Here is a 57671-nt window from a genome sequence, read left to right as displayed (position 1 = left end):
TTACTGAAGAGGCCATGCTCCGCTCTCACGATGGCATTGATCATCCTGATTTGCGGAGAACCCTAGCCGGAGGTGTTCGTGCAGTCGATGAGCGATTCCCGAATGCGCTGAAACTGCTGGAAGGCTCATAAGGCAACATTGCAAGGAACAAGCCGGCAAAAGAGTCGCCTTGCAAGATTCGTCTTCTTGGGTTTTCGAAATGGACGACGAATTGGATATTGACGATTCAGACGAACCTAAGTGCAATGGCATGTATCGCTGGATACGAGAAATGGTGGATGGTGGATAAGTCCCTATTGGCAGCAGCACTTGATTACTTGAAGTATGATAGTTGTATGGCACAGATGAAACACCCTGATCAGATTGCTGCTGTTGAAGAGAAAATTATAGAAACCCATAAAAGCGGTAACATAGACGACCCCACATACTCAAGCATGAGGTCTCACGTAACTCAAATTGCCGATGATCTAGCTGCTAATGATTATTTCTCTAGTTTAGATGGAGAAGAGCCCTTTACTATACTTTCTGATAGCAGTTGGGACGTTTGGCTGATTGAAAACGAAGCAAAGTACTCTAAGAACCAAGCAAAGCATCCTAACAACCAAGCATCTTTTTTTGCGCGCTTCATCAATTGCGTTAGACAGATTTGGGCTCGTTTGGTTGGTTGAGAAGTACAACGACTTGCTCCCGTTTTGTTGAACAGCTGCCCAAGACTGTCGTTCTACAAGCAATAGAGAAGCATTCTCTACAAGAAGCTAAGTGATTCAATGGCTGTTTTCTGACTGGTCACGTACGTTAAGCTGCACGCTCTGTAGAAAGTTCACCGGATTGGGCATACTTAACATTTCAAGGGCCTCAGCAAGAATTCTCGAACGTCTGAGCTTCGTTGCAACTAGTTTCGAACCGCTATCGTTAAATAAAGAGCTAAACTTGCTTTATCCATTAACCGCTCTTCTAGGTTATGAAACTTGAATCCAATTAACAGCGTCTTGGACCCTCCTCTACCTGCCTAAGGAGAACTGATGAAGAAGACAAAGGCTTATGAGCAGACGGACTTTAATTCGACAGTGGCACATCAGCGGGATTCCCAAGAACTCTTGAGGCGACTCACGGCATCGCCAGACCGGTTCCATAGCGAAGCAAGGACGGCTGGCGCCATCTGGAAAAAACAAATAATCACCTTGGTAGCAGTTTTGATGAGTGCGGCCCTATTCTCGGGCTGCCAGCGATCGAATCGTTCAGAGCCGTCCGTGGAGCAGATCTCCAATTACCTTTCATCTTTGACAAAGTACGACGTTTCTGGTGACGGCAACGTCACAACCATCTCCGCGAACAAGTCGGGAACCCTGTATGTACTCGCACAGCGGGCCGATCTTAAGCAGACAGAAGCCGGGCAATGCAAGTTGAACGGACAAGCCATGCAGCGTTCTTCTTCAAACTTAAATTATCCAGCAGGCGACGGGCAGAATTTCTTCCCCTTCACAAAGATCAACATTAAACAGGGCGATCCGCACAAACTCTCATGCGACCAGCCAAATGGTGTCAAATTGATTGCATTGCTCGATCCACATGTTCGGAGTTTGCCGAAGCGGGCCGCATAATTCCGGGTACAGCCTCCTGCACTAATCCGGCACATCGCCATATAAATGCAATGAAGAAAGTGCGACGCAAAGCTCTACGGGTATTCATCACATCCGCAACGGCCGTATCAGCACTCGCTCCAGCAGTTGCGGCCCGCATTCACTGCTGATCATCCCCGATTACAAGCTACTACCTCAACCCTATAAGGAAAGCGGTGTAGCTCTAAAGCGATGCATATAGTTTAAGAATACGTTCTCACGTTTGTGTGTGGTTTAAGGGCGTAATCAAAATGCCATTGATATCCTTATCCACACCTACAACATTCAGACCCAAGTCGGACCATATCACATTCTTCAGCGGGTTCAGCAGAATGCTGTAAAAGAGACAGCTTATTAGTCTGCCAAGAGAAATGCCAACAGAACAAACACTCTCGGGACAATAAGAACCTATGGCAAGTGCTTAATCCCCAATCAATCAGCCAATGCCACAGGAGCCATCCGGATTACAACCATTACAACCTGTAGTATTTCCTCTCGACCATCCCTGAAACGCTTGCTCCGACTAATTGTCCTGCTCTGATGCCGGTGCGGATTCGCCTTCGCCCCCGCGGTTGCCGGATGGCCGGTAGAAAGGTCGGCGTGAATGCGTACAACCACCGGTCAACACGGCGGCGGAGGAGGCGGATCCGCCCCATCTACTCAACACAGCGGTGGATTCAATCTTCAGGATTACCCCAATCTGTGGAACCAATTGCAGCAAGGCCATGAAGGGCCGGCCATCGACAACCAGGGGAACTGTATCGCCGATTGTTATGGATGGACAGGTTCTAATTAGGCTTTACGGAGCCAGGTGGCTTGCTGGAGTGGCTAATGCTAAAGACCACCTTCCCGCTCGACCTGCGCTGCAAAACCATCCCATCCATCTGTTGGTGCTCCATCTCGTTGGCGCCCAACGCCAGCTTCGCCCTTTTGCTTGCATCTGGCCGAATGTCAACGACCGCGCGCGACAACTATGGGAATAGAAGGCAAGGGAGCCGCTGTATTCAATGCCATCTCGCTGCCCCTCTGCTTGTTTCTCTGACATCTTGCCGCAGACCTTCAGGCTTGAGACGAACTATCGCCGTTGGAGTCTCGTCTCAAGAAGATCTCGGTGCAGTCCTATCTGGACGTATAAAGATAGCGGAAACCGAAAGTCTGCTCTTGGGGTCTCACACCCAAATCAGCACCCTGAGCGTTGCTCGTGCGCTGCTGCATACAGTTTGGCTGCCTGGCGTATAACGGCAGAAAGAGTCGGCATTTGACCAACAAGCTTTGGAACGGAAGCATACCGAGTCGCTGCACTTTGTATCGGTATTTGCCAATACCTCGATAAATTGCCGACGCGGAAACCAGGTTTGATCAAGTAATCAACTATGACCATCTAGCGTAAGATCAACTGCAATCAGAACGTGTGTACTAGCACACAAATAGAAAACCTGGGTGATACATCAACCATGTCCTGTATCACTGCCAACACCGCATACTTAACACATCGACGAACCCATATCATCTCCGCCACGAATCTCTCGGTGGCCATCCTAAATAGTGCTACAAGGTTCCATGGCTATCGGTTTTCCCTACTGAACTCTTGGCATGCATAACACCGTTTTGTGTTTGCTCTCTTCGTCGTTGCATTGATAACCATATCTATTCCCCTGGTATTCCTTCTGTTCCGCTTACCAGATCGGTAATGGACCCCTAGGGAGCGAAAGGTCGGCCACAAATGAAAAGCCGACGAGCGCCATTAAATCGTCAGAAAGTAAACAGAAATTTCTCAATTTTATTTGTTCTAGACCATCAGCGCTTATGCTACTGTGTCATTAGCGGCCAAAGTTGTCTTCGGCACGTGATTCGCCGGATGTTGGGGATTCTTGACAATATGGTTGCGATTCCTGGGGAAGGGGATCATACTATGCCTCGTCAGCACTCTAATATAACTGTATCCGCTCGACCGGCCTTGTTGATCAGCCTCCTGCTGGCCATTATTCTGCCCACAAGTCTCCTGATCTGCACCTATGCCACGGCAGACAGCGCCACAACCCAATCTAGTGCGGCCCGCGCAGTAGCGCCGACCCCATATGGGAATAGCGGGGAGGAGGGGGATCGTGAAGCTAAGCAACAGTCCAGCAATGCTCCCGACATCACCACCCAGCCAACAGAAACAGCAACAACTCCTACATCTCCATCTCCTCTGGCTACATCCTCCCCTCTGAATCCCACACAACCGACCCCCTCCATCTCCCCCACGCCGGACAAGACCGGGACTCCCGACGACAAAGACAACGCTGGACTGCAATCACGCGCCTCCACATCGCACACCGTCACCTTCAGCAACCCCCAAGGCACCGACACGACGCAAACCATAGCTGACGGCGAGCGCGCGAAACGTCCAGCGAATCCGACCAAAGATGGCTACCTGTTCGACGGCTGGTTCATCGGTTCAACACCCGTCGCCTGCGATTTCAACCAGCCCATCACCAACGATCTGAAGCTCACCGCTCATTGGACCAAGGCGGATCCCTGGAGCATGAGCCCCGTGCAGGGACCGGTCGCCGGCGGCACGAAAGTCACCCTGACCCCGCCCGGACCCCGAGGAATACGCTTCAGCCAGGTCAGCGCTGGAAGGGGGCACATTCTTGCAGTCGCCTCGGACGGCAACCTTTACTCTTGGGGAAGCAACGATCATGGCCAACTCGGCGACGGGACCACCACTGAACGTCATGAGCCGGTCCCGGTGAAGAAACCCCAGGGCGTATCCCAGGATTTCACCTGGGTCCAGGCCTCAGCCGGATACTTGTTCTCCATGGCTCTGGGATCAGACGGCAAGCTCTACAGCTGGGGCGACAACACCTATGGTCAGTTGGGGAACAATACTACAACCGCACATTACACTCCCGAACCTGTTAACTTGCCACAAAATGCCCCATCCGGGTTCACATGGAAGCAGGAAGCGGTAGGTAGCCTGCATGCTCTTGGCCTAGGATCCGACGGCAAGCTCTACAGCTGGGGCGACAACGATCATAACCAACTGGGGGACGGCACTACCACTGAACGGCATGCCCCCATCCAGGTGAAGATGCCAAACGGAGTATCCTCCGGATTCGCATGGAAGCAGATGAGCGGATGGGGATGGCATTCTCTGGCCTTGGGATCGGATAACTGGATCTACGGCTGGGGCGCAAATACCCGTGGTGAAGTCGGTACAGGATCAATCACCGATAATAAAATCACGCCCGTACGAATCGCCTGGCCACAAGGGGCCCCCTCCGGATTGACCTGGGGACAATTCCAAATGGGGGACTACTACTCGCAAGCCATCGGATCCGACGGCAACGTATATACATGGGGTTACGGCGGAAGAGGCAACGTTGGCGATGGGCACACCGTTGACGTGTACGGGCCAACTAAAGCGCAGAAACCCAATGGAGTGCTACCTAATTTTTCTTGGAAACAGGTAAGCCTCCTATCTGTTGCGTCACTCGCCATTGGCTCAGACGGGAACCTCTACTCCTGGGGTGCTAACGACAATGGCCAGCTGGGCGACAACACCACCAATGATCGGCATATCCCCGGCCGGGTTGCTGCGCCGCAGAACGCGCCAACCGGACTGACCTGGGCTCAGGCAAGCGCCGGTTGGGACAACAACTCCTTCGGCTTGGCCTCAGACGGAAACCTGTACTCCTGGGGCAAAAACGCCAACGGCCAGCTGGGCGACAACACCACCAACGATCGGCATATCCCCGGCCGGGTGAACCTGCCCGGTACCACCACAGTCACTGCGGTCAGCTTCGGCGGGACGGCAGGTACGAACATAACCAAGAACGCGAATGGTACATGGAGCGTCACCACACCCGCGCATGTGCGGGGAAAAGTGGACACAACCGTCTCATGGACTCTCAACGGCCAGCAGCCGGACGCCCACCTGGCCTATAGATACCTGGACTCCTACACCGTCACCTTCACCAGCACGGACAGCTCCTACCCGACACCCTCCGGCATGCCCCAAAACCAGACCGTCACCGAAGGCAAACAGGCCAAACGCCCCTTCCCCAATCCGAAAGCGGACGGCTGCCTGTTCGACGGCTGGTTCATCAAGGACGCCAGCAACGACTCCAAGATCGCCTACGACTTCAGCCAGCCCGTCACCGGCAACACCACCCTGGCCGCCCACTGGACCAGAATGGACACCCACTGGGCCCTGAACCCCAACAAGGGCAACGTGCTCGGCGGCCAGCATGTGACCATCACCCCGCCCACCATCAACCGGGGCATCCGCTTCAACCAGGCCAGCGCCGGAGGCTCCTTCTCCATAGGCGTCGCCAGCGACGGAAACGCCTACGCATGGGGCAACAACAAGTACGGGCAGCTTGCTCAGAAACCGGCTGATGCCGCCACGCAGAAAACTCCCGTCAGAATCCCCATGCCCGACGGCGCGGATTCCAGCTTTACCTACACCCAGGTTGCAGCCGGCGACTCGCACGTCCTGGCCATCGGATCCAACGGCATCCTCTACAGCTGGGGACGCAACGATCACGGGCAATTGGGCGACGGCACCACCACAGACCGGTACAAGCCCCAGCCCGTCAAGGACACCAGCGGCCAGCCATTCAAAGCCGTACAGGTCAGCGCCGGCGTCGCCGACTCAGCCGCCATCGACTCCGAAAGCCGCGTCTACACCTGGGGCAGCGAGAGCACCGGCAAGGGACAGAGGCCCGCATACAGCGCAGCCAGGAAGAACCCGACTCCAGCCGCCGACCCGGGCAATCCTGAACAGACCTTGCATGCGGTCCAGGTCAGCCTCAACTGGAGCTTCGTCATGGCCCTGGACGCCGATGGCAACGTGTACACCTGGGGATACAACACGAACGGCCAGCTCGGCAACGGCACCAGCGACAGCACCAATTACTCATCCAATCCGGCCCGACTGCCCAATCAGTCCTTCCAAGCCACCCAAATCAGCGCAGGGAGTTGGAACGCCCTGGCCATCGATGCGGACGGAAACACCTGGACCTGGGGATACAACGGATACGGCCAGCTGGGCGACGGCAGCACCAGCGACAAATACAAGCCACAAACCGTGCAGAACCCTGCTAATCCTAGCCAAAGCCTCAAAGCCAACCAGATCAGCGCGGGCGTGAACCACTCCCTTGCCGTCGGCCGGGACGGCAGCCTCTGGGCATGGGGATGGAACAGCAACGGCCAGCTGGGCATCGGCAACACCGTCAATCAAACCAAGCCTGCGACCATCAAGGACCCCGCGAACAAGGCCCAAACCTTCAAAGCCGTTCGAAGCAGCGCCGGACAGCTCCATTCACTGGCCATCAGGCAGGACGGCAACCTCTGGGCCTGGGGAGACAACCAATACGGGCAGTTGGGAAATAATCAAACGGCAACCAGGAGCACGACCCCCATGCCGGTTGCATTCGATCCGACGCCTTTGGTGCTCACTGGCGTCAGGTTCGGCGGCATCGCCGGGACCAGCCTGTACCGGAACACGGACGGCACCTGGAGCATCACCAACCCGCCCCACGACGCAGGACCCGTCAACGTGGCCGTCGACTGGACCATAGACAACGCCGCACAGACGACCGCCCATCTGGGCTACACCTACGAGGGCATCCTGCCCAGGGCCGGCAGCACCGGACTCCTGGTCCTGCTCGCCGCAGGACTGCTCGCCGCCGCAGGCGCCACGGCAGCAGCCTCCCATCAGCGAGAAACCAGCAGACGGCGCCACTGAGCTCTTTGCCCGAGTAAGCGGGGTGGGCCCCGCAAACCCCAAGATTGCGGGGCCACCCCATTTCCTTAATCTGCTGCTTTGATCTCAAGCTGGAGCTTCCTCGCAAGCAGGGCCATCATTCTTCTGTCATAGACCAGCTACTGTATACGCCAGCTATTGTCATCGCCTGCCAGGTCCCTGAAGGTTGGCGCCTACGAAATCGCTAAGCCAGGGTAACGGCCAACCGGAGGCACAGCGGCATGGACAGGATCGTGTCCCGCTCACGCTTGAAATCCCCCGAGTCTTCTTCATTGAAGAGCAATTATCGGATTCCCAACACTGCTAAGGAAAAGCATAGTTCTTCCAGGCGGTCCGAGGCGTATATCCCGCCTCGCCACGCCAGAATCCCGCTGCCTTCGAAAAGCATGATGAAACTTGGTTGTTAACGATGTTATTATAGTTAACGTTGTTAAACAACAATAGTCAGGAGGTATATCTTGCAACCCGCAAAAAACGATTCTGGGGAATACGCCCTGTCCTGTTGCCAGGTGCGTAAATCATTCGGGAGCAGGCAGGTGCTCAAGGGTGTGGATCTTCAGGTCAGGCGCGGCAGCATCTTGGGTCTGCTGGGTAGGAACGGGGCAGGCAAGTCAACCCTGATCTCGGCATTGACCGGGCTGGGCGAGCCGGACTCAGGCCACATCACTGTCGAGGGGCACAACCCCTATCGAACCCCCTCACGCATCTTCGGCCGGATCATCGGACTTGCGCCACAGGACCTGGGGATCTATCCCCACCTCAGCGTCCGGGACAACCTACGTGGCATGGCCGGCCTGCAAGGGCTGAATACCAAGCAGAGCAGCAGAAGGGCCGACGAGCTGATAGAGCTCATGGGGCTGGGTTCCCAGTCAGGAACAGCGGCCGAGAATCTATCGGGAGGGCAGAAACGACGCCTTCACACCGCCATGGCCATGATCCACAATCCCCCGTTGCTCTTCCTGGACGAGCCGACAGTCGGAGCGGACGTGGAGGCGCGCGCCAGAATACTGGACATGGTCAAGGCCATGAGCCGACAGGGCACTACCATCATCTACACCACCCACTACCTCAAAGAATTGGAAGAGATGGGCGCGGACCTGGCCTTCCTGATCGACGGGCGGATCCAGGTCCGGGGCTCCCTGCAGGAGGTACTCCATAAATATGCCCGGGCATCCCTGCGTATCTCATTCGTCGGCCCTGCCCCAGGCCAGGTCCCGGGATGGCGGACGGCAGACGGCTTCCTGGAGCCCGATCACCCGGTGTCCAGTCCAGAGCAGGAGTTGGCCCGCCTCTTGCAGGAGCCGGTCATGAAAAGTGCCCGTCTGGCATCGATCACCATCGTCCAGCCTGACATCGAGTCGGCCTACATGACCGTCATGGGCACATCCTCAAGCGACCCTGCCGGGTCACGAGCATGGGAAGACAGGTGAACGCCGTGCATTTCAACGGATATTTAGCGACATTCCGCCTCAATTTCAAAATCGAGCTGCGAAGCATCTGGCTGCAGGCGGTCATCGTGGCCATTCCACTGATCATCGTCCCCTTCATGCTGCCCTCCTACCGGGACTCGCTGAGAGCCCAGGGGCATCTGGGCGCCAACGGATCCGAGCAGGCGCTTCCTGGGTTCGCCATTCTTTTCGCCATGTTTTCCCTGCAGCTGGTCCTCCAACTCTTCTTCCAGGAGCACGAATGGCATACCTGGGACAGAATGCGGGTGTCGGCAGTATCCCTCTTCGACCTGGTCATGGCCAAACTGAGCGTGTCCTTCATGGTGCAGGTGGTCCAGGTCTCTCTAGTCATGCTGATCGGGACGGCGCTCTACCACTATCGGCCCAATGGATCAGTCCTGGCCCTGGCCGCGGTCTGCCTGGTCATTTCGATTGTACTGACCCTCTTCGGCCTGCTCCTCTACATCTTCTCGTCCTCCCAGAACATGGCCATGTCCTTCAACAACATTCTTGGCATGCTCCTGGCTGGCATGGGCGGAGCCCTCAGCCCTGTCTCCGGATTCCCGGACTGGGCACAGAAGCTGGCCAAGGGCAGTCCCGTCTACTGGGCCATGGATGCCGTAGGAAAAATCAATTTCGACCGTGCCGGAATGGCGGATGTATGGCCTGACCTGCGTATCCTGCTGGCCTTCCTGCTCGCCCTGGCTCTCCTGGCAACGGTACTATTCAAGAGAGGAGTACAGCGGAAGGAGTGAGGAAGCATGGCTGACCCACCCAAGGCACCCGTCAAGACGACGCTCAACCGAGACTACATTCTGCGCTCTGCCCTATATTTCGTCGACGAGCACGGACTGGAGGCCCTGAACATCCGCGCCTTGGGCAAGCAAATGGGGGTGTCAGGACCAGCCATCTACCGCCATGTACCCAGCAAGGCCGCCCTGCTTGATGGGATCGTCGAGCTCATCTGGCAGTCAGCCACCGACCTGAACTCCATACCCCAGGACATGGGATGGCGGCAAGCGCTTGAAGATGTCATGCTTCAGGTTCACCGGACGCTGCTTTCGCATCCCCGGGCGCTCCCGCTCATGGCCACGCATCCCATCAACACCGACCAGTCCTTCCACATGGTCAGCACCTGGTTGAACCAGCTGACCGCCCATGGGCTCAAGGTCGATTCCGACACCATCCACCTGCTCAACAGCCTGGCCGGACTGACCCTGGGCAGTGCCATAGCCCAGGCCTCTCCCCCGGTCGGCGGTGCGGGCGGCCAGACCAATACGGATCTGGCCAAAAGACTGGCCGAGGATACCCAAGGATTCGATGACCTGAAAACACTCTTCGCCTCTAAGGACAATGGAATCAGTGCCCTTATGGAGACCAGCTACCGCAAGGGCCTGCACGCCCTCATCGCCGGATGGCCCACCTGATTAGTGACCAATGGATCGTTCCCAGCCACGTACCCATAACACGCACTCATAAACTTCATGTTCTACTCAGAATTACTTCCCCGACATTCCACCTGAGAGAACCTTATCGGCACGTAGTATAGTTGAAAGACGCAAGGCTTCCTGCTTGTGCCCTCGCACAGAGGGATGGGGATATACGCTACGTCATGGAAGCCTCCAAGGGTATTTCAACCGGTAGGGGCCGGTGGGTCAGCCTTTGGGGAAGGGGATCATGCTTAATAGGTGTCAGCATCAGCACATGTCGATCAGACCGGCCGCGGCCGTCAGTCTTCTGCTATCTTTCGTCCTGCCTCTAGGCCTCCTCGCCGGCACCAGCGCCGATGCCAGCACCACCGCCAGCGAGCCTGCTGTGGCCGGCGCGAGCACGCCAGCCATAGCAGGAGGCACCGGGGGGGGGGGGTCGTCAGACCCCTCGCGTAGCTAAGCAAAATTCCGGCATTTCCCCCAGCAAGGCAACACCTTCAACCACACCCCTCTCTACGCCATCACCCCTATCTACAACCTCCCCGCTAAATACAGCGCAGCTGCCGTCACCCACCATCCCAGCACCTAATAAAAGAATCGCGACCGACGAAGATTTAAACGGCCGATCACAGCCACGCTCATCCGCTCAATATACCGTCACCTTCAACGACCCTGAGCAGCAAACCAGCACAGAACAAAAAATCACGGACGGAAACCGTGTAAGCCGACCCGTCAATCCATCAAGAATCGGCTATATATTCGACGGATGGCTCATAGGAGACACACCCGTCGCCTATGACTTCAGCCAGCCGGTCACCGGCGATATCACCCTGACAGCCCACTGGATACAAGGCTCCAACACGTGGAGCCTCAATCCCGTCCACGGACCAGCGAGCGGCAACACCAAGGTCACTCTTACCCCGCCCGTCATACCAAATATTCGGTTCAGTCAAATCAGCGCGGGAAATAACTTTGCTGTGGCATTGGGATCAGACGGCAACATCTACAGCTGGGGCTCCAACCAGAAAGGCCAGCTTGGTCGAACAGCCAGCAGCAGCCTATACGATCCCAATCCCACACCCGGTAAGGTCGACAGACCCGCAAACGTACCATCCGACTTCACCTGGGTTCAGGTCAGCGCAGGAAACACTTTTGCCCTGGCTCTCGGTTCTGACGGCATTCTCTATAGTTGGGGAGACAACGACTTTTATGAGCTTGGACGCGATGGTATTTACAATCTCTTCGGCGGTGACCAGACACCAAGGCCTGTAGACAAGCAGGACACCATCAAATTCACCCGCATCAAGGCAGCGGCAAACCACGCCATGGCTTTTGATTCCCTTGGAAATCTCTACAGCTGGGGATGGAACGAGTATGGACAACTGGGTCATGATGGTGGAACTCAGCAAGTCAAAGAACCGGCTAAGGTCGACAAACCCGCGAATGCATCATCCAACTTCTCCTGGGTTCAGGCAAACGGAGGGTTCTACGATACGATTGCGATCGGTTCAGACGGCAACCTCTACAGTTGGGGGAACAACGACTTTGACCAACTAGGCCGCGACACCACTGATACAAGGAAGAATCCCATCCCCGGCAAGATTGACAAGCCTGCAGGTGTTCCCAGCGACTTCACATGGCTCCAGACGGGTTCAGCCCATTACAATTCCATGGCTTTGGGCTCGGATGGAAATATCTATACCTGGGGTTCGGATCTTCAAGAAGTCATGCTGGGACGCGACCTGAGCCTCAATGCAGCCAATCGTCCGGCAGCTGTCTATAAACCGGCAAACGTCAATTACATTGACTGCATGACGACTGACTACCACTCCATGGGGCTCGGCTCAGACGGCAACCTTTACAGCTGGGGAACGGGAGGCGACGGCGAGCTCGGGCACGCCACCCCGGTAAGCGGCCCGGGAATTGTGACCAAGCCAGACAGTGGCAAGGATGACTTCACCTGGAAGCAGGCCAGCATAAACAACGGCTATACCATGGGACTGGGCTCAGACGGCTACCTGTATACCTGGGGCTTCAACTATTACGGCGAGCTAGGGCACGGCGCCGCCGGCGATAAAGAACGCGGAGTGGTGTCGACGCTCGGCACACCCGACCTCACTGGCACTAAGTTCGACGGAACCACTATTAAAGACCTGTCAAAGAACACGAATGGCAACACCTGGAGCGCCACTGCCCCGCCACATGCAAAGGGCAAGGCGGATGTGACCGTCCAATGGACCATAAATGGGGCGTCGCAGCCGGATGTGCATTTGACCTATCGATATGATGGACCAAAATACACCGTCTCCTTCAGCAACAAAGACAAGTCCTGTCCGGCCTCTTCCGACATGCCCCAAAACCAGTCCGTCACTGAGGGCGGGCAGGCCGTGCGCCCATACCCCGATCCGAAGGCGGACGGCTGTCTGTTTGATGGCTGGTTCATCAAGGATGCCAATGGTGATTCCAAGGTCGCCTATGACTTCAGCCAGCCTGTCACCGGAGATGTCGCACTAATCGCGCATTGGAGTCAAACCAATAGCGGCGGATGGTCGATCAACCCGATCAAGGGCAGCTCGATGGGCGGCCAGCAGGTAACCATCACGCCGCCCAAAACCAGCCGGGGCATCCGCTTCAACCAAGTCAGTGCAGGTGGCTACCAGATGAGTGATGCCATGGGCTTCTCCGTAGGAGTGGCCAGCGATGGGAACGCCTATGCCTGGGGCAGCAACCAGCATGGTCAACTCGGCATCGGCAACACAGCCAAGCAGAACAAGCCGGTCAAGATCCCCCTGCCGGACGGCGTGGACTCCACCTTCACCTACACACAGGTCGCAGCAGGCGGCTTCCACGTGCTTGCCATAGGCTCCGACCAAATCGTCTACAGCTGGGGCGCCAACGACCACGGCCAACTGGGCGACAACACAACCGTAGACCATTCCACGCCACATTCCGTGCCGGACCCGTCCGACACAAGCCGGCCTTTCAAGGCCGTCCAAGTGAGCGCCGGTGCCTATGACTCGGCCGCCATCGACCTAAATGGGAACGTCTACACCTGGGGCAGCGAAGGCAACAGCCGCGACGGTGACTTCAATCCCAGCTTCACCCAGCCACAGAAGACACCTGCCCCAGCAGCCGCCCCTGACGGCTCCGGCCAAGGACTGCAGGCGGTGCAGGTCAGCCTCGGATGGAGCTTCATCTTGGCTCTGGACGCGGACGGCAACGCATACGCTTGGGGATACAACAACTACGGTCAGCTCGGCAACAACAGCACCAGCAGCACATACACAGCCACACCAGCCAAGGTGCGCGACCCGAACAGCCCCGAGGACCCTAATAAAGGACTGCAAGCCACTCAAATCAGTGCAGGCACGGACCACGGCCTCGCCATCGACAAGAATGGGGCCGTCCTGAGCTGGGGGCACAACAATTCCGGCCAATTAGGGAACAGTTCCACCTACGACCAGCCCGTCCCCAAACCGGTGAAGAATTCCGGCAAGACAGGCAACTTCACCGCGGTAAGCATCAGCGCAGGAGTCATATACTCTCTGGCCGTCGACAGCGCAGGCAACACCTGGGGATGGGGATACAACGCCTATGGGCAAGTGGGCAACGGCGACGTCTATCCACTGCAAACGCCTACAAAAGTGCTGAGCACCGACTCTTCCGCCAACACCGGCGAATCCCTGCAGGCCACGCAAATCAGCGCAGCCCAATATCATTCCCTGGCCATCGGCCGGGATGGCAACGCTTACGCCTGGGGCGACAACACATACGGCCAACTCGGCAACGGAAGCCTGCAGCAGAGCCGTAAGCCGACCTCAGTGGCCTTCAATCAGGCACTGCTGATCACCAGTGTCAGATTCGACAAGACGGTGGTCAACTCCCTGTTGCAGAACCCTGATCAGTCCGTCTCCCTGACCACCCCTGCCCACAATCCGGGACAGGCCGATGTGATCGTGGACTGGACCCTGGGAGGGATCATGCAGCCTCAAGCGCACCTGGCCTACACCTACGAAGGCATGTTGCCGCACGCAGGCAGCAGCGGGACCTTGATCTTGCTGGCGGCTGGAATGCTCGCCGCTGCTGGCGCTGCAGCAGCGGGACGCAACCGGCGCGAATCCCGCAACCTGCGAAGCTAGAGACTTCACACGAGTAAGCAGCCGGACCATACCCCAAGATGGCCCGACCACACAGGGTGGCCCCGCAGTCCCCAACACAGCGGAGCCACCCACCCTCCCCCTTCAACACCAGCGCCAAAAGGAGAACCAGGCAATTTAGACACCCAGAAGGGAACAACTGGTCGCCTGCACTTCCGCCGAATTCCAGTCCCGCAGTCAATGTGTGTAGAGCGTGGTAGCATGATGAGATAGAAGCCGGGACCGTTCCCGGCGTGCAGCTCGTTTTCTTGGGATTTTTATTAACGGGCCGTTGATTTTGAGGAAGGGGATCGCACCCATCATGCGTCATCGTCGGAAAAAGCAGATTCGGTTATCCACTGTTGCTGGCCTTCTGCTCGCGATTATCCTGCCTACCAGCCTTCTGACTGGCCTCGCTGCCACTGCCGAGCCGGTCACGAACGATTCCAGTGCAGCTAGCGCGAGCGCGCAGACTGCTCTAAAAGGCACCGGGGGGGGGGGGTCGACCGACCGCTCAAGTAGATAAACAAAACCCCGGCACTTCCTCCAACACCGCAAACTCGCAGAGCCCGTCAACAAAACCAGCGACACCGTCTTCACCTACAGCAACCCCGAACACCTCAACAACACCATCAGCGCCCTCAGCGCCTCCCACTGCTCCGGGCACTTCAAATTCCCAGTCAGGTACTACCGAACCCCAGAATCCCACCAAGCCGACTCCCTCTTCCAACTCCTCTCCTGCTCCTACGGCCACCCCATCTGACAGTGATTCCAATAATGCTGACAAGGCAGACGAAAGCAACGGAAACTCGGTCCAGCCACGCTTGGCCACAACATACACAGTAACTTTTGACAGCACAATAGGTTCGTCAACACAAAAGTCAACGCTCAGCCGTGGAAGCAGGGTGGTACGTCCCCCAGACCCCTACTGCAAAGGCTATTCCTTTGTTGGCTGGTTCATTGGGGATGTCGCCTATGACTTTACCCAGCCCGTCACCGAAAACCTCACGCTGACAGCCCGCTGGGTCAAGGGTCTCAATTCCTGGAGTCTCAGCCCCAACCATGGTCCTGCCACCGGCAACACGACAGCAACCCTGACCCCGCCGGCCATAGGAGATATTCGCTTCAGCCAGTTCAGCGCAGGAAAAGACTTTTCACTAGCCCTTGACTCGCTCGGAGTGCTATACAGCTGGGGCAACAACAGCGAGGGGCAGTTGGGACGCACACCCACCGCCAGCGAACCTGCCGATCGGCCTGGACGAGTAGACGTTCCAGGTGGCACTCGCTTCATCCAGGTCAGCGCAGGAGACGAATTTGTTGTGGCCATCGATATCAGTAACCATCTATACAGCTGGGGAAGCAATGAAAAAGGCCAGTCAGGACTAGGTCTCGTCCACTCATCAAGTCCCGTGCCAAATCAGGTGGTCCCATCTACAAATTCCTCCAAAAGCTTTGTTCAGGTCAGTGCAGGATCAAACTATGCGCTGGCCACATGCTCGGACGGAACTGTGTACAGCTGGGGAGACAACAGCAACGGCCAGTTGGGACGCGAAACCGACGAACTCCATGGTGACTCGTCGGTTTATGGGCACGCGTATCCGAACCCAATACCGCTTCCAAAAGGCGTAAAGTTCACCCAGGTGACCGCAGGCGGCAATGCCTCCCTTGCACTCGCCTCTGACGGCAGCGTGTACAGCTGGGGAGACAACAGCTACGGCCAGCTGGGACGCACACCCACCGCCAGCGAACCGGCCAATCAGCCATACAAGATGAATACTGCGGACGGTTTGAGCTTCACCCAGGTCAGCGCAGGATACCGCCACACACTGGCTGTTGATTCAGATGGCAATGCATACAACTGGGGGTATGGCAGCACCAGCCAGCCCAGCAAGGTAGCCCTGCCTGACGGCATCAGAACAAGGCAGGTCGGCGCGGGATACGACTACTCTCTGGCGACTGGTTCCGACGGCAACATCTATAGCTGGGGAGACAACAGCAGCGGCCAGCTGGGACGAGATACGGGTGGTGAAACCACAAACCAGCCGGACAAAGCGAACATGCCCGACGGCATCACCTATACTCAATTCAGTGCGGGTTACAGGCACATCCTGGCTATGTGCTCGGACGGCTACCTCTACGACTGGGGAGACGACAGCAGCGGCCAGCTGGGTGCCGGGAACACCAGCAGTGTGCCAGTTACCACACCAAACAAGGCCGACTTCCCACAAGCATTCAAATTCATCAGCGCCAAGCTGGATGGAACTCCGATTACCGACTTGACCAAGAACCAGAACGGCACCTTGAGTTTCCGCACCCCAGCGCACGAAAAGGGCCGGGTAGACTTAACAGTCGCATGGATCAGGAACGGCCATCAGCCCGATGCACACCTGCCCTACAAGTATGATGGTTCCACGTACACAGTCACTTTCGACAGCGCAGGCGGTACACCAACATCAGATGCCCAGCGGGTCATGGATGACGATCAGGCCTTCCGCCCCGACAAGGATCCGGCCAAGGACGGCTATCTGTTCGACGGCTGGTTCCTCAAAGACTCCAAGGGCGACTCCAATATAGCCTACGACTTCAATCAGCCCGTCACCGGCGACATCACCTTGGTCGCCCACTTCAGTCCCGTCTCGCACTGGAACATCGACAAGAAGGAAGGACCGCAAACCGGCGGCCAGAGCGTCAAACTCACCCCGCCGCAAGGCCCACGTGGAATCCGCTTCTCTTGGATCCAAGCGGGACAGGATTTTTCCCTGGCTCTCGGTTCAGACGGCAACCTTTATAGTTGGGGAACAAATTATAATTACCAACTTGGACACACCCCCTCAGATAAGCCTGTCGTGGTGGAAACTCCCGCCGGAGTCCGCTATACCCAGGCCGCTGCAGGACAAAAGTTCGCCTTGGCCCTTGGCTCAGACGGCTATGTATATACCTGGGGAAGCAACGATTGTGAACAGCTGGGACGCAACACCTTCACCAACAATCGCAATCCCCCAGACAAAGTGGCACCGCCTGCGGGAATCCACTACACTCGAGTCTACGCGGGCGATAGCTTCGCCTTGGCATTAGGCTCCGATGGCAACCTCTACGCCTGGGGAGACGATAGGGAAGGCGCACTAGGGCAAGGCAGGTCAGAATTAAAGAGCAGAGACCCTCTTAGAGTCGCTGCACCCGAAGGCATCACATTCACCCAGGTTTTCACAGGTCCATTCAGCAAGCATGTCCTCGCCCTGGGCTCGGACGGCAACCTCTACAGCTGGGGATACAACAATTCGTTCCAACTGGGCCGCCAACGTAGTACGACAACTGACCTATATGACCCTCTGCCCTACAAAGTAAAGGCCCCAACCGGCGTCACATTTACACACGCCAGCACGGGCCTGAACTTCTCGCTGGCTCTCGGCTCCGACAATAATCTCTACAGTTGGGGAGGCAACAACAAAGATCAGTTGGGAAACACGGCACTGATTTCTGCGACCCCTTCCAGGGTCGTCATGCCGTCAGATGTTCATTTCACCCGGTTTGTGGCGGGAAGTTACTTTGCCCTCGCCACAGGATCTGACGGCAACCTCTACAGTTGGGGATACAACGATTGCGGACAACTCGGACGCACCACCAGCGGCAAATCCGACTATCTGCCCACCAAAGTGGACACTCCAGCCGGCATCACCCTCATCCAGCCTCAGGCAGGAGGCAATCACTCTTCAGCCATAGGATCGGACGGCAACACCTACAGCTGGGGAAAGAACGACCAAGGTATGCTGGGACGCGACATCAGCGGTGACCATGATCCGCATCCAGGCAAGATCATTTTCCCTGGAGTCGGCATTCCCAAACTCGTTCAGTTCGGCGATACGAGCGGAATTTATCCGACAGCCAACAATGACGGCACTTGGAATGTGACTACGCCGCCTTACACACCAGGGCCGGTTACGGTAACCATCAACTGGACGCTGAACGGGGTTACGCAACTCCCCGACACCAGCAACACCTACCTGTACACCTCCATCAGCGTCCTGCCTCGGGCCGGCGGCACCGGCATATTCCTGCCCCTCGCCGTTGGTCTGCTCATCATCACGGCAACCATGGCAGCGCGACGCCTGAGAAAGGCCGAAAGCCTGAATCAGTAGACTTCGCACGAGTAAGCAGGCCCGGATTACGTCTATCCCCAAATTATGACGATCCTGGCCCTACAGGGTGGCCCCGCAATCCCCCAACACAGCGGAGCCACCCTTCTTTATTCAACCGGGTGTTGCATTCACCCGGGTGTTGCTTTCACTCTTGCCCGTCCGCGCGTGATAGACTGCGATACAGCTGTCGGGATGGTCCCCGGCACACGTCTCGTGAAGCGACTTGGGGATTTTCATCATCGAGCCACCTGTTTGGGGAAAGGGGTTCGCAGCCATCATGCACCATAGGGATGCTTCTGCCCGGCCATGCATTGCCGCGAGCCTTCTGCTTGCCATCATCCTGCCCGCATGTCTGATCATGGGCAGCCTCGCCACAGCCGACACTGACACCAACACCAACACCGACACAAGCCAGCCAATGCTGCAGGCCATGCCGACGACACCCCGGTCCCCATTGACACCAACACCCTCGCCACTGAACACCACACCCGAACACGATCAAACACCTGACAGCCGCCCCCAGGCACGCTCAACAAGGCACACCGTCACCTTCGACAGCGCCGACGGCAGCAGCATCGACCCTCAAAACGTCGATGACGACGCACTGGCCAGCCGGCCCGCCAAGGACCCGACCCGGGACGGCTACCTGTTCGACGGCTGGTTCACCGGCAATCTTGCCTACGACTTCACCCAACCCGTCACTGCAGACCTCACCCTGACCGCCCACTGGACCAAGGGAACCAGTGCCTGGAGCCTCTCCCCCACCTCCGGGTCAGCCGCCGGAGGCGACAAAATCACCTTGGTCCCACCCGCCAAACCCGGCGTACGATTCAGCCACATCAGCTCGGGTCTATGGCATACCTTGGCGATAGGCTCGGACGGCAACCTCTACAGCTGGGGACAAAACAAAGCAAGTCTGGGACGCGACACCAATAAGATACCAGCCACCGCACCGAGCAAGGCGCCAGAAGGCACCCCAGGCCTGGTCACCCCGCCGACCGGCGTCCACTTCACCCAGACCAGCGCAGGAATGAGCCTTTCCCTGGCCATGGGCTCGGACGGCAACCTCTACAGCTGGGGACTAAACGACAACGGGCAGCTGGGACGCAGCACCACCATCACGCCAGCTGACAGACCGGGCCTGGTCACCCCGCCGACCGGCGTCCACTTCACCCAGTTCACCGCCGGATACTCGCAATCCCTGGCCATCGGCTCGGACGGCAACCTCTACAGCTGGGGAGACAACAGCCGAGGCCAGTTGGGACGCGACACGGGATCAGCGACCTACGACGCCACGCCAGGCAGAGTGTCAATGCCGACAGGCATCACCTGCACCCAGATCAGCGGGGGAACCTTCTATTCCCTGGCCCTGGGCTCGGACGGCAACATTTACAGCTGGGGAGACAACACTCAGGGCGAACTCGGACGCAACACCAACAGCGAACAGCCAGGAACCCTGCCGAACAAAGTGATCCTGCCGGAAGGCGTTACGAAATACACCGCGATTGCCGCACAGGGATGGTGTTCTCTGGCCATGGGCTCAGACGGCAACCTCTACAGCTGGGGTTACAACAGCTACGGCCAGATGGGACGAGATACCGACACACCCACACAAAACATCGATCCAGGCAAAGTGACGCTGCCCACAGGCGTCACGAGATTCACCCAGTTCGGCGCAGGAAACCAACACACACTGGCCGTAGGCTCGGACGGCAACCTCTACAGCTGGGGGAGCAACAAATTCGGCCAGCTGGGACGTGATGCCAACAGCTTGAGAAATGTCGTACCGGGCAAAGTATCCCTGCCGGCAGGCATCAGCTGCATCCAGATCAACGCAGAAAATACCTCCTCCCTGATCCTAGGCTCGGACGGCAACCTCTACAGCTGGGGAGACAACAGCCGAAGCCAGTTGGGACGCACGACCACTGGTCATTCTGACGCCCACCCCGGCACAGTCACATTCCCCGAGGATCCCAGACCCGTCAGCGTCAGCTTCGGCGGGACGCCCGGCACCAACCTCATCGCCGAGTCGAACGGCACCTGGAGCGTCACCACGCCCCAGCATGCAGCAGGCAAGACCGATGTCACCATCATCTGGGGCATGAACGGCCAGCAGCCCGACACCCACCTGACCTACCAATACGTGAACACCTACCATGTCACTTTTTCTTCCGACAGTGACTCCCCTACAGCACCCTCGGGCATGCCCGGACCCCAGTCCGTCACCGAAGGCAGGCAGGCCACACGCCCGATCGCAGACCCGACCAAAGACGGCTGCCTGTTCGACGGCTGGTTCCTCAAGGACTCAAAAGGCGAATCCAAGGTGGCTTATGACTTCAGCCAGCCCGTCACCAGCAGCATCACCCTGGTCGCCCATTGGAGCCCTGCAGACATCGGCAGCTGGGCAATCAGCCCGAATAATGGCGATGCCCAGGGCGGCCAGCAGGTGACCATCACCCCGCCCAAAACCAGCCGGGGCATCCGCTTCAACCAGATAAGCGCCAGCGATAATTTTGCCGGTTTTTCTATAGGGGTGACCAGCGATGGGAATGCCTACGCCTGGGGCGGCAACGACTACGGGCAGCTGGGCCAGGATCCGAGTACGACGGCCACACAGTACGCGCCGACCAAGGTCCCCCTGCCTGACGGCGCAGCTACCGGGTTCACCTACACGCAGGTCGCCGCAGGCGGAACCCACGTGCTGGCCATCGGCTCCGACCAGACCGTCTACAGCTGGGGACAAAATCAATATGGCCAGCTTGGCGACGGCAGCAGGCAAGACCACTCCAAGCCACAGCCCGTCAAGGGCCCAGACGGACAACCCTTCAAGGCCACCCAGGTGACCGCCGGATTCACCGACTCGGCAGCAATCGACCTGAATGGGCGCGTCTACGTCTGGGGCAGCGAAACCAAGGACCAGGACACCTATAGCGCGCCCAAACTGACGCCGGCCCTGGCCAAGGATCCCAGCGGCTCCGACAATGGGCTGAAGGCGGTCCAGGTAAGCGCAAGATACAGCTTCCTCATGGCCCTGGACGCCGACGGCAACGTATACACCTGGGGATACAACAACCACGGACAGCTCGGCAACGGCCAAAGCACAGGAAAATACAGCACCGCATATGCCGCCGACCCGGCCCCCGTGCCCGATCCCAAGGACGCCAGCAAGACCTTTAAGGCCAGGATGATCAGCAGCGGTGAAGTCCACGCACTGGCCATCGGTCAGGACGGCACAGCCTGGACATGGGGAATGAACGCGGATGGCCAGATCGGCGATGGCACGCTGACCGACCGGTCCACACCCACGCAGGTAAAAAACCCTGCCGATGCCAGCCAGGGATTCCAGGCCGCCCAAATCATCGCCGGAGCCACATATTCGCTGGCTATCGACCAGAGCGGCACAGCCTGGGGATGGGGAGAAAACACCTTTGATCAGTTGGGCAGCAACCAGGGCACCTCCGAGCTGCTCGTCCCCTCACAAGTGTCACCCCCTGCAGGCCAGGACAACGCAGGCAAGGGGTTCGCGGTCGCACGGATCAGCGCAGGATCAGCTTGTTCCCTGGCCATCGGTCAGGACGGCAACCTCTACAGCTGGGGATACGACTTCCGTGGGCAACTCGGCACGGGCAGCAACAACGGCACGAAGATCATTACGCCGACGCTGGTGGCGCTATATCCGCCGCCGCTGATTACCGGCGTCAGGTTCGACCAGACACCCGCCGGCAGCCTGCAGCAGAACGCTGACGGGTCGGTCACCCTGGCCACGCCAGCCCACAATCCGGGACTGTCTGATGTGATCGTGGACTGGTCCCTGGGGGCCGCCAACCAGACCCCGACCCACCTCAGCTATACCTTCAAAGGCATCCTGCCCCTTACAGGCAAGACGGGAGTGCTCCTCCTGCTCGCCTCAGGCCTGCTTGCCGCCGCCGGCGCCCTGGCAGCCGGACTCCACAGGCACGAATTCGCTTCGCTCGAGTAAGCGGTCGGACCGCACCCCAAGAACGGCCCGACCATGATGGGTGGCTCCGCATTCCCCCCTGATATCAGGGAGCCACCCATTTTCCTTTTCATCTCTGCGCCTAGAGGAAAATACCCACGTCCCAACTTGACATAATATTTTTTACTCGTTTTATCCGAGTGTTGCTCCCCTTCAGAACCGACCCTCCATGCTAGCGTTCTTTCTAGCTACCGGGAACGTGCCCGGCATGCAGCCGATGAAAAAACTTGGGGTTTTCATCATCGGATTGCCTTACCTTGGGAAAGGGGTTTGTAGCGATCATGTGCCATCCGGACGCGTCTTCCCGGTCAGCCATTGTTGTAGACCTTTTGAAGGTTATCGTCATTCTTCCAGCCAGCATGATCATCGGCGGCCTCACTGCGGCCGACGCCATCGCGAAACCGATCGGCCCGGCCCAGCCGACCAGACTGGAAGAAACTACAGCAGACCGGCAAACAGACGCATTCGTCGGTACGGCAGCAAGCCGTGCTCAGGCAGGTTCAACTTCGTATCGGGTCGTCTTCGACAGCGCAGACGGCAGCGGCATCGAGTCCCAGAACGTCAAGGACGGCGCTTTGGCCAGCCGTCCCGCGCAAGACCCGACCAGGGACGGCTACCTGTTCGATGGCTGGTTCGCCAAAGACGCCAACGGCGACTCCAAGGTGGCCTACGACTTCACCCAGCCCGTCACCACAGACCTCACCCTGACCGCCCACTGGACCAAGGGCACAAGCGCCTGGAGCCTCTCCCCCGCCTCCGGAAAAACCAGAGGATACGCCAAAATCACCCTGACCCCGCCCACCAAACCAGACATACGCTTCAGCCACATCATCCCGGCAAAAGAAGAAGGTTCCCAGGCCATCGCCTCGGACGGCAACCTCTACCGGTGGGGAGACAACAACTACAAATTGGAGACTCCTGAAGACGAAAAGCGCACGCCAATCCTGGTCAACCCGCCGGCCGGCGTCCACTTCACCCAGGTCAGCACAGGCTACTCCCATTCCCTGGCCATCGGTTCAGACGGCAATCTCTACAGCTGGGGGCACAATACCTACGGAGAACTGGGACGCGAAGCTGTAAGCACGACACCAAAAGACGACTCCCAGATAGACAATCAGCCGAAGCTGGTCACTCCACCGGCCGGCGTCCACTTCACCCAAGCATGTGCAGGCAAATGGCATTCCCTTGCACTGGGATCGGACGGCAACCTCTACAGCTGGGGACAAAACAAGTACGGCGAACTTGGACGTGACACGGGTTCTGCCATATACGACGTCAAGCCAGGCAAGGTGAACTTGCCGAAGGGCATCACAAAAATCACCCAGATCAGCGCAGGAACCTTCTACTCCATGGCTCTTGACTCGGACGGTGACCTTTACAGCTGGGGCGACAACACTTATGACGAGCTGGGACGCTACGCCGGCGGATATCCCTTCCGTGACCGTTCACCGCGCAAGACGATCATGCCAGCAGGCGTCAAGAAATTCACTTGGATCAAGGCTGGAGAGTGGACATCCCTGGCCACCAGCTCAGACGGCAGTCTCTACAGCTGGGGATGGAACGAATATGGCCAGCTAGGACGCAACACCGCCCCGGCAAGGCAAGACCGCACGCCGCGCAAAGTGACCATGCCGGCAGGCGTCACGAAATTCACCCAGGTCAGCACAGAACACAGACATTCCCTGGCTTTGGGTTCGGATGGCAACCTCTACAGCTGGGGACTAAACGATTGCGAACAGCTGGGACGCGACACCGGGTCAGCCAAATACGACGTCAAGCCGGGCAAAGTGCCTACACCGGCAGGCGTCGCAAAATTCACCGAGGTCAGCGCAGGCTATTCCCATTCCCTGGCCATTGGCTCCGACGGTAACCTCTACAGCTGGGGAGAAAACAAGTACGGTCAGCTGGGACGCCCCACCAGCGGCAAGTACGACAGCCGCCTTGGCATGGTCGCCTTCCCTGAGGATCCCAAGCCCGATAATGTGAGTTTCGGCGGGACGCCCGGCAGCAACCTCGACGCCAACCCTGACGGCACCTGGAGCGTCACCACGCCCCCACATGACCATGGCAGAGTTGATGTAGTCATCACCTGGAAGATGAACGGTGAGCGTCCAGACGCGCGTCTGTCCTACAGATACCTGGGCAATTACCTTATCGTTTTCGACCCCGACGGTGGCACTGGGTTCGGTTTCCAACCCGTGACCGAGGGAAACCGACTGAAACCCCCCGCCAAGGATCCAACCAAGAATAAACACCTGTTCGACGGCTGGTTCATCGGCGACACAGCCTATGACTTCAGCAGGCCGGTCACCGGCTCGGCGACTCTGACCGCCCACTGGAGCAGTGCCGACAGCAACAGGTGGAAGCTCGACAAGGACAACGGGCCTGAGACCGGTGGCCAAACCGTCACCCTGACCCCGCCACCGGAACGCGGCATCCGGCTCAGCCAAGCCGATGCAGGAGACCTCCATTCCGCAGCCGTGGGCTCCGACGGCAGCCTCTACACCTGGGGGGACAACGACAGCCATGGGCAGCTGGGCCGCGACACCGCCGGCAAGCAGGACAGCCACCCGAGCAAGGCGGATACCCCTGCAGGCATCAACTTCATCCATGTCAGCGCGGGCTACGGATTTTCCGTGGCCCTGGGCTCGGACGGCAACATCTACAGCTGGGGGGACAACACCCACGGCGAGCTCGGGCGCACAGTCACCAGCGGCACCCCAGCCAACAGGCCCAACAAGGTTGAGACCCCGGCAGGCATCACCTTCGTCCAGGCGAGCGCAGGAGGATCTCATGCCGTGGGTCTGGGCTCGGACGGCAACATCTACACCTGGGGTGACAACGGCGCCGGCCGGCTGGGACGTACCGTCACCAGCGGCTCCCCCGCTGATAAACCCGACAAGGCCGACGCCCCGGCAGATGTTACTTTCACCAGTGTCAGTGCAGGCCAGGGCCACACGGTGGCCGTGGACACACAAGGCGAGATATACACCTGGGGAGACAACACCCACGGCGAGCTCGGGCGCAACACCACCAGCACTCCGGCAGACAAGCCCGGCAGAGCCGACACCCCGGCAGGCGTCAGCTTCACCCAGGCCAGCGCAGGCGGAAGCCACTCCGTGGCCGTAAGCGACGACGGCAGCCTCTACACCTGGGGCAACACCGGCAGCACCCCCGCAGACAAGCCCGGCAAGGTCGACACCCCGGCTGGCGTCACCTTCACCCAGGCCAGCGCAGGAGGCAAGCATTCCATCGCCTTGGGTTCCGATGGCAGCCTGTACACCTGGGGCGACAGCGGCAAAACCTCGGCAGGCAGGCCCAACAAGGTGGATACCCCGGCAGGGATCACCTTCACCCAGGCCAGCGCAGGTGCATCGTACTGCCTGGCTCTGGGATCTGACGGCAACCTCTACAGCTGGGGGGACAACGCCAAGGGCCAGCTGGGCCGCGACACCGGCGACACCTGGTCCGCCAGTCCAGCCAAGGACAACTTCCCCGAACTAGGCATCCCCACGCATGTCCTGTTCGACAATATTGAAGTCTCCGACCTGACCAGGAACCCCGACGGCACCTGGACAGTTGCCACGCCGGCGCATATGCCCGGCATGGCAACCGTCACCATCGACTGGAGGCTGAACGGAGCAGACCAGACCCCCGACACCAGCAACACGTATAGATACAACTCCATCAGCGTGCTGCCTAGGGCCGGCGGAGGCGGCCTGCTCCCCCTGCTCATAGCCGGGCTGCTCGCCTTCGCTTGCGCCGCAGCAGCCAGGCGCCACCGGCTGGAAACCCTCAGCCGACGACAATAAAGACTTCCCTCGTGTAAGCAGGTCCGGGTTATCACTATCCCCAAACACAGGCCCGGACCACACGGGTGGCCCCAACTCCCCCAACGCAACGGGGCCACCCATATTCTTCCGCCAGACGGCTTTGGCATCGCATGGCGGCATTGCTGGAATGGGCAAGATATGTAGCGCTACAATTATCAGCAGCAATGCCGCCGACTCAGCCATCGCAGACCTGTCCGAACGGCACTACAAGGAGGAGCCATGACCGACGCGCGCCATCAATCCCAGTCCGTGCAGGACCATACTGAGCTGGATGCCCGCTTCAACCCATCGCAGGTCCGCCTGACCCCCGGCAGCATCTACGCCGATGCACAGCAGGCCGGCGCGGACTACCTGTTGAGCCTGGATCCCGATCGCCTTCTGGCCCCCTACCGGCGCGAGGCAGGTCTAACCAACAAGGCGGATCCATACCCCAACTGGGAGTCCATGGGCCTGGACGGCCACATCGGCGGCCACTACCTGTCCGGGCTGGCGGCCTACTGGCAGACTCTGCAAACCTGGCCCTTCCTGGAGCGCGCCACCCGCATGCTGACAGGCCTGCTCGAGTGCCAGGAGGCCTCGGGCGACGGCTTTCTGGGCGGAATGCCTCACAGCGCCGAGCTCTTCCGGAACCTGCGGGAGGGCCAGGTGCAGGCCCAGTCCTTCGATCTGCTGGGCTCCTGGGTGCCCCTCTACAACCTGCACAAGCTCTTCGCCGGCCTGCTGGACTGCTGGCAGTCCTTCCAAACCAAGAGCGCCTCCGACATGGCCCGCGTCATGGTCCTGCGCCTGGCTGACTGGTGGTGCGACCTGGCAGACAATATCGACGAACAGGATTTTCAGACCATGCTGACCTGCGAGTACGGGGGCCTGAACGAGGCCTTCGCCCGCCTCTATCAGCTGACCGGGAACGACCGCTATCTTCGCCAGGCCCGTCGCCTGACCGACCGTCCCTTCTTCGAGCCGCTGGCCGTCGGCAAGGACCAGCTGACCGGCCTGCACGCCAATACGCAGATACCCAAGGTCCTGGGCTACGAGCGCCTGGCCGAGATCACCGGAGACGAAGCCTTCCACACAGCCGTGGACACCTTCTGGCATGGGGTGGTGGACAAGCGCACGGTCTCCATCGGGGCCCACTCCATCTCCGAGCATTTCAATCCGCCGGACGACTTCTCGGCCATGGTCACCTCCCGCGAGGGCCTGGAGACCTGCAACAGCTACAACATGGCCAAGCTGGCCCTGCGCCTCTACGACCGCACCGGACAGGCCCGCTACCTGGACTTCTATGAGCGGGTCCTGGTCAACCACCTGGTCTCCACGGTGGGCATCCGCGAGCACGGCTTCGTCTACTTCACCCCCATGCGACCCCGGCACTATCGGGTCTATTCCAGCGCCCAGCGTTCCTTCTGGTGCTGCGTGGGCACCGGCCTGGAAAACCACGCCCGCTACGGTGCCATGATCTTCGAGCGTCGACCCGGAAAGGATCCCGGCCAGGAATCCGAGTCCCTGGCGGTCAACCTCTTCATCCCCGCCAGCCTGGACTGGTCCCAGCGCGGGCTGCGGATCAGCCTGGCCTACGCTCCCGGCCCCGGGACCACCAACCTGGGCCGAATCGATTTGGAGGCCGACGACCAAAGCCAGCAGACCCTGGACCTCGACATACGCCATCCCTGGTGGTTGGAGAATGCCGATTACCGGATCGCGCAAGGCCAGGCGAACATGACCGTCGAGCCGGCGAAGCCCGATTCGGAAGGCAACCCCCGCTTCGACCACCTGCATCTGACCTGGACCGGCCGAGTGAGCCTGGAGCTGTGCCACCGGGTCCGGGTGACTGCAGAGCCCCTGCCGGACGGTTCGGACTGGGTCAGCCTGCTGCGCGGCGTCAAGGTCATGGCCGCCCGCAGCGACGATGCCGACCTGATTGGCCTGAAGGCCGACGACTCCCGTGCCGGGCACATCGCTTCCGGCCCCCTGCGTCCGCTGGGCGACCTGCCCGTGCTCCAGGGAGAGCCCCAGGACTTCCTGCTGCCCCACCCCCAGGATGACGGCGCCATAGAGGTGGCCGTCTCCCGACCCATGGAGGGAAAACAAGGGTGGACCGATTCACGCCTGCTGCTGGTCCCCTTCACCTCCATCGAGGCCTCCCGATACTCGGTCTACCTGCCCTGGGCGCAGGATGGCGATACGGACCGTGTTCACCGGGCCCTGGAAGAAATTGATGCACAGGAGCAGGCCCACGAGCTGCAGGTCTGCGACCGGGTGGACTGCGGGTCCCAGCAGTCCGAAATCGACCACGAGTATCAGGGCAGGAATGACCGGCAGGAGCTGATCGAAGGAATCAACACCCGTCACGCCCTGGCTGGAGGCTGCTTCTCGTACCGGCTGCGGGATGCCTCCGGCGGTGCGAAAATGCTGGAGGTGGCCATGCGGGACCAGGGCAGCACTGCACCCTACTGGCTGCGGACGGAAGGCCTGGAATTGGGCCAGCCCGTAAGAAGCCGCGAAAACGGCATAATACTGGACCGTTACCCCCTGACAGGTCGAGGATTGGATGCCCTGCCCGACCGGGCCGTCAGGGTGCAGATCCAGGCCGGAGCCGAGGGTCCCACCCCTGACCTGCTGACTCTGGCGTTGATTCGCGGTTGAAGGGCTCAGGACCGGGCTGTGCTGCCAGCCTCCACCAGCGTGAAAGGCAGGACCACCTGCTCGGGCTGATGCCTGCCGGGCGGATCCTTCATCCGAGCCATGAGCAGTCGCAGGCACTCGGCCGCCACCCGGTCCGTATCCACGCGGATGGTCGATAGGGCGGGCGTGAGGAAGCGGGACACTTCCAGCCCGTCGAAACCGACCAAGGCCACCTGCTCGGGCACCCGCACCCCATGCTCCCCCAGCGCGTGCAGGGCCCCGATGGCCACTACATCCGTCAGGGCGAAGACCCCGTCAAAATCCCTGCGGCGAGTCAGCAAGGCGGCCATGGCCTGGTCGGCGCTGCCCTGATCCCAGTCGCAATCGACCACATCTTCGGGCCCTATGCGGATTCCGTGGCCTTGTGCTGCCTGCATGGCCCCCAAGAGCCGCTGTTCCCGCCCCAGGCTGGACTGGGCCAGCTCGTCCGGGGCTTTGTAGGCGGCGCCAAGAACCAGAATCCGCCGGCAACCATGGTCTATCAGATGCCCAACTGCCGCCTGGGCACCCTGGCGGTTAGGACTGCGCACGGTGTCTACTGATCGGTCCAGTCGAGGCCCGTCGAAAACCACCAGGGGATAGCGCCGATTGAGCGCGGCTATAAAGTCAGCGGACAGGGCCGGCGCGGACAGGATGGTTCCCTCGCAGAATTGGGTGGCGATGTCGGCCACCATGGAGGACTCATAGCTGGCCATCTGCCTGGTCTGCTGGATCAGTGTCTGATACCCCATGCTGACGGCCTGATCTGATACCGCCGCCGCCAAGGCCGCCGAGAAGGGCGAACGATCCAGTTCCACAGTGGAGAAGCCGATGATTCCGGACCTGCCCGAGCTGAGCCGCCGGGCCGCCAGATTGGGCCGGTATCCCAGCCGCTGAGCCGCCTCCAGCACACGACGCGCCGTGGCGGGCTTGACCGAGGATTTGCCGCGCAAGGCATTGGATGCCGTCATCCGCGACACCCCGGCCTGGCCAGCTACATCATCCAGAGTCGTCACTTTTAGCCGTCGCTTCCCTCGCGCCTGATTCGTCAGACCATTCTATCGCCGGGCAGACAAGGAACTTGAAGCTGAAATACGGGTTGCAATACGATGTTTGCTTGCTTTGTCTTCAGTGAGGCGGTAAACAGAGACGCTGTGCTGGCACGAAGCCCGAGGCTGGCTTGACCTATACGGATCCGATATCACAAACGGCGTCGTGTGTTCTTGTTTTTTCAGGTAGCATGATGAGTGTAGTGGTGTTGGGGAGTTGGCTGGGTTTCGATATGGCTTGTACGCCGGCGTGGGGGCTGGCTTGAGCAGTGGAGAGCTGGACGGCATCCTGACGGATAGGACGTTGTAAGCAGGGATTCATCGGCACGTTTCTGGGGATGTTCGAAGTGGTCGTGTCCGGTGTGGGCGAAAGGTTGTCGGCTTATGCATCTGGGTACCCGTCTGCGTCGCGCCTCGGCGACGACGATCCTCCTGCTGGGCCTGCTGGCAGGCCTGGGCACCGCGACCGCCGACGCGGACGCTCCCCCATTCATCGAGTGGGGTCGTCAGACCCCCCACACAGCTGAACAACCCCCCGGCATCCCCCCCGGCAGCACAACCAGCACTCCACTGCCCTCACCCTCGCCAATACAAGCCACCACATCATTAAGTCCAACAGCAAGCCCAAACACCCCGTCATCGACGACGGGAACACCCGACAACACAGGATTCACTTCAACCAAGCCGTCCGATACCGCTGATCAAACTTCGCATGTGGTGAACTTCGACCCGGCCGACGGCAACACGCCTACCCAATCAACTGTGAAAACCGGCACCCTCGCCACTCCCCCGCAGCAGAACCCGCAACGTCCCGGCTTCCGGTTCGACGGGTGGACACGTGACGGCCAGCCCTACGACTTCCAGACCCCCATCCTCCAGGACACCACCCTGAAAGCACACTGGTCGAAAACCACGGACTGGACGCTGAGCCCGGAGCACGGGCCCGCCACCGGCACTAGGCTAACCATCAAGCCGCCCAGCCTGCAGGAGCCTTACTATGTCAACGTCCATACCGCAGGAGAGCAGGTTATCGGCCTGACAGGCAACGGCCGCATCCACACCTGGACGCAGGACCACACACCCAAACAGGTTCCTTTCCCCGCCCAGGCTCACGAAGGGTTCCACTACCAGCAGGCCACAGCCGGCAGCCACCTGCAGGCAGCACTCGGATCCGACCAGCACATATACACCTGGGACAACCAGCAGCCCGCGCCTACGCTCTTCGACACCGGACAGGATGTCGGGTTCACCAGCATCAGCATGAACGGAGACCTGCTGCTGGCCGTGGACCGGCAGGGCCGAATCCACAGCCACCAGGCCGGCCAAGATCCGAAATCCACTGAGCGGGCCACGTCGTTCAGCCTGCCCGGGCAGGCGCAGGCCGTCACCGCCGTCGCCTCCGGCATCCAGGCCCTCATCGTGGACGCGGACGGACAAGCCTGGACCTTGGAGACGATCAACACCGGGAAAGCCAAACCAGAACGCATCAAGCAGGACCCGGGCATGCGCATCGTCCAAGTCCAAGCCCTCAACCAGGGATTCCTCCTGCTGGACACAGACGGTCATACCCATCACCTGGCCGACAGCACAACCAGCATCACAGCTTTCAGCCTGCCAAAAAGCATGAAAGCCAGCCGGATCACCACCAACGACAGCCAGGCCCTCATCGTGGACAAGGACGGCCATATCTGGGCCTGGAAGCCCGGCGAAACACCCACCAGTGCGAATAAAGAGAACCAACGCTACATGCAAGCGGTTCGCATCGGCAGCAGGATCACCGCCTGGGACAGGCAGGGCGGCATCTACAGGTGGAGCCTGGACGGGCAGGGCCAGCCCGGCCAGCCAGTAAGAATCAACACCATCATAGAATCCACCTTGGAATCAGCCAGCATGGACAGCCAGCCGCTTAAACTCACCAGGAACAACGGCTCATGGCAGGCGGACATGCCCGCACACAAGCCGGGGCCAGCCGCCATTCTCATCACAGGTAGTCAGGACGGCCAGCCCTTCACCAAGAGCCTGAAGTACACGGTCGACCAGCCGCTGACACGAGGCACGGAACCAAGATCCACGCTCACGGTCCGATTCAACACGGGCGGAGGAAAACCCGAACCAGCAGACCAGCATTTCCCCACCACCAACGGCAGGGTGAAGCGGCCCTCCCCCGACCCTACGCGCCAAGGCTTCCTGTTCGACGGATGGTTCACCGGCGAGGTCGCCTACGACTTCAGCAAGCCCGTCACCAAGAATCTGACCCTGACCGCCAAGTGGACGCCGGCAAGCCGGAACAGCACGTGGAGCATCAGCCCGGACAAGGGCAGCCAGCTGGGCAGGGAATCCACCACCATCACCCCGCCAGACAGCGCCAGCCGGGGCATCAGGTTCAGCCAAGTCAGCGGATCAACATACGCTGGTTTTTCCTTGGCGGTGGGCAGCGACGGCAACGCCTACGCCTGGGGAGGCAACTACTATGGCCAGCTCGGCGACGGGACAGGCCGCAGCCACCGGTCTACGCCGGTCATGGTGAGGACGCCCGACCGCAGCACGTACCCGGACCTGCCAGCGGACTTCACCTACCTGCAGGTCAGCGCCGGAGGCGATTATTCCCTGGCCGTGGGCAGCGACGGCAACGCCTACGCCTGGGGATGGAACTACTGGGGCCAGCTCGGTGACGGGACAACCACCGAGCGGCATGCGCCGGTCAGGGTGAAGACGCCCGACCGCAGCACGTACCCGGACCTGCCAGCGGACTTCACCTACCTGCAGGTCAGCGCCGGAGGCCAGCATTCCCTGGCCCTGGGCAGCGACGGCAACGTTTACGCCTGGGGATACAACTTCATTGGCGCGCTCGGCGACGGGACGACAAGCACCAGACAGACCACGCCGGTCAGGGTGAAGACGTCCGACCGCAGCACGTACCCGGACCTGCCAGCGGACTTCACCTACCTGCAGGTCAGCGCCGGAGGCGATCATTCGCTCGCCCTGGGCAGCGACGGCAACGTTTACGCCTGGGGACGGAACGACAATGGCCGGCTCGGTGACGGGACAACCAGCGAGCGGCATGCGCCGGTCAGGGTGAAGACGCCCGACCGCAGCACGTACCCGGACCTACCCAAGGATTTCACCTACCTGCAGGTCAGCGCCGGATACTCTTATTCCCTGGCCCTGGGCAGCGACGGCAACGCCTACGCCTGGGGAAACAACAGCCATGGCCAGCTCGGCGACGGGACAACCAGCGAGCGGCATGCGCCGGTCAGGGTGAAGACGCCCGACCGCAGCACGTACCCGGACCTGCCAGCGGACTTCACCTACCTGCAGGTCAGCGCCGGAGGCGATCATTCCCTGGCCCTGGGCAGCGACGGCAACGCCTGGGCATGGGGATCCAACACCTATGGCCAGCTCGACAACAACACCGCCAGCGGGACCAGTGACGCGAATCCTGTTCCTATGCGCGTGCGCGACCCCGCCAGCCCCACCGACACGAGCAAAGGACTGCAAGCCGTGCAAGTCAGCGCCGGATACACTCATTCGCTGGCCGTGGGCAGCGACGGCAACGCCTGGGCATGGGGAGACAACAGCGCTGGCCAGCTCGGCAACAACAGCACAAACAACAAGTCGGCTCCTGTGCCGGTGTCGTTCAACCTGGCTCTGGTGATCACCGGCGTCAGATTCGACCAGACCCCCGCATCAGACCTGACGCGCGGCGACGGCAGCAGCGTCACCGTGACCACGCCCGCACATTTGCCGGGCACGGTCACGGTCAGCGTGGACTACACGATGGGTGGCACAGGAATCACCCTGACCGACACCTCCCTCAGATACACGTACCTGCCCGCAGGCGTGCTTCCCCGCGCCGGAGGGGAAGGCATCCTGCTGGCCCTGGCCACCGGCATGACCGGCATGGGTGGGGTGCTGGCATCCTGCCGCCACCGGAGGGAAACACGCCAACTGCTTCACGCTTCTCACGAGTAAGAAAAGGCCTGGGGCGCGTATCAATCCCCCCGCCCCGGCCCATATAGGGGGCAGGGAGGAAAAGTGTCACTTAAGGCCCAAACCCCCAAGAGAGCCGACACTCCCTCCCGCGCCCCCACCACACAATCAGTCGACCGCCCGAACGGAACAGAGGAAGCGACTCCTCTTATCCAGCTCGGACGGTCGACTACAACTGTTCTACTGCTGGTCGGCAGTCGTGGCGTAGATGGTCTTCTTGCAGACCAAATACACAACCAGGCCCAGCAGGGACACGGCAGCTCCGATCAGCAGCAGGTTGCTGTAGTTGGCGGCCGGCCCGGTGGCTCCCATGATGCTGAAACCCTCCAGGCTGGGCTTGCCCATCAGGCCGCCGATGATGGCGATGCCGATGGATCCGGTCACGTTCATGACCAGATCGTTCATGCCCACGCCGCGGCCCGACTGATCCTGTGGAAGGGTGTCAAGCACGGTGGAGACGATGGGCGAATACATCAGTCCGACCCCGGCATAGTAGACGCAGGCAGTCAGCGTCAGGGCCAGCAGGCCGGAATTGACCACCAGGGCCGTCCCTGCGAAACCAAGGATCATCAGGCAGGCGGCGATGATGATGGCGGGCTTGCGTCCGATCCTGTCCACGATGGCGCCCGAGGTGGTGCCCAGCACGGCGGCCACCAGGAAGGCCCAGACCACATGCAGGGAGACCGTGGTGGTCGACACCTTGTAGACGTCACGCCCGATGGCGTTGAAGATGGGCGACATGCAGTAGTTCATGAAGTAGAAGATCAGGATCAGCCCGATACCCATCAGCCAGCGCTTGTTGCGGAAGAAGTCCGGGGTGATGAAGGGGCTCCGGGCCCGGCTGATGTACACGGCGAAGATCAGGTAGCAGACAGCGGAGGCCGCCAGCAGCCACCAGGCCGTGTACGAGAAGAAGAGGGTCAGCAGGGCCGTGGCCAGTCCGAAGATGACGAAGCCCAGCCAGTCCACCTTCTCGCCGTTGCCGCCGCCGGTGGGCAGGCTCTTGAGCAGGATGGGCAGGAAGATGATGGTGACCGCGGGAATCAGGAAGAGGTACTGCCAGGCTATGGAGCTGAGCAGGCCGGCGGCGAAGATGCCGATGGCTGCAGACACCTGGTAGCCTGCCGTGAAGATGCCGAAGAAGATCACCTTCAGGGAGGGCTTGAGGTACTTGGTGGCCACGACCAGGTAGGCCGAGCCAGCCACCTGTTCGCCGGCGGTCTGCAGCAGCCGGGCCGCGATCACATTCCAGATGTTGGGGGCCATGATCGTGTTGGCCACGTATCCGTACACGGACCCGATGAACAGTATGCACAGGCCGAAGGTGACCAGCTTGCGCAGGGATACGAAGTCACCCAGGGACCCGTAGATGAAGCAGACGATGCCCAGGACGATGCTGGGTAGGGCCGTGATCAGCGAGGCCTGGTCGGGGGCGCCGGCATCCTTGCCGACCTGCTGGAAGACCAGGTTGAAGCCCTGCAGGCACAGGGTGCCCAGGACGAAGGTGATCAGCAGCAGGATCAGCGATCGTACGGCTGTCGAATCCTCGGTGGATTGCTTTTCGGACATAATGTCTTCAATTCTCTTTCTTTTGCGTGAACTTGCCGGGGATGGAGGACCTCAGTCGGCCTGGGAGGCCAGCCTGGTGATCCGGGTCATGAACTCGTCCAGGAAGCGGGGCACATCCACGCCGACGGCTACGCGCACGGTCTTGTTCGGGTCGTTGAGCCGCTGCTCGTCCCCGATGGTACGCCCGCGAGTGGCGCCTTCGGTCTCCACCTTCATATTGATGGGCAGGGTGGTGACCAGGGTCGGATCCACGGCCACGCCCACGGCCAGCGGATCGTGCAGGCCGCAACCACCCAGATGGGGCGAGGTGGTCTCGTAGGCCTTGATGTAGAAGTCGGTCATGTCCGCCAGGAAGTTGCCTGCCGCAGTGCCCAGCTGCCGCCAGCGGGCGGTCTCCTTGTAGGTCAGCAGGGTCTGCAGGGTCACGTCCAGGCCGACCATGGTCACGGGAGCGCCGGAGCGGAAGAGCGCATCGGCCGCGTCCGGGTCCTGGGAGATGTTGGCTTCCTGCCAGGCGTCCACATTGCCCGGCACGGTCAGGGCCCCGCCCATGAGCACAATGGAGCCTATGCGCTGGGCGATGTCAGGCTCCTTGGCCAGGGCGGCGGCAATGTTGGTCATGGGGCCAGTGGGCACGTAGACCAGATCCTTGCCGTAGGTGTTGACCGCATCGATGATGAAGTCCACGGCCGACTCCGTCTCAGCCTTGCGGTCCGAGTCGGGGATGGCCACGTCGCCGATGCCGTTCTCGCCGTGGATGAAGGCGGAGACGGGCAGCACCTCGAAGGAGTCCGCCTTACAGGCGTGGGACAGGCCCGGGTAGACCTTGACCTCAGGATGACCCAGCAGGTCGGTGATGGCCAGATCGTTGCGGATGCCCTGCTCCAGGAGCACGTTGCCATAGGTGCCGGTTATGCCGATCAGCTCAACTTCGGGGCTGCCCAGGGCATAGGAGATAGCCAGAGTGTCGTCGACACCAGTGTCCAGATCGAGAATCAGCTTACGCATACAATGTTTCCTTTCATCGCCATGGCTGTATGGAACCATGGCCGTATGCATCCACGATGTCCTTGTGGTGGATGCTTGTTTATCATATGCGAAATCGAGCGGTTTCGCTCCCCTATGACATGCGCAAGTCGTGGACAATGTCCTCAAATGTTCATATCGCCCGCAACCAGGGCCCGGATGACGAATCCGGATAGCGAATCCAGCAGCTGGTTCTCCGGCTGATTCCACTATCCACAATGGCGAGCCGGACCGACGGGCCACTCCCCCAGATGCCTATGATTACCCTGATTAAGCCCGGATGATCTGGCGAAAGGGGAGCCCATGGCTGCAATTCAAGGACGGCGGCGCAATCTGCAACTGATGACCGCCCTGGGCGTGCTGGCCGGCGGCCTCTACGGCTACACCCTGACCGTCATCTCCGGCGCGCTGATCGGCATGAACCTGGGCTCCGGCCCGGGTGGACACCTGACGGCCGGCGAACAGGGCATGGTCACCTCAGCCCTGCTGATAGGTGCCGCGTTGGGATCCTACCTGGCAGGAAGGTTCAACGACCGCTTCGGTCCCAAGCGCATCATCCTGACCGGCGCCCTGTTGGCCATCCCTGGAGCCCTGCTGAGCGCCCTGGCCCCCAGCCTGATCCTGCTTGGTCTGGGAAGATTGATCATCGGGGCTGGAATCGGCATGACCTCCACCATCGTACCCATCTACCTGGCCGATATGGTCGGCACGGAGGAACGCGGACGGGTGGTTTCGGTCAACTCGGTCATGATCGTGGTCTGGCAGCTGCTGGCCGTCAGCGTCAACGCCATCCTGGACCGGATGGGTGCCGACTGGCGGACCATGCTCTGGGCCCTGGTGCCTCCGGCCATCCTGCTGGCCCTGCTGGCCTGCTTCCTGCATGACAGCCCGGCCCACCTGATCCGCCGTGGCCAATCGGACCAGGCAGCAGTCTTCCTGGAATCCACCCGCGACAAGGCAGAGGCCCGGGTGACCATGCAGGAGCTGTCGCATCCGGCGAGCGCGAAGACCGCCGGCTTCAAGGCCCCCTGGCTCCGACGGGTGCTGATCGTGGGCATCGGCGTGGCCATGATCAACCAGCTGACCGGGCTGAACATCGTCAACTACTACGCACCGACCATCTTCACCGACACCCTGGGCTTCGACCCCTCCCTGTCCATGGTGGCCACCGTGCCCGTCATCCTGGTCTCCGCCATAGCGGCCATCATCGGAGGGTTGGGACTGATCGACCGCTTCGACCGCCGCGCCATTCTGGCTGTGGGACTTGCAGGCACCATCATCTTTCTGACGGCCATCGGGGTCTGCTACCGGTTCGTCGGCGCCCTGGGCAGCGGGTCACGGACTGCCGCCTGGATCATGATCGGCATGATGATGATCTACGTGGTCTTCGTCCAGGGCCTGGTGGCCCCGGTCACCTGGCTGCTCCTGTCCGAGATCTTCCCCCAGCAGGTCAAGAGCCATGGCATGGGCTACGCCAACGTGGCCATGAACCTGACCAACTTCGGCCTCTCCCTGGTCTTCCCCACCCTGCTGGCCCGACTGGGCGGAACCGGCACCTACCTGCTCTTCGCCCTGATCAATGTGTGCGCCCTGGTGTTCGCCTGGGTCATGGTGCCCGAGACCCGAGGCAAGAGCCTGGCCCAGATCGAGCAGGAGGCCCGGGCCCGGGCATGAAACCGAGTATAAGAAGAGGGCGGAACCGGATACAGGCCCGCCCTCATGGAATCCGATAACTCAGATTCTGATGCCTCAGATGTTGAAGACCTGCTTGGCCAGCTTGGCGATGGTGTCGCCGCCCAGCTGTGCGACATCATTCTTGCACTGGTTGATCCTGCCGAAAAGCTGGTCCGCGTCGTTGTATGACAGGGGCTGGCCGATCTCCTTGGACAGGTCAACCAGCTGGTCGATGGTCTCCAGGTTGCTCAGCTTCTCTACCAAGGTCTTCTCGTCCATGAATCACTCCTCTGTAAGCGGCGATGCAGACACCGGGGGCCTTGCGCCATCGGTGCCCACCTTTCTCCTCTCATCATAGCCAGCGAACGGATGAACCGGGCGCGCATGGAGGCTCAAATCAGGTCGTAGGAGAAATCGTGGATCCGGTCCAGGGCCTGTCGGCTCTCCTCCAGCCAGGTCATGGCCACCGGATAGACGTGTCCCAGGGTCTGCAGGCGGTTGGGCCTCAGGTCGTGCAGCTCGAAGTCGCGGCCCTTCCCGCACAGAATCCCGGCCATCTTGAGCGCGTCACCCTGCAGAAAGTCGTCGGCGCTGGTGTTCAGAAAGACCGGCGGCAGGTGGACCATGTCGACCATGGTCGTCAGGTCGGCCACCTGGTCATCCCCAGCCTGCACGAAGCTTCTGAAGAAGGATGGGGCAACCATGGCCAGGGCATTGGTGGCAGATCCAGTTGAATGGGAGTCTTCCGGATCCACCGATAAGTAAGGAGTCAGATCGAACAGGCCTGAGACGAAGGCAGCGCCCCTGGGCCGCAGCCCGGCAGGCTTCAGCCCCAGCCTCTGCGCGAATTGGCCATCGGACTCCACAGCCAGCATATAGAGCGCCAGGGTGCCTCCGGCCGAGTCTCCCGTCAGAAAGATCCGGTCGGACGAAACCGGATACTCGTCCAGGTGGTTCTTGATCCAGGTCAGGGCCGTCAGCACGTCAGACAGCTGCCCCATGAAGTCCGTGCTGGGTATCAGCCGGTAGTTGACCGAGAAGACCGCAAAGCCGCGCTGTGCCAGGTGGGTGCAGAAGTTCCGGTTGAGCTCCTTGTAGCCGTACATGAACCCGCCGCCGTGGATGTCGATGTAGACCGGGGTAACCCTGCCGTTGCGCAGCAGTACATCATGAGGCAGGTAGAGATCCAGCTTGTGGGCTCGCAAACCATCGTCCACATAGGCGATGTCGTTGAAGCAGTCCACCCCCTCGGGCACCTGCCAGTGACGGGAACGGGGAGCATCCATGCGCCCGAAGGTCAGCCGGGAGCCCAGGACGGCCCGAACCATATCGGGACTGCAACCATCCAGGTCCCCGTCGACCTCGGTCCATCCCTCCAACAGTTCACGTTCCTCGTCGGTTACGGTCATCTGTGCATCCTTGCTCATCATTCAGCCCTCATCAATCCAACCCGTACAGCTTTTCGCATCCGGTCTTGCGGGTTTACAGCCAATATACCTTGCCGGCAAACGGACACTCCTGGCCCTGGTCGCGATCCTGCCGGTAGAATGACGGGAACAGCGACAGAAAGGCCAAGGATGACAATCGCAAGCTACGAAGGCGTATCCGCGCTCTCCCTGGGCCTGCCGCCCACCACCGCCATTCCAGCAGCCAAGGGCGAACTGCCCATACGGGCTTTCACCACGCGACCGCCCATCTCCTCACGGCTGCGCCAGCACTTCTCCACCAGCGTCGACAAAATCGTCATGCTGGCCCTGTTGCGGCCCGGGACCATCCCGGTGGCGGATGGCGCGCACTGCCATGAGGTACTGGTCATGGCCATCGGGCTGAAGACCCCCGATGTGCCGGAGGACGTGTTGGAACACATCGCCGCCATGCGCTCCTCAGGTATGGTTTTCATCACCATTCACCAGGGTGAGGAGGGACTCGTCTGTACGCCGGCCGTCCGCCGGGCCCTGCCCACCAAGGCCGGTCATGAGACCAGGCATACGCTCCACCTGGGCAGGCCACGCCCTGCCGATAAGACCAATCTGACCCTGGTCGGCGACGATATGGACCAGCTCTGGGACAGCCTGTGTGCCCAGGTGACCCTGGACCGGACTGACGGTACTGATCTGGACAGCCAACTCGCCGTCCGCGAGCGCATCGACCTGCTCAAGGCCCAGGAGGCCAAGCTGGCCGGGGACCACGGCCGGGCCAGAACCACCCAGAACCGCAACACAGCCTTCGCCAAGCTCCAGAAGGTCCGCGCCGAGCTGAAGCGGCTTTCCGCCGATAACCAGACGTCCGGGAATTAGGACACAGCGTCCAGCCGGGCCTGGTTCGGCCTAATTCGTCCCTTGCGGCTGGTCAGCGGTCTCAGTATGGTCACCCAGCTCGGCGCTCTCGTCGGGAATATCCCTGTAGGCCAGGTATCTGCGCAGTTCGAAGGCCGTGGCCAGGATGGGGTAATCGCTCAGGCGGCGGGGGTTGTAGCCTGTCTCTCTGGCCAGGGCATCCAGTCGGTTCTGCATGGTGTTCTTGTGGATGAACAGCTCCTGGGCGGCGTGGGTGATGCTGCCGTTGTGCCGGGTGTAGGCGTTGAAAACCCTCTCGAACCGATCGACGCGATCCGGTTCCAGTCCCGCAAAGACCCGATCCACAAAGGCCCGGCACTGCTCGGTGGGCAGTGAGGTGATCAGCCGCCCCGCGCCCATCTGCTCGTACCGATACCGCTGGTCATCGGCAGTGAACCCGGCCCAGCGCGCGGCGACACAGGCCTGCCGGTAGCTGTGCCAGTACTGGCCCGGGTCCGCCTGGATCATCCCCGCACCCAGCACCACCTTGGAGCCGACCACCCTGCCCAGGGCCTGACGCAGAGCAGCCACGAACTCATCCAACTCGGCGTCCTCCATCTGCGGCGCATAGACGCGAAAGTCCCTGGGGCTCACGGCGAAAAGGGGAACCCCGAAGGACAGGCACGTCTGGCAGAGCCTCTCGTAGAGCCGATCCTGGTTGAGCCTTTCCAGCCGGATACCTGGCGCCCGGCCGACCAGAGCCCGCCGTGGACCCGACAGATCCAGATCGAGGGCCAGGGCCAGGGCGTTCATCAATTCGTCGTCCTTGTGCTCCAAGGTCAGCAGGTTGACCAGGTTGCTGGTCATGATCCGCCGGTTGAATCGGGCGATCTGCTCCATGTTGGCGCAAAGCATGAGCTCGGTCATGCGCTCGATGATCCCGCCCAGAGCGCCCACCTTGTTCACAGGACCCGTGATTCCGATGACCGCCACCACCGCATCGTTGAGCACCACCGGCACGTTGACCCCGTCACGGGCTCCCTGATAAGGATGCCGACGATCCACGGCAACGGTCCGGCAGTCAACGGCCGCCTGACGGGCCGCGTCATGGAAGCTGCCTATGCGCGAAGGATCAGTGCTGGCCACCATGGTTCCCTCGGTGTCGAAAAAGTTGATATTGTACTCGATTACATCCTTGAGATTGTCGACGATTGTCTGCGCCGTCGCAGGGTCTATAGTCATGGCTCGCCTCCCTACGAACATGGTACATGAACCATTTTTGTCATCGCCATCCATCGCTTTTCGAGTATGGGTGCCCTGGCAAAAAGTGCACAACAGAGCCACACTGAAAGTGAGAAATAATATGGGATCGTTACTGGTCCGGCAGCTACGACGATGCCGACCCTGGTCCCTGGCACAAGTTACGGATCAAAGGAACCGACATGGATATTACCCTGTCATGGTGGGCCGCTCTGCTGGGTCTGGCCCTGGCCATCATCCTCATTCTGAAGAAGCTCAACACCACTTATGCGCTCATGCTGGGAGCCATCGTAGGCTGCCTGATCGGGGGCGCCTCCCTGGGCCAGACCGTCAACATCGTGGTGGCCGGCTCCCAGAGCGTCATGGGCACGGTCATCCGGGTCCTGGCTGCCGGCGTGCTGGCGGGGGTCATGATGGAGTCCGGCGCCGCCAACCGGATAGCCCGGGCCATTGTGGACGGCCTGGGCGAGCGCATGGCCATCCTCTCCCTGGCCCTGGCCACCATGATCATCTGCGCCGTCGGAGTCTTCATCCCCGTGGCCGTCCTGATCGTGGCACCCATCGCCATCGAGGTCGGCAGCCGACTCAAGATCTCCAAGCTGGCCCTGCTGATCGCCCTGTCCGGCGGAGGCAAAGCCGGCAACATCATCTCCCCCAACCCCAACACCATCGCGGTGGCCTCGGGATTCCACATACAGCCCTCGGCGGTCATGATCGGCAGCTTCATCCCGGCACTATGCGGACTGGCCATGGCCGTCCTGCTGGCCACCATCATGCAGCATCGCGGGCGCATCGTCACCATGGACGACCTGGGCGAGGACGCGGCCAAAGCCTCGAAGGACAAGGATCTGCCCTCCCTGGGACGCTCCCTGGTGGCCCCGATCACCGCCGTGGTCCTGCTCCTGCTCAACCCCGTGGGTTCCATACTGCACATCGGCCTACTGGAGCGGTTCCAGGTGGATGCCATGTACATCCTGCCCCTGGCATCCATCCTGGGCCTGCTGGCCATGGGACAGGGCGGCAAAATCCTCACGTACACCAGCGCCGGCCTGCAGCGCATGGTTGATGTGGTCCTCATCCTGATCGGAGCCGGAGCCCTGGGCGGGCTGATCACCAGCTCCGACCTGCCCAAGCAGATCGTCAACATCATCCACGCCATGGGCGTGCCCGGATCCATGCTGGCCCCCATCGCCGGCATCCTCATGGCCGCAGCCACAGCCTCCACCTCCACGGGCGTCATCCTGGGCAGCAGCTCCTTCGGCAAGTCCATCCTGGCCTTCGGCACCTCGGGGGTGGCCGCCGCCGTCACCATGCAGGCGGGCGCCACGGTCATCGACCAGCTGCCCCACGGCAACTACTTCCACGTCACCGCCAAGTCCATCAACATGACCCTGGGCGAGCGGATGAAGGTGGTCCCCTTTGAGTTCCTGGTGGGCCTGACCATGACCCTGGTGGCCATGCTGGTCTATCTGGTCTTCTGAAACGACGGATCAGGAAAGGTAACAACCATGAAAATCATCATTGCACCCGACTCCTTCAAGGGCAGCCTGACCGCCAAGGAGGCTGCAAAGGCCATCGAACGCGGATTGCGACGCAGCCCACTCAAGGCCGAAATGGTCCTGGTGCCCATGGCCGACGGTGGCGAGGGCACGGTCCAGTCCCTGGTCGATGCCACCGGAGGCCATATGATCCAGGCCCAGGTCACCGGACCCCTGGGTCAGACCGTGAACGCCAGCTACGGCATCCTGGGTGACGGACGGACAGCCGCCATCGAGATGGCTGCGGCCAGCGGCATCCAGTTCGTCAACGAACAGACCCGAGACCCGCTGGTCACCACCACCTACGGCACGGGCGAGCTGATCAGCAAGGCCCTGGACCAGGGCGCGCAGGAGATCATCGTCGGCCTGGGCGGCTCGGCCACCAACGACGGCGGCGCCGGCATGGCCCAGGCCCTGGGTGCCCGGTTCCTGGATGCCGACGGGCATGAACTGACCCAGGGTGGAGCGGCGCTGGCCCGGCTGGACCGAATCGACGTCTCCGGGCTGGATCCCCGATTGGCCCGCACCCGTATTCGTCTGGCCTCGGACGTGACCAACCCCCTGACCGGCCCCGAGGGAGCGTCGGCCGTCTTCGGCCCGCAAAAGGGGGCGGACCCATCCATGGTGGCCACCTTGGATGCGGCCCTGGCCCACTATGCTGGCGTCATCCGCAAGGACCTACACCGGGAGGTGGAGGCCAAGCCGGGCGCGGGGGCCGCCGGTGGTCTGGGTGCAGGATTCCTGGCCTTCACTCCGGCCGTCATGGCCTCGGGCGTCAGCATCGTGGTGGAGACCACCCGTCTCAAGGAACTGGCCCGTGGCGCCGACCTCTGCTTCACAGGCGAGGGCGGCATCGACTTCCAGACCGGTTTCGGCAAGACCCCCATGGGCACAGCCCAGGCCGTCAAGGAATCCTCCCCCGGCTGCAAGGTCATCGCCCTGGCTGGCAACGTGGGCGCCGGGACCGAAGAGCTCTACAAGGTGGGCATCGACGCCATCTTCAGCATCAGCCCGGGGGCCGTCAGCCTTGAGGATGCCATGGCCAAGGCCGCCGACAACCTATCCGCAGTGGCCGAGAACATCGGCAGGCTCCTGGCCTGATCCGACTCTCGGATCAGCAGGAAAACGAGGGGGCTCCGGATGCCTTGCGCACCCGGAGCCCCCTGTAATCAGAACCCCCGTCGGAATCCCTGTCCGGCATAACCTTCAACAGTCATGCCGAACAGTGGGAAGTCATCAGTCGAATTCGGTGATGACTGAACGGATGACCTCGCCGTTGACCAGCTGCTTGTAGGCCTCGTCGATCTGGCTCAGCTTGATGTGCTGGCTGACGATGTCATGCATGTTCAGCCTGCCGTCCACAGCGAAGTCGGCATACATGGGAATGTCGTGCTTGATGTTGGTGGAGCCCATCCACACGCCCTTGAAGCCGCGCTGGTGGACCAGCAGGTCGGCCGGGTTGATCTCCAGGGAGACCGTGGCATCCGGCTTGGTCAGGCCGATCGGGTAGGCGGTGCCGCCCACGCCCAGCATGTCCCAGGCCTGCTTCATGGTGACGGGCAGACCGATGGCCTCGAAGGCCTGGTCCACGCCGCCGTCAGTCAGCTCGCGCACCTTGGCCACAGGGTCCTCGTTCTTGGAGTTGATGACATCGGTGGCGCCGAACTTGCGGGCGAACTCCAGCTTGTTGTCCAGCAGGTCGATGGCGATGATCCGCTTGGCGCCGCAGATCCGGGCTCCCGAGATGATGTTCAGGCCGATGCCGCCGGTGCCGATGACGGCCACGGTGTCGCCGGGACGCACATGGGCGGTGTTGATGGCCGCTCCGGCTCCGGTGATAGTGGCGCAGCCGATGCAGGCGGCCTCATCCCACTTGACCTGGTTGTTGACCACGGCCAGCTGGTTCTCGTGAATCAGGGCCTTCTCGGCGAAGCCGCCGGTGCCGAAGGCCTGGGTGATGGGCCGGCCGTCCGGGAAGGACAGACGGGGCTTCTCGCCCGCGCCGCGCACGCACTCCTGCTGCTGGGTGCAGGACTGGGGCTGGCCCTTGAGGCAGTTGGCGCAATGCCCGCAGACCTGCTCCAGGGAGGCCACCACGTGGTCGCCCACCTTGATGCCGGACACCTCGGGGCCCACGGCCTCGACGATGCCCGAGATCTCATGGCCGATCACAGCCGGGAAGGGGAAGAACTTGTCGTCATCCTCGACCAGGTGCAGATCCGAATGGCACAGACCCGAGGCCTGCACGTCCACCAGGACCTCCGCGCCAATGGGGTCGTCAATGATGATCTCCTCGGGCTGGGCAAAGCCCTTGCCGATGCCGTAGGCAATCGACGCCTTGATCTTCTGAGGCATAAACCATCTCCTAATCACAATGCCGCCACCGGCCTCATGCCGGGCAGGGCAAAAACAACGTTGAATATTTTGCTGTGGCCACGGCCATCCTCAATGTATGCACCGCTGCCGCAGACCACTTTCATGCTAGCAGGAAAGAGGGGTCAATAGGCATTTAGACCGGCCCGGGAAGAGGCCTCCGGCGTTTCCTCGACGGGGACTGCAGGCATCCATAGAATGGGCTTCATGTGTGGACGATTCGCGGCCGACCTGGACTACTCCAGCCTGGCCCAACACTACAGTGCCCGGCAGGCTCCCGGACTGCCCGAACCCTCATGGAACATCAGCCCTGGGTCGGTCATCGCCCTGGTGGCCCAGGACCGACACGGGCAGCGGCACCTGCATCCGGCCCGCTGGAACCTGGTCCCCTCCTGGTCCGAAAGCGATCGGATGGCCTACCCCACCCACAACGCCCGGGTGGAGAGCGCCCTGACCAAGCGGACCTACGCGGACTCGGCCAGGAGTCAGAGGGCCATCATTCCGGCCAGCGGCTACTACGAGTGGACACCTGATCACCAGCCCTACTACTTCCAGGCCCCCGACGGCCACACCCTGAACATCGCCGGCCTCTACTCCTGGTGGCGTGCCGGGCCTGGTCAACCCTGGCTGCTGACGGCCACCATCCTGACGACGCAGGCCACGCCAGGGGCCGCCCGGGTGCACGACCGGATGCCCCTGCTGATCACTGATGAGAACGTGGACCCCTGGCTGGACCCAGGCATAGAGGGCAGTACGATCCTGCCCCAGGCTGTGGAGCCTGGCCGTCATGCTTCTGAAGAACTGACCATGCACCCGGTGGCGCCCCTGAAGGGGGACGGTCCGGAGCTGACCGAGGCTATGGCCCTGGACCAGAGGGTCAAGAGAATTTAGAGGGCTCCTGGGATTCAGATGGTGAAGCCCAGCTCCCGCGCCGCCTCGGTGGGGACCGGGTCGTAGGCCCAGTACTCGCTCAGGTTGTCGTCGGAGGACAGGCTGCGAATCTCGGCCTTGTCGATGTAGACCTCACCCGACAGATGGTCGGTCTCATGCTGGAAGATGCGGGCCGGCCAGCCGTGCATGTGCTGGCGGTGCTTGCGCCCGGAACGGTCCTCCCAGCTGGCCGTGATGTCCAGCCAGCGCCGCCGGACCGCCTGGAATCCGTCCAGGGACAGGCATCCCTCATAGAAGGCCGCGGTCGCCTGCCCGATTGGCTCATATGAGGGGTTGATGATGACCCTGAAGGGCAACTCGTCGATCTGGCGCGGATCGTCCTCATCGTCGCGGACATGGTCCTCGATGACGGCGATGGCCAGGCCCAGGCCCACCTGGGGTGCCGCCAGTCCCACGCCAGGGGCCTCAAGCATGGTGGCCCGCATGGCCTTGAGCAGCCTGTTCAGAGTCTTGGCTGCCAGCTGACCCTTGTAGGGCCGGGCCTGCTGGCGCAGGACGGGCTCGCCCATCTGCACGATGGGCAGGAGCTCCTCTTTGCCGGCCTCGGCCAGCATGGATTCCACCCGGTGGTCGAGATCGGCGTCGAAGGCCGCCTTTCTGCCGAACATGGATGATTCCGCCTTTCCTGGGTCGTCGGTTCAGATGGCCAGCTCGTCGGCCACGACCGAGGCCAGCCGTTGGCAGACCTGGTCGGCCTGCTCCTGGGTGGCCGCCTCGACCATGACCCTGACCAGGGGCTCGGTGCCCGAGGGCCGCAGCAGGACCCGGCCGGTGTTGCCCAGCATCCGCTCCTCCGCCTCGACCGCATCCTGGACCTTGGCGTTGGTGCGGGCCGCGTTCTTGTCCACGCCTGAGACGTTGATCAGTTGCTGCGGCAGCTGGGGGAAGTCGGCGGCCAGTTCCTTGAGGCTCTTGCCCGAGCGCACGACCTCCTTGGCCAGGGTCAGGGCCGTCAGGGTCCCGTCGCCGGTGGTGGCGAACTCCCGGTTGATGACGTGCCCGGACTGCTCGCCGCCCAGGGTGTAGCCCCCGCGCAGCATCTCCTCCAGGACGTAGCGGTCGCCCACAGCCGTCTGGACGGTGACGATGCCCATCTGCTTCAGGGCCAGTTTGAGTCCCAGGTTGCTCATGACGGTGACCACCAGGGTATCGTTGGCCAGCTTGCCCTCGCGCTGCTTGGCGCGGGCCAGGATGCCCATGATCTGATCGCCGTTGACCATGTTTCCCTCTTCGTCCACGGCCAGACAGCGGTCGGCATCCCCGTCGAAGGCCACGCCCATGACCGCATCCGAGGCCTTGACCATGGCCTGCAGCTGCTCGGGATGGGTGGAGCCGGCGTGCTTGTTGATGTTGTAACCGTCGGGCGAGGCGTTGATGACCACCACGTCCGCTCCGGCCCGGCGCAGGGCCTCGGGGGCCACCACCGAGGTGGCTCCGTTGGCGCAGTCGGCCACGATCCGCAGACCGTCCAGGGGCTTGGGCTGGGTCTTGTCGGGGGCGACAGGGGCCACGGCCTCCACCAGATGGTCGATGTACATGTTGGTGGCGGTCACCGTGTCATGGGAGACACGGCCCACGCCCTCGCCCACCGGGCGCTCCCAGTCCTGGCCCAGGACCGCTTCGATGTCGTCCTCCTTGGAATCCTGGAGCTTGAAACCACCCCGGGCGAAGAACTTGATGCCGTTGTCGGGCATGGGGTTGTGGGAAGCGGAGATGACCGCCCCCATCTCCACGTTGAGCACGCTGGTCAGGTAGGCGATGCCCGGAGTGGGAATGATGCCCACGTCGATCACGTCGAAGCCGCCCGATGACATGCCGGCGGCCAGGGCCGAGGCCAGAAAGTCCCCGGAGACCCGGGTATCGCGGCCGATCAGGGCCCGTCGGCGGCCCGCGGACCGATCCGCGCCACGGCCCAGGACACGGACTGCCGCATCGCCCAGATCCAGGGCCAGCTGTGCAGTCAGGTCTCTATTGGCCAAACCGCGTACACCATCGGTACCGAATAATCTGGGCATTTGCTCTCCTCCGAACGTACCATCCTGCATGCAGGCAACAGATTCATTATGGCCCCGACCCTGACCCGTCGCCACCCGGGCCAGGGTCGGGCGGAATACTCAGCGCAGCCGCTCGTTGTATTCGCGGACCTTGAGGATGCGCCTGGAGGACTCCGTGTTCTGGATGATCATCCCGCGCAGGGCCTTGGGGGCCTCGGCGTAGTCGGCCAGCCAGGCATCGCCCGCCTTGACCAGGGCGGCCGGGTCGGCCTTGGTCGGGTAGAGCCCGCCTGCCGACAGGGGGTTGAGCAGGGTCTCCGCAATGTGGAAGGTCTTCTGGGTCCAGACCTCGTCCACGGCCGCAAAGAAGCGATCCACATAGGGCGCGAAGAGCTCCTGGTCCCCGGAACCGGAGAAGCCGTCGGCCAGGGCCTCGATCTGCGAGTTGGTCAGATCCTCGTTGTGCAGGGCCTGATCCCAGGCCCAGGCCTTGGCCTGATCCGTCGGACGGGCTGCCCGGGCTCCCATGGCGAACTCGCGGTTCTCCGTGGTGTCTTTCGCGGCCAGCTCCCGGTCGATCTCGCCGTCAGCCAGCAGGTCGTGGGCGGACAGGGCGTGGATGATCAGCCAGCGGGTGTTGTTGTCGATGGTCAGCCCCTCCAGCTTCAGGTCGCCGCTCAGCAGACCACGGGCGTGATCCTCGAAGTCGGCGTCGTCCCCGTAGCCCAGGTAGGCGCGGACCAGCTGGAACTGCTCGTCCGAACCGGGCTGGGCCTTCATGGCCAGATCCCAGAGCGTGCCGGCCACCAGCTGCAGCATGGGCTGGCGGCGACGGGAGGCGGTGAAGTGGTGGGCTGCCGTGGAGATCTGAGACAGGGCGTAGCGGAAGGTGGTGGACTGATGCTCGGTGGCCAGGGCCTTCAGACTCAGGCTGATGAAGCGCTCGGCAGGGAACTGCGCATCCCGGGTCATGTCCCAAAGGCTGAGCCAGACCACAGCCCGGGCCAGACGGTCCTCAATCCGGTAGAGATTCTGCGTGGCATACTCCAGGGAGTCCTGGTCCAGACGCAGCTTGGCGTAGGTCAGGTCGTCATCGTTGATCAGGATCAGGGCCGGACGCTTCTTGCCAACGACCTGGGGCACTTCGGCTCCCTGGCCCTCCAGATCCAGCTCGAACCGGTCTGTGCGCACCACCTTGCCGGACTCGTCCTCGTCGTAGAAGCCCACAGCCAGGCGGTGCGGGCGCAGGACCGGATGCTCCTCGGGGGCGGTCTGGTCGATCCGCATGGCGGTGATGGTCCCCTGCTCGTCGGTCTGCACCAGGCTGGTCAGCGTGGTGATGCCGGCCTCCTCAAGCCAGAGCCGGGACCAGTTGCCCAGGTCGCGGCCGCTGGTCTTCTCCAGCTCGGTCAGCAGATCCTTCAGGGTGGCGTTGCCGTGGGCATGGGCCGTCAGATAGTTGTGGATGCCCTGGAAGAAGCGCTCACGGCCCACGTAGGCGACCAACTGCTTCAGCACAGAGCCGCCCTTGGCGTAGGTGATGCCATCGAAGTTGACCTCGGTATCGTGCAGGTCACGGATGGGGGCCACCACCGGGTGGGTGGTAGGCAACTGATCCTCGGTCAGGGCCCAGCTCTTCTCGCCGGAGCAGAAGGTGGCCCAGTCGTCGGTCCACTCGGTGGCCTCGGCGGTGGCCAGGGTCGACATGAACTCGGCGAAGGACTCGTTCAGCCACAGGTCGTTCCACCATTTCATGGTCACCAGGTCGCCGAACCACATGTGGGCCAGCTCATGCAGGACGGTCTCCACACGGCGGTTGATCTGGGCCCCGGTGGCCTTGGACTCGAAGACATAGGAGTCGCGGAAGGTGACCAGGCCGATGTTCTCCATGGCGCCAGCATTGTATTCGGGCACGAAGATCTGGTCGTACTTGGCCCAGGGGAAGGGCAGGTCCCAGGTCTTGGCGTAGAAGGCGAAGCCCTTCTTGGTCACATCGAAGAGGTATTCGGCATCCCCGTCCAGGGAGTCCTTCAGCGCCTGCCGGCAGTACAGGCCCATGGGGATGGTCCGTCCGTCCTCGTTCCGATACTCGCTGGTCCATTGGGCGTAGGGGCCGGCGGCGAAGGCGGTCAGGTAGGAGCTCATGACAGGGGTGGTCTGGAAGATCCAGCGGGTCACGCCCTCGGTGCGGCCGCCCTCCAGGGTTCCCTCGGCGGTGCGGCTGTCCAGGTCCTGATGGGAGGCGGGAGGCATGTTGGACAGGACCGTCCAGGATGCCGGTGCGTCCACGGTGAAGTCGAAGACGGCCTTGATGTCGGGCTGGTCGAAGACGGCATAGACCCGGCGGGCGTCGGGCACCTCGAACTGGGAGTAGAGGTAGACGTTGCCGTCCGAGGGGTCCACGCTGCGATGCAGTCCCTCGCCTGTGCGCGAGTAGCGGCAGAGGGCCTCCACCCGCAGCTGGTTGTGCCCGCGCAGGTCGTTGAGCTCAATCCGGTCCTCCCGGAAGGCCAGAGCCGGGTCCAGACGCCGGCCGTTGAGCTCGATCAGGCTGACCTGGTCGGCGATCAGATCCACAAAGGTGGACTCCCCCGGCCTGGCATCAAAGTCGATCAGGGCTGTGGAGGGGAAGGTGGCAGGCCCCTTGGTCAGGTCCAGATTGACCTTGTAGCTGACATTGGATACGACGACGGCTCGCTCTTCGGCTTCCACACGAGTCAGATTGGCTCCGGGCATGAATTTCCTTTCGCGCATGGATGCCGGTGCCCCCACCGGCATCGGCATAGGTCCTGTATGGATATGGCATGTCAAGTCTAATGCGGGCACCAGCCGACGGGCCAGCGCGACGATTCCCCTCTTTTCTGACGGCGCAGTCCGGACGGGAATAGTCGGGCCTTAAGGCGGTTGTTCATGGTCCATGCCTCACGAGTCTGGCAGAAAGGGAGCGTCATGCAGGTCCGGACCGGGTTCACCACTCAGCAGCTCAACATGCTCTGCCAATACTCCTACGGGATCGGTCGGGGGGATGTCAAGACCCGGCCGGGCCTACACCTGTTCGAGGATCCGGCCCTGGGAAGCTACTGGGTACTGCGGTCCCGCTACTGCCCAGAAAACGGCTTCGAGGGGATGATCGCTGCCCCGGACCTGGAGGGCGGCCCGGACTATGCCCATTTGGTCGTGGTCTACGCAGGCACCAACCTGCGCGATGACCCCCGCCACGACATCCACGCCGCGCTGACCTGCTTCCTGCCGCCGCTGAACGGGGAGCCGGGACAGACACAGCAGGCAGGCATCCTGGCCGAGCAGGCACTTGACCTGGCCCGGCGCAGGGCGGGAACCGACCGTGGGGTGCTCTTTACCGGGCATAGTCTGGGCGGAGGCCTGGCCCTGATCCAGGCGGCGGAGCAGGACCTGCCCGCCCGGGTCTTCTGCGCCGCCGACCCCTGGCGGGTGCTGGACCAGGAGCAGCGTCAGCGGGTGGCCCGTCACCACGGGGACGGAAAATTCCTGGACTATCGTCTGGGCAACGACCGGGTGACCGGGACCGCCAATCGACTGCTGAGCGGACAGGCCGACCGCAGCGCCTGTGTGGTCTGGTGCGGCAAGGGACCCAGCAGGTTCGGACACTGGCTGGGCGACTTCGACTTCGACCAGGGCGGCGAGGTCCTGGTCGAAACTCCCCTTACGGTGACCGCATATCCACGGTAGTATAGAAACTGGGCGGTCTCCAATGAGGGAGCGTCACCCGCCCGCAGGGATGTCATGTTGGGTTATTCAACTTCGTCCGTGCAGGGCCTACACGCATATCAGAGAGGATATACGATATGAAAGCATTGATGTACTACGGCAAGGAAGATGTACGTCTGGAGGACGTACCCGAGCCTGAGCTCAAACCGGGGACCATCAAGATCCACCCCGCCTTCACGGGCATCTGCGGTTCCGACCTTCACCTCTACTTTGACGGCGAGCAAAACGGCGGCAACTCCAAAGACACCCCGCACCCTCTTTCCGGGGAGACCCTGCCGGTGGTCTTCGGCCATGAGATCTCCGGAACCATCGAGGCCATCGCCGATGACGTGCACACCGATATGAAGGTGGGCGACTCCGTGGTGGTCGAGGCCGAGATGGCCTGCGGAGAATGCCCCGCCTGCAAGGCCGGCAACTACAATGACTGCCCCAAGCTGGGCTTCATCGGCATCAACGGCTGGGGCGGTGGCATGAGCGAGCACATGGTGGTGGCCGCCGAGCGCGTCTTCCCCGTGGGCGACCTGCCCCTGGATCAGGCAGCCCTGATCGAACCCTTCTCAGTGGCCTACCACGCCGTGCGTCTGATCCATACCGAACCCGGGCAGACCGCCCTTGTCGGCGGAGCAGGACCTGTCGGCCTGCTGCTGGGAACCGTGCTCAAGGCCAAGGGGCTCAAGGTCATCATGTCCGAGCTCTCCCATGCCCGCAAGGACAAGGCCCTGCAGTCCGGTGCCGCTGACCTGGTCATCGACCCCAGCAAGGAGGATCTGCTGGAGCGGGTCAGGACCGAGACCGATGGCCGTGGCGCCGATGTGGCCTTCGACGCGGCCGGCGCGGAACCAGTGGTCCACCAGCTTCTGTCGGCACTCAAGGCACAGGGCAGCCTGGTCGTCGTGGCCATCCACGTCAAGCCCGTCAACTTGAACCTGACCATGGAGATGGGCTTCGGCGAGAAGCTGATGTCAGGATCCATGGGATACGCCAACGATCATGCCGACGCCATCAAGCTCATTCATGACCGGAACATCGACCTGTCCACCTTCATCACCGACCGGATCAAGGTCGAGGACATCGTGGACAAGGGCTTCCGTCCGCTGCGTGAGGACGCGGAAAACCACGTCAAGATCATCGTGAGCATGTAAACGCTCCCTTCTGCTGATAACACTGAAGGCTCCGGCCATCCTTCTGGGCGACCGGAGCCTTCGGTATTCAGTATGCAGGCAGCGGCGATCAGTCCTGCGGCTGCACGTCGGTGGCGATGTCGGCCACCACGGGCACGATCATGGGCCGGCGGTGCAGCTTGCGGGAGATCCAGCCGCCCAGGGTGCGGCGCATCATCTGCTGGAGCTGGTAGGTGCCGGTGGTCCCCTTGGACATGGCATCCTCAAGCTGATCGACTATCTGGGAGTTGATGGACTTGAACTCGCTCTCGTCCTCGGCCACGGCGTTCAGGTAGAGCTTGGGGCCGGAGACGACCTTGCTGGTCTCGGTGTCGACCACGGCGAAGGCGGAGACGAAGCCCTCGGTGCCCAGAATCCGGCGCTGCTCCAGCTCGTCGTCGGTCAGCTGACCCACCGAGTCGCCGTCCACATAGACGTATCCGCAAGGCACGGATCCGACCACGGCGGCCTGGCCGTGGTAGAGATCAACCACGTCGCCGTCCTCGGCCAGGACCACATTCTGCGGATCCACTCCGGTCTTGACGGCAATCAGGCCGTTGGCCACCAGATGCCGGTTCTCGCCGTGGATGGGCATGGCGCACTTGGGCTGCACGATGTTATAGAAATGCAGCAGCTCACCCTCATCGGAGTGGCCGGAGACGTGGATGGCCGCGTTGTCTCGATTGACCACCTTGGCGCCCAGACGCACCAGCTTGTTGATGACCTTGTAGACCTCATGCTCGTTGCCGGGGATCAGTGAGCTGGCCAGGATGACCGTGTCGAACTCGTTGATGGTGATGTCACGGTGGGTCCCGTCGGCGATGCGGCCCAGAGCCGCCATGGGCTCGCCCTGGGATCCGGTGCACATGTAGACGATCTTCTCGTCGGGAATGCTGTGGGCATCCTTGAGGTCGACCACGGTGTCCTCGGGCAGGTGCAGATAGCCCAGGTCGGAGGCGATGGACATGTTGCGGACCATGGACCGGCCGGCGAAGACCACCTTGCGGCCGAACTTGTGGGCGGCATCGACAACCTGCTGCACCCGGTGGACGTGGCTGGAGAAGGAGGCCACGATGATCTTGCGCTGAGCCTCGGCGAAGGCCTTGTCCAAGGCGGGGGCGATGGAGATCTCGGGCTTGACGAAGCCAGGGACCTCGGCGTTTGTGGAATCGACCATGAGCAGGTCCACACCGGACTCACCCAGCTTGGCGAACTCCCGCAGGTCGGTTAGACGATGGTCCAAAGGCAAGGGGTCGATCTTCATGTCGCCGGTGTCGATGATGTGACCCGCAGGGGTGCGCACCGAGACAGCCAGGGCGTCAGGAATGGAATGGGTGACCGCCACGAACTCCAGGCTGAAGGGGCCCACTTTGAGCTTGTCGCGGCCCTTGACCTCAACCTCGGTGGGCTTGAGATGATGCTCCTCACACTTGGCATCCACGAACCCCAGGGTCAGCTTGGAGCCAATCAAGGGGATATCAGGACGCAGCTTGAGCAGATAGGGCACGCCGCCGATATGATCCTCATGCCCATGGGTCAGCACCAGGGCATCCACCTGATCCAGCTTGTCCTTGATGTAACTGAAGTCGGGCAGAATCAGGTCCACGCCCGGCTGCTCCTCCTCCGGGAAGAGCACACCGCAGTCAATCAGCAGAATGTGGCCGTTGTACTCGATCACATTCATGTTCCGGCCAATCTCCCCCAAGCCACCAAGCGGGACGATACGCATGGAGCCCTTACGGTACTTGGGGGGCGCCACCAGACGCTGCTCGGTCTGGGTGCCCTTGCCGCGGGCAATGGCGCCGTTGCGGCGGCTGCGGGATTCACCCCGGGACCTGCCAGACCCCTGCTTGCCGTTCTTGGAGGAGGACCGACGATTTCTGCTCTTGCCGGTCGTGTTTGATTCTTCTTGTTTTCTTGCCATTCTCACTTGTGTTTCTATCATCTGTGCCCCTGCCTGATACAGGGACGACGCTTGGTTGCTTGTCAGGAACGCATCAGCCCTGCGGCCTTCATGCCTTTCTCGGCTTGGATCAGCTGGTCCTTGCCAGGCCCAAGATTAGGGAGCCTCATCGTCGTGCTGTCCAAGACGCCGGCCACTTTCAAAGCGGCCTTGGCCATGACCGCCTGCTGCCCTTGGCCGTTCAGAGCCTGGACCAGCGGGTCCAGACGCAAGGCCAGATCCCTTGCGCCGTCCAGGTCGCCAGCATCGAAGTCGTCGGCCAGGCGCCTCATGGGTCCGGACGCCACATGGGCAATCACCGAAATGACACCGACCGCACCCAGGGCCAGGAAAGGCAGAAAAAGCCCGTCATCACCCGAGTACCAGGTCAGGCCGGTCTCCCGACGTTTGCGAGGCACGGAAGCCAAGTCACCCGTAGCATCCTTGACGGCCTCCACATGCGGCAATTCGGCAAGACGACGGTAGGTATCCACAGTCACGTGCAACCCAGTGCGGCCAGGTACATCGTAGAGCACGATAGGACGATCCGCAGACCGGCAGACGGACCTGAAATGCGCTACAACCCCATCCTGGGAGGGCCGCGAATAGTACGGCATGACCACCAACAGGGCATCCGCCCCGGCTTCCTGGGTCATCTCGGCCATGCGTACCGTGTGCGCCGTATCATTGGAGCCTGCTCCAGAGATGACGGGCACATCGACGGCATCCTTGACGGCTCGTACCAAATCGACTTTCTCTTCCATGTGGGTGGCCGGAGATTCACCGGTGGTGCCGTTGACCAGCAACCCATCCGCCCCATCAGCCACAAGCCTGCGGGCCAGTTTGCCAGCGGCCTCAAAATCCACGGACCCGTCATGGTTCATGGGGGTGACCATGGCCGGCACGACCCGCCCGAACGGGGCCTTATCCAATAGATGGGTTTGAAGCTCAGACATACTTCAACGCTACTTGCAGACGGGGACTCATCACCTTCGCGACACCCCCCCCCGCTGTCAGTCTTGGACAAGTAACGTGCGCCGAACCTCCATGAACCCTGCCCAAATCAACAAGAGGGGAAAGAGACGGTCCCCAGCAGCATAAGCCAGATGGCAGGGCCAGCCCGGTCACCCTGCCGCATCCCACGATGTGCGTCCGATCCGTGCCTATAAGCAGAGAGCAGCATCCCGGGGCAAGCTCATTGTTGGTCCTGCACGGCGGTGCCGCCGCGTGCCAGGGCGGCCACCAGAGTCATCAGGTCGAAGATCAGCGCCCAGGCCGCCAGCCACTCGAAGGAGGCGTCACGGTCGTCGCCCGCGCAATAGTCGATCGCCCACAGGTCCTGCAGAAACCACAAGGCGCCCGTCGCGCCCACCGCCACGCACCAAGGCAGACACGACAGGGGGAAACCCCCGGACAGCAGGCACAGCATCCACGACGGCACCACACACGACGCAGCCGCAGCCGCCCACGCCGCCACACGGCCACGCACCATATCCGACACGAACCGCAGCCAGGTCACCCCGGCCACCACCAGCACAGCCACCGACACGAACACCCAACGCATCACCCCCGGACGCTCGCCGGTAATCGCGCCGAACGCCACCCCCCAGCAGGGCATCAGCGGCATCGTCAAAGCCAGGCACCAGAACCCCGGACGCCCCCCACGGCTCTCGAACCGGCTCAAAAACCACGCCATCGCAAAAATGGAGAACAGGCCCGCCAGGCAGAACTGCGCACAACGGTCGCGCACCCACTGCTCCTCCTGGTCGTACAGGAAGGCCCAGCCCGGCACGAACCCCGCCAGGAAGGCCGCCCCGTACACCGCCAGCTTGCGCACCACGCCGGCACGGGAAAAGGCACGCTCCCCCGCAGGCGCATGACGCGCGCAACCCGCCACACGCGACATGATCGAAGACGCGCTCTGCAGCCAGGACCTCCCCACAGGAAGCCGCAAGGAACCGGAAACACCAACAGCCATCACACACCACCCTCCCGCTCAAAGCATCGAATCCGCCACTCGACCCGCCAGAGCGTTGATTCCGTTCTTATATCAGAGTCGTTCATGCAGGCCTCTTCCCATCTCGCATTGTCGGGGTTCGTCCTTTCC

The 57671-nt window shown here is 61.5% G+C and carries 35 protein-coding genes and 1 pseudogene (1 of these 36 running past the window's edge); 22 read left to right on the top strand and 14 right to left on the bottom strand.

What is annotated here, in order from left to right; all coding sequences use genetic code 11:
- The 10 genes and pseudogenes from JF70_RS08685 to JF70_RS08465 form a co-directional block, all read left to right on the top strand.
- A protein-coding gene (locus JF70_RS08685; RefSeq protein ID WP_082069348.1) for a Panacea domain-containing protein crosses the window boundary here: on the top strand, window positions 1-131 show its end. The gene continues 340 nt to the left of window position 1, outside the view; only the last 131 of its 471 coding nucleotides appear in the window; the start codon falls outside the window, past its left edge; the stop codon is at window positions 129-131.
- A 204-nt stretch (window positions 132-335) separates the two neighbouring features.
- A complete protein-coding gene (locus JF70_RS02225) occupies window positions 336-668 on the top strand; it encodes a hypothetical protein (RefSeq protein WP_156149566.1) in 333 nt (110 codons plus the stop codon).
- Between the two features lie 354 nt (window positions 669-1022).
- On the top strand, window positions 1023-1601 hold the full coding sequence (locus tag JF70_RS02220) for a hypothetical protein (RefSeq protein WP_045935129.1): 579 nt from the start codon (window positions 1023-1025) through the stop codon (window positions 1599-1601).
- Window positions 1602-3531: 1930 nt separating this feature from the next.
- Window positions 3532-7356, top strand: coding sequence for an RCC1 domain-containing protein (locus JF70_RS02215; RefSeq protein WP_197069085.1), 3825 nt, complete (start codon window positions 3532-3534; stop codon window positions 7354-7356).
- A 527-nt stretch (window positions 7357-7883) separates the two neighbouring features.
- A complete protein-coding gene (locus tag JF70_RS02210; RefSeq protein WP_197069084.1) occupies window positions 7884-8804 on the top strand; it encodes an ABC transporter ATP-binding protein in 921 nt (306 codons plus the stop codon).
- Complete coding sequence (locus tag JF70_RS02205) at window positions 8801-9577, top strand: ABC transporter permease (protein ID WP_052690696.1); 777 nt, start codon at window positions 8801-8803, stop codon at window positions 9575-9577. Before JF70_RS02210 ends, JF70_RS02205 begins: the two co-directional genes overlap by 4 nt.
- A 6-nt stretch (window positions 9578-9583) precedes the next feature.
- A complete protein-coding gene (locus JF70_RS02200) occupies window positions 9584-10249 on the top strand; it encodes a TetR/AcrR family transcriptional regulator (protein ID WP_052690695.1) in 666 nt (221 codons plus the stop codon).
- A gap of 277 nt (window positions 10250-10526) precedes the next feature.
- Window positions 10527-10712 (top strand): hypothetical protein, encoded by a 186-nt coding sequence (locus tag JF70_RS02195; RefSeq protein ID WP_156149565.1) that lies wholly within the window; start codon window positions 10527-10529, stop codon window positions 10710-10712.
- 13 nt (window positions 10713-10725) lie between these two features.
- A pseudogene (locus JF70_RS09320) lies at window positions 10726-11046 on the top strand (InlB B-repeat-containing protein); the annotation flags it as partial.
- Between the two features lie 183 nt (window positions 11047-11229).
- A complete protein-coding gene (locus tag JF70_RS08465) occupies window positions 11230-14391 on the top strand; it encodes an RCC1 domain-containing protein (protein WP_052690694.1) in 3162 nt (1053 codons plus the stop codon).
- 511 nt (window positions 14392-14902) lie between these two features.
- On the opposite strand, the gene JF70_RS02185 is transcribed toward JF70_RS08465, so the two are convergent.
- A complete protein-coding gene (locus JF70_RS02185; protein WP_156149564.1) occupies window positions 14903-15220 on the bottom strand; it encodes a hypothetical protein in 318 nt (105 codons plus the stop codon).
- On the opposite strand from JF70_RS02185, the gene JF70_RS08460 reads away from it, so the two are divergent.
- The 4 genes from JF70_RS08460 to JF70_RS02165 all read left to right on the top strand — a co-directional run bounded on the left by JF70_RS08460 (window position 15213) and on the right by JF70_RS02165 (window position 28997).
- Window positions 15213-18524 (top strand): RCC1 domain-containing protein, encoded by a 3312-nt coding sequence (locus JF70_RS08460; protein ID WP_082069345.1) that lies wholly within the window; start codon window positions 15213-15215, stop codon window positions 18522-18524. The genes JF70_RS02185 and JF70_RS08460 overlap by 8 nt on opposite strands.
- 277 nt (window positions 18525-18801) lie before the next feature.
- Window positions 18802-22503: an RCC1 domain-containing protein gene (locus JF70_RS02175; protein WP_045935123.1), complete on the top strand. Its 3702-nt coding sequence runs from the start codon at window positions 18802-18804 to the stop codon at window positions 22501-22503.
- 377 nt (window positions 22504-22880) lie between these two features.
- Window positions 22881-26333: an RCC1 domain-containing protein gene (locus JF70_RS02170; RefSeq protein ID WP_197069083.1), complete on the top strand. Its 3453-nt coding sequence runs from the start codon at window positions 22881-22883 to the stop codon at window positions 26331-26333.
- A gap of 240 nt (window positions 26334-26573) precedes the next feature.
- Window positions 26574-28997, top strand: a complete 2424-nt coding sequence (locus JF70_RS02165) for a beta-L-arabinofuranosidase domain-containing protein (RefSeq protein WP_052690692.1) — start codon at window positions 26574-26576, stop codon at window positions 28995-28997.
- 5 nt (window positions 28998-29002) lie between these two features.
- On the opposite strand, the gene JF70_RS02160 is transcribed toward JF70_RS02165, so the two are convergent.
- Window positions 29003-30031, bottom strand: a complete 1029-nt coding sequence (locus tag JF70_RS02160; protein WP_045935121.1) for a LacI family DNA-binding transcriptional regulator — start codon at window positions 30029-30031, stop codon at window positions 29003-29005.
- Window positions 30032-30448: 417 nt separating this feature from the next.
- Here JF70_RS02160 and JF70_RS08455 point away from each other — a divergent pair, with 417 nt between their 5' ends.
- On the top strand, window positions 30449-34036 hold the full coding sequence (locus JF70_RS08455) for an RCC1 domain-containing protein (RefSeq protein ID WP_082069344.1): 3588 nt from the start codon (window positions 30449-30451) through the stop codon (window positions 34034-34036).
- A gap of 198 nt (window positions 34037-34234) precedes the next feature.
- On the opposite strand, the gene JF70_RS02150 is transcribed toward JF70_RS08455, so the two are convergent.
- Both JF70_RS02150 and JF70_RS02145 read right to left on the bottom strand, forming a co-directional pair.
- Entirely contained in the window at window positions 34235-35623 is a 1389-nt protein-coding gene (locus JF70_RS02150; RefSeq protein WP_045935120.1) for an MFS transporter, read from the bottom strand.
- A gap of 51 nt (window positions 35624-35674) precedes the next feature.
- Window positions 35675-36631 (bottom strand): nucleoside hydrolase, encoded by a 957-nt coding sequence (locus JF70_RS02145; protein ID WP_045935119.1) that lies wholly within the window; start codon window positions 36629-36631, stop codon window positions 35675-35677.
- 321 nt (window positions 36632-36952) lie between these two features.
- Here JF70_RS02145 and JF70_RS02140 point away from each other — a divergent pair, with 321 nt between their 5' ends.
- Window positions 36953-38323, top strand: coding sequence for a sugar porter family MFS transporter (locus tag JF70_RS02140; protein WP_045935118.1), 1371 nt, complete (start codon window positions 36953-36955; stop codon window positions 38321-38323).
- A 75-nt stretch (window positions 38324-38398) separates the two neighbouring features.
- Here JF70_RS02140 and JF70_RS02135 read toward each other — a convergent pair whose 3' ends face one another.
- On the bottom strand, window positions 38399-38602 hold the full coding sequence (locus JF70_RS02135) for a hypothetical protein (RefSeq protein ID WP_015021464.1): 204 nt from the start codon (window positions 38600-38602) through the stop codon (window positions 38399-38401).
- 113 nt (window positions 38603-38715) lie between these two features.
- On the bottom strand, window positions 38716-39750 hold the full coding sequence (locus JF70_RS02130; RefSeq protein WP_231578807.1) for an alpha/beta hydrolase: 1035 nt from the start codon (window positions 39748-39750) through the stop codon (window positions 38716-38718).
- Between the two features lie 150 nt (window positions 39751-39900).
- On the opposite strand from JF70_RS02130, the gene JF70_RS02125 reads away from it, so the two are divergent.
- Entirely contained in the window at window positions 39901-40620 is a 720-nt protein-coding gene (locus JF70_RS02125; protein ID WP_045935116.1) for a DUF4391 domain-containing protein, read from the top strand.
- A 30-nt stretch (window positions 40621-40650) separates the two neighbouring features.
- Here JF70_RS02125 and JF70_RS02120 read toward each other — a convergent pair whose 3' ends face one another.
- Entirely contained in the window at window positions 40651-41841 is a 1191-nt protein-coding gene (locus JF70_RS02120) for a CdaR family transcriptional regulator (protein WP_045935115.1), read from the bottom strand.
- Between the two features lie 200 nt (window positions 41842-42041).
- Here JF70_RS02120 and JF70_RS02115 point away from each other — a divergent pair, with 200 nt between their 5' ends.
- The gene (locus JF70_RS02115; protein WP_045935114.1) at window positions 42042-43340 is read left to right on the top strand and encodes a GntP family permease; all 1299 of its coding nucleotides are present in this window, start codon (window positions 42042-42044) and stop codon (window positions 43338-43340) included.
- 27 nt (window positions 43341-43367) lie between these two features.
- Complete coding sequence (locus JF70_RS02110; protein ID WP_045935113.1) at window positions 43368-44498, top strand: glycerate kinase; 1131 nt, start codon at window positions 43368-43370, stop codon at window positions 44496-44498.
- Between the two features lie 135 nt (window positions 44499-44633).
- Here JF70_RS02110 and JF70_RS02105 read toward each other — a convergent pair whose 3' ends face one another.
- A complete protein-coding gene (locus tag JF70_RS02105) occupies window positions 44634-45752 on the bottom strand; it encodes a zinc-binding dehydrogenase (RefSeq protein WP_052323105.1) in 1119 nt (372 codons plus the stop codon).
- 225 nt (window positions 45753-45977) lie between these two features.
- On the opposite strand from JF70_RS02105, the gene JF70_RS02100 reads away from it, so the two are divergent.
- Entirely contained in the window at window positions 45978-46661 is a 684-nt protein-coding gene (locus JF70_RS02100; protein WP_045936029.1) for an SOS response-associated peptidase, read from the top strand.
- A 14-nt stretch (window positions 46662-46675) separates the two neighbouring features.
- Here the strand turns inward: JF70_RS02100 and JF70_RS02095 are convergent, their stop codons facing one another.
- The 3 genes from JF70_RS02095 to pepN all read right to left on the bottom strand — a co-directional run bounded on the left by JF70_RS02095 (window position 46676) and on the right by pepN (window position 51451).
- Entirely contained in the window at window positions 46676-47329 is a 654-nt protein-coding gene (locus JF70_RS02095; RefSeq protein ID WP_045935112.1) for a peptide deformylase, read from the bottom strand.
- A 30-nt stretch (window positions 47330-47359) separates the two neighbouring features.
- Window positions 47360-48736, bottom strand: coding sequence for a phosphoglucosamine mutase (gene glmM, locus JF70_RS02090; protein ID WP_029677825.1), 1377 nt, complete (start codon window positions 48734-48736; stop codon window positions 47360-47362).
- Window positions 48737-48835: 99 nt separating this feature from the next.
- Window positions 48836-51451, bottom strand: a complete 2616-nt coding sequence (gene pepN, locus JF70_RS02085; RefSeq protein WP_045935111.1) for an aminopeptidase N — start codon at window positions 51449-51451, stop codon at window positions 48836-48838.
- 213 nt (window positions 51452-51664) lie between these two features.
- Between pepN and JF70_RS02080 the strand changes: the two genes are divergently transcribed.
- Window positions 51665-52423 carry a Tle-like phospholipase domain-containing protein gene (locus tag JF70_RS02080; protein WP_045935110.1) on the top strand — a complete coding sequence of 253 codons (759 nt, stop codon included), beginning with the start codon at window positions 51665-51667 and terminating at the stop codon, window positions 52421-52423.
- A 116-nt stretch (window positions 52424-52539) separates the two neighbouring features.
- A complete protein-coding gene (locus tag JF70_RS02075; protein WP_045935109.1) occupies window positions 52540-53604 on the top strand; it encodes a 2,3-butanediol dehydrogenase in 1065 nt (354 codons plus the stop codon).
- Between the two features lie 88 nt (window positions 53605-53692).
- On the opposite strand, the gene JF70_RS02070 is transcribed toward JF70_RS02075, so the two are convergent.
- From JF70_RS02070 to JF70_RS02060, 3 genes are all read right to left on the bottom strand, one after another.
- Entirely contained in the window at window positions 53693-55546 is a 1854-nt protein-coding gene (locus JF70_RS02070) for a ribonuclease J (RefSeq protein ID WP_045935108.1), read from the bottom strand.
- A gap of 62 nt (window positions 55547-55608) precedes the next feature.
- Entirely contained in the window at window positions 55609-56520 is a 912-nt protein-coding gene (gene dapA, locus JF70_RS02065) for a 4-hydroxy-tetrahydrodipicolinate synthase (RefSeq protein WP_045935107.1), read from the bottom strand.
- A gap of 239 nt (window positions 56521-56759) precedes the next feature.
- Window positions 56760-57404 (bottom strand): hypothetical protein, encoded by a 645-nt coding sequence (locus JF70_RS02060; RefSeq protein WP_156149562.1) that lies wholly within the window; start codon window positions 57402-57404, stop codon window positions 56760-56762.
- Window positions 57405-57671 lie beyond the last annotated feature (267 nt).

It is taken from the genome of Bifidobacterium mellis (assembly GCF_000967265.1).
GTDB classification, from domain to species: Bacteria; Actinomycetota; Actinomycetes; order Actinomycetales; family Bifidobacteriaceae; genus Bombiscardovia; species Bombiscardovia mellis.
Note: the sequence above shows the minus strand (reverse complement) of the source record. Positions and strands in the feature narration are given on the sequence as shown.

Excerpts from the sequence above, each read along its gene's own strand:
- JF70_RS02225 (WP_156149566.1), top strand. The coding sequence starts at position 336 with ATGGCACAGATGAAACACCCTGATCAGATTGCTGCTGTTGAAGAGAAA.
- JF70_RS02220 (WP_045935129.1), top strand. The coding sequence starts at position 1,023 with ATGAAGAAGACAAAGGCTTATGAGCAGACGGACTTTAATTCGACAGTG.
- JF70_RS02215 (WP_197069085.1), top strand. The coding sequence starts at position 3,532 with ATGCCTCGTCAGCACTCTAATATAACTGTATCCGCTCGACCGGCCTTG.
- JF70_RS02200 (WP_052690695.1), top strand. The coding sequence starts at position 9,584 with ATGGCTGACCCACCCAAGGCACCCGTCAAGACGACGCTCAACCGAGAC.
- JF70_RS02195 (WP_156149565.1), top strand. The coding sequence starts at position 10,527 with ATGTCGATCAGACCGGCCGCGGCCGTCAGTCTTCTGCTATCTTTCGTC.
- JF70_RS02175 (WP_045935123.1), top strand. The coding sequence starts at position 18,802 with ATGCACCATAGGGATGCTTCTGCCCGGCCATGCATTGCCGCGAGCCTT.
- JF70_RS02170 (WP_197069083.1), top strand. The coding sequence starts at position 22,881 with ATGATCATCGGCGGCCTCACTGCGGCCGACGCCATCGCGAAACCGATC.
- JF70_RS02165 (WP_052690692.1), top strand. The coding sequence starts at position 26,574 with ATGACCGACGCGCGCCATCAATCCCAGTCCGTGCAGGACCATACTGAG.
- JF70_RS08455 (WP_082069344.1), top strand. The coding sequence starts at position 30,449 with ATGCATCTGGGTACCCGTCTGCGTCGCGCCTCGGCGACGACGATCCTC.
- JF70_RS02150 (WP_045935120.1), bottom strand. The coding sequence starts at position 35,623 with ATGTCCGAAAAGCAATCCACCGAGGATTCGACAGCCGTACGATCGCTG.
- JF70_RS02145 (WP_045935119.1), bottom strand. The coding sequence starts at position 36,631 with ATGCGTAAGCTGATTCTCGATCTGGACACTGGTGTCGACGACACTCTG.
- JF70_RS02140 (WP_045935118.1), top strand. The coding sequence starts at position 36,953 with ATGGCTGCAATTCAAGGACGGCGGCGCAATCTGCAACTGATGACCGCC.
- JF70_RS02135 (WP_015021464.1), bottom strand. The coding sequence starts at position 38,602 with ATGGACGAGAAGACCTTGGTAGAGAAGCTGAGCAACCTGGAGACCATC.
- JF70_RS02130 (WP_231578807.1), bottom strand. The coding sequence starts at position 39,750 with ATGAGCAAGGATGCACAGATGACCGTAACCGACGAGGAACGTGAACTG.
- JF70_RS02125 (WP_045935116.1), top strand. The coding sequence starts at position 39,901 with ATGACAATCGCAAGCTACGAAGGCGTATCCGCGCTCTCCCTGGGCCTG.
- JF70_RS02120 (WP_045935115.1), bottom strand. The coding sequence starts at position 41,841 with ATGACTATAGACCCTGCGACGGCGCAGACAATCGTCGACAATCTCAAG.
- JF70_RS02115 (WP_045935114.1), top strand. The coding sequence starts at position 42,042 with ATGGATATTACCCTGTCATGGTGGGCCGCTCTGCTGGGTCTGGCCCTG.
- JF70_RS02110 (WP_045935113.1), top strand. The coding sequence starts at position 43,368 with ATGAAAATCATCATTGCACCCGACTCCTTCAAGGGCAGCCTGACCGCC.
- JF70_RS02105 (WP_052323105.1), bottom strand. The coding sequence starts at position 45,752 with ATGCCTCAGAAGATCAAGGCGTCGATTGCCTACGGCATCGGCAAGGGC.
- JF70_RS02100 (WP_045936029.1), top strand. The coding sequence starts at position 45,978 with ATGTGTGGACGATTCGCGGCCGACCTGGACTACTCCAGCCTGGCCCAA.
- JF70_RS02095 (WP_045935112.1), bottom strand. The coding sequence starts at position 47,329 with ATGTTCGGCAGAAAGGCGGCCTTCGACGCCGATCTCGACCACCGGGTG.
- glmM (WP_029677825.1), bottom strand. The coding sequence starts at position 48,736 with ATGCCCAGATTATTCGGTACCGATGGTGTACGCGGTTTGGCCAATAGA.
- pepN (WP_045935111.1), bottom strand. The coding sequence starts at position 51,451 with ATGCCCGGAGCCAATCTGACTCGTGTGGAAGCCGAAGAGCGAGCCGTC.
- JF70_RS02080 (WP_045935110.1), top strand. The coding sequence starts at position 51,665 with ATGCAGGTCCGGACCGGGTTCACCACTCAGCAGCTCAACATGCTCTGC.
- JF70_RS02075 (WP_045935109.1), top strand. The coding sequence starts at position 52,540 with ATGAAAGCATTGATGTACTACGGCAAGGAAGATGTACGTCTGGAGGAC.
- JF70_RS02070 (WP_045935108.1), bottom strand. The coding sequence starts at position 55,546 with ATGGCAAGAAAACAAGAAGAATCAAACACGACCGGCAAGAGCAGAAAT.
- dapA (WP_045935107.1), bottom strand. The coding sequence starts at position 56,520 with ATGTCTGAGCTTCAAACCCATCTATTGGATAAGGCCCCGTTCGGGCGG.